Raw genomic sequence first — 57,671 nt, forward strand, 5'->3', positions numbered from 1 at the left:
GCCCTTGCTTTACTAAATTAGCTAATTTATCACTAGTAGTGCCAAACGACCAGGCCGTAACTGGCGTATTTTGAGGTAATTGATGTTTTTGACAAAAGTCTTGCCAATATTTAATTGTTTCTTCATTCATTAGAGCCACCATTGTGGTGTTAATTCACCCATTGTCATTACTTTTGCTTGCTTATAATCTAGCATTACTTCAACCTTTTGATAATCTTTTTCCATTAATTGAACAATAAATTCACGGCAAGCGCCACATGGTGCGCCATTTTGCCCATTTGACATAATCGCTAACACTCTAGTAATTCTTGTTTCGCCTTGAGTAAGCATACTCATTAAGGCGTTTCTTTCCGCACATAAACCCAACCCACAGGCAGTATCAACACAAACGCCAGTATAAATTTTACCAGACTCTGATAAAACAGCGGCTGCTACACCACCGACCTCCATGTGATTACCAATTAAGCGAAAGCCTTGGACTTTCTTTGCTGCCGCAAGCATTTCTTGCCATTGCTGGTCCATTTTTTGCTCCTTCCAGCTTCTTTGCTAAATAATAGAGCTATTTGTGGGACTTTTTCTAAGTCAATCACTCTAACCCTTTTAATAAACTTGCCGCCAAAATACTGACAAAACAAAATGAAAGTTTTTATTAAAACGGTCTTGTCTTATTTTTGGTAATTTATTAAATATAATTTATCAAAAAATTAAATAAAAATAAAGCCCCAATTGTTACTTGATAGGTTTCAAATAGCAATGGAGCTTCAAGATAACTTTTAAGCTAATTAATTGATTGACCACCAGTCACACCATAAACTTGACCAGTGATATAACTAGCCATATTAGAGGCTAAGAAGATATAGACTGGGGCTAATTCATCGGGTTGACCAGCACGATTCAATGGTTCTTCTTGTCCAAATTTCTCTAAAGCGTCGGTCGGCTGTCCCCCGGCTACTTGAAGTGGTGTCCAAACGGGACCGGGCGAAACACTATTGACCCTAATCCCTTTAGGTGCCAATTCTTGCGCCAAGTTGATTGAAAAGTTAGCAATAGCTGCTTTAGTTGCGGCATAATCAAGTAAAATTGGGGTTGGACTAAATGCCTGAAGCGAGGTCGTCGTCAAGATCACACTACCTGGTTTCATCTTTGGTACACTAGCTTTAACCATTTCATACATTGAAATAATGTTAACTTCAAACGTATCATGAACTTGATCCATTGATAAATCTGCCAAGCTAGCAGAGTTTTGCTGGATTGCTGAATTCATTACCAGTAATTCTAGACTACCAAACTCTTTAATTGCCTGTTCACTCACCCGGGATGCTTCACCACGCTTGCGAAAATCAGCCGGTATCAGCACTGCCTTTTGTCCTTCTTGTTCAACTAATTTTGCAACTTCTTTGGCATCATCAGCTTCTTCTGGTAAATATTGAATAGCAACATCGGCACCTTCTTTAGCAAAACCAATCGCTACTGCTCGACCAATACCTGAATCGCCTCCAGTAATTAAGGCATGGCGACCAGTAAGTAAATTATGTCCCTCATAGTCGCGCATATCACCATTAGGTAACGGATCCATCTTACTTTGAATTCCCGGATATTTTTGTGACTGTTTGGAAAAATCATCATCATGGTAACGAGTTAACGGATTTATTAAGTTGTTGTCCATCATTATAATCTCCTTTCATTAACCTATCTTTAATTTATAGCGCTTACAATAATAAAGCAACAATTATGCTTGAAAGGAAAATTTTTGAAATTTGCATTAACAAAACAATCCTTTCATAATAGTTCATTAACATCTGTTATTTGATACTTTTCTATGAATAGCTCTTAAAAAATTCATCTCTATCTAATACTAGGTGAATTTAATTATTAACTAAAATAGCTTTTAAAAAAGTTGACTTAGAGTTGCTCTAAGGTCATATACTTTTGGTAAGTAACAAAAAGGAGGTTATAAATGAAGTTCTTAATATTAGCAGCAAACGGGCAAATTGCTCAAATTGTTGAACAACGTATTTTAAATCAGCCTGATTTTAACAATATCAAGTTAACCTTAGGTCTACGCCACGCTGATAGATTAGCCAAGCTTGCTGATAGCGCACGTGTTCTAGAAGTAGATTTACTAAAACAAGATGAAGTTGATCGAGCAATAAACGGGCAGGATCTGGTTCTTGTTGCAGTTGTTGATCATTCTCAAAACAATACCATTACTAAAAACGTCATTACAGCAATGAAAAATCATCACGTATCAAGAGTTCTCTTTACTAATATTCTTGGTATATACAACGAAGTTAGTGGAGAATTTGGTCGTTGGAATCATGAATATACATTAAGTGGACTGGCAACCGCAATTAATTCAGATCGACTTTTAGCAGATTCTGGCTTGCAATACACGACTTTGCGGTTGCCATGGCTTAATGATCGTAACGAAATCAAATATACGATTACTACCCGTCATCAACCATATGTTGGTGTCTCGGGGTCGCGCCAAAGCATTGCTGATGCAATTTTGAAAATTGTGCTCAAACCCGAACTTTATGTCAATGATAGTATTGGAATTGCTGATCCTGCTACTCAAGGGCAAGAGCAACCAGTATATTAAAAAAAGTAGGAGGTTAAAAATGAAAGTAGGAACATTTATTAAACCAGGTAAAATTGAAGTGCAAGATTACCCAATGCCTAAACTTAAATCTGGAGATGATGCAATTATTCATGTCGTTCGCGCTTCAGTTTGTGGGTCTGACTTATGGTGGTTTAGGGGACTTTCTCACCGTGATCCTAATACGACAACTGGACACGAGGCAATTGGTATTGTTGAAAAAGTTGGTACAAACGTGACTAATATTAAACCAGGTGATTTTGTAATCGCTCCTTTTACCCATGGTTGTGGTCATTGTGCCGCTTGTCTAGCAGGTTTTGATGGAAACTGTTTAAATCAAGGCAATGATACTAACGGTGGCTATCAAGGCGAATATCTTGAATTTCATAATGCTAATTGGGCTTTAGTCAAGATCCCGGGAAAACCACAGAATTACAGTGATGAACAATTAAATGATTTTCTAACATTAGCTGATGTTATGGCAACTGGCTACCATGCCGCAGACAGTGCCGAAGTTAAAAATGGTGATACAGTCGTTGTTATTGGTGATGGTGCGGTTGGTCTATGTGGTGTAATTGCTGCTAAACTATTGGGAGCCAAAAAAATCATCGCTATGAGTCGCCATGAAGATCGGCAAAAATTAGCAACAGAGTTTGGAGCAACCGATATCGTGCCAGAAAGAGGCAAACAAGCAGTTGACCACGTAATGACATTAACTAATGGAATAGGTGCTGATGCTGTACTAGAATGTGTAGGTACTGATCAAGCTGTCGCAACAGCGGTTCAAGTTGGACGTCCTGGTTCAATTGTTGGTCGCGTTGGTGTTCCACAAAGCTCAAGTCTAGATACGCGTAACTTATTCTGGCGCAACATTGGCTTGCGTGGTGGAATTGCGTCCGTTACTTTTGATGATCGCAAAATTTTACTTGATGCTGTTTTAAATGGAAAAATTCATCCCGGAAAAGTCTTCACTAAACGCTTTTCTTTAAACCAGATTCAAGAAGCATATGAGGCAATGGATCAACGAGAAGCAATTAAATCTTTATTAATTATCGATTCAGAATAAAATGAAAGTAGATAAAATGAAAATTTTATTCATTAATGCTAGTTAAAATCAAGCAGGTAACACTAGCCGGATGGGAAAGGCTTTTCTTAAAGACAAAGACTTTGAGCAAATCAATTTAGTTGATTATAAAATTTACCAAATCAATCAACATTATTCCGATGATCAATTTGGAAAAGTATTAGCCAGATTACAAAAAACAGATTGGATTGTCCTTGGTACACCTGCTTATTGGCATGATATGAGTGGTTATCTCAAAACCTTAATTGAACGAATTGGGCAAGATCCAGAACTGGACACTTTAGCAGGAAAAAAACTTTCCGTCTTTATTCAAGGTAGTAATCCTGCAGATACGATTAAACCAGTAACTTCAATTATCAAAAGATTTGCTCAAGTCGCTCACATGGAATATATTAATATTCAACAAAATTTTACTCAGCATTAATAATTTAGCAAAATCATCTAAAAACAAATGGCAAAATTGAATAAATTTTAACGAAGTGAAAGGTTCTCACATGAGAGCCTTTCACTCTTTTGATTCTTAAATAAGAATAATATACTTAAGTTATTGCAAGATAAATCAAGCATATTTAATTCATTTAGTTGATATCCCTGCTATAATGAGGCCGCTAGGAGGTAAAATTATGAACATTAAAAAGTATTTTATTAATTTTCCTTTGAATTTACTTAAGCAACTAAAAATAGTAGGTAATCAGGGGCCAAAAATTTGGCAAAAGTTACCAGATAGCAATTATTCCTGGACTCAATCCGGCTTAGAACAAGTAGAAAAATTATTAGCTGATAGTGCCAAAAATAGCGAACAGGTGCACCAACAATTAGTCCAATTGTCGCACAAAGCAAGCACTGAACTGGTTCCTATTTTTAAAAATCAAGCTTTTTTAAGATTGCTAGCCGACAAAATGAAGCTTTCACCAAAAGCAGTTAACACAATTAGAAATCTATTAAATCGTTTCGATCAAAAAAATAGTCCATTTCCTGCAACTAAATTATTAGTTATCGTTCTTTTTATCGCTTTTAGTAGTCAAATACCGCTTATTATCAAAAAAACATTTAATCCTAAAAAATCAATTTTATCAATTATGTCTATCTTAGATTATATTCTAACTGCAATTGATCTTGCTAAAAAATTCAAAGCAAGTAATACTAAATAATTGTTACAGCTAACACAATGGATGAGACTGAACTAAAGCCTGTCATAAATAACGATAACACGACATGAATTTTTAAATCTTATATAGCATAGAGAAATTAAAAAAGCCTTATTCTTATTTAGAATAAGGCTTTTTTGTTATTACTTGGCATTAAGCAAAGATGTGCTTAAGTGTGTCAAGAATAAGTTGCAAAATTTGTAACCAGTTCATGTTAACGTCCTCCCATTTAGATATTAGCATTAAGCCAAGAAATATAATATAACAAAATTAAAATTTTTGCAATATATAAAAATTATTAATAATAGATAATACTATTAATATATAGTTTAATTATATAGTATATATGGACTGAACAAAACTATAATATTGCATTACCATCAATGTTTATACAGATTATTTTATTTTTCTGTTAAAAAAATAAAATAATCTATTCTAATATACAATTAAAAATTATACTCTATTTATCCAACAATCTAACCCATTTTTTAAACGATTTAACCCATCTTGCACCATGGATAATGGACAGGCCAAATTCATTCGTAAAAATTGGTACCCATTTCCACGATAAATATTTCCGGGTGCTAAAATTAGCCCTGTTTCTTGCCGTAAATAAGCCGCTAATTCTGAAGAATTACTACTTAACTGGCCAACATTTAACCAAAGTAGATAGGTGGCTGACCCTGAAACAACTTGTATACTGGATATTTCCCGAGCAATAAAATCTGTTGCATAAGCGAAATTAGCTCTTAATTGCGTAAGTAAAGCTTGTCGCCACTCATGACCTTGCTCATATGCAGCAATTGTTCCGGGAATTGCTAATAAATTTGGTTCTACTACCTCATCACTATTTATTCCGCGATTAACCTGTGCGCGCAAATTAGCATCAGGCACTATGATTGTAGCAGCATGAAGCGCAGCCACATTAAAAGTTTTACTTGGAGAGACTAGCGAAATAACTTGAGCCAGGCTTTCGCCATTAACTGCAAAGGCTGGCGTATAATCTTCACCATTTCTGACTAAATCACCATGAATTTCATCTGATAGTAAGATAACATGATTTTGATGACAAAGTTCCGCCAAATGTTGCACTTCTGCTTTCATCCATACTTTGCCAATAGGATTATGCGGATTACAAAAAATCATCAAGCTAGTCAGTGGCTGGGCTAATTTTGCCGCTAGATCCTGCCAATCAATGTGATATTCATTATCAGCAAACTTTAAATCGCTACTCAAAACATGTCGCCCATTATTTTCAATCGAATTATAAAAAACATTGTAAACTGGCGCTTGTACTAGAACGTTGTCACCAATTTGCGATACACGACGCACAATTGCAGAAATAGCTGGCACAACTCCAGTAGTAAAAAGCATCCACTCAGTTTTAGGACGCTGATTGTGTTCTTTTTCATACCAGTCAGCAACAGCCTCAAAATAATTATCTCTTGGCCATTCATAACCAAAGCAACCTAAGGAAATTTTTTCTTTCAGTGCTGCAATAATTTCGGGAGCTGTCTTAAAGTCCATATCAGCAAGCGACATGGGCAACTCCCCAGCTTGAACAGCCCACTTTACTGAATCAGTTTGGCGCCGATCAGGGGCATTAATAAAATCATACTTATTTTCCATCATTTAATCCTCGGGTTTCTGATTTAAATCTGAACAAACAGTTCTTATACCGATCTTATCACATACAACCTGCGTCTTATCTGGAGAGACTTTATTGGGATCAATAATTAATGTACCTATTTCTGGGGCAACAATTTTACCAGAGATAGGATTTTTGACACTATCAATCTTAGTCGTCACTTCAACATCAAGCTTTGATACATATTCAAAAGCTAAGTCTGTATGAAACAAGCTAGTATTTTTCATTTTAAGTTGATTAATGTAATTTAAGCCTTGATTGCTTTCAATTTTACAATTGATAAACTTAATATTTTTACTATTCCAAGCCAAATATTCACCAACAATTGTGGAATCATAGACAGTCACATTTTCACAATTCCAGAAGGCATCTTTTGAAATTAAGGTAGAATGATGTACCTCAACATTTTTTGCGCCATCAAAAGCATAGTTGCCAATAATACTTACCTGGTCAAGATAAATATTCGCACTATCTTTACCAAAATAAGCGCCATTAACCTGACAATTGGTCATTTTGATATCTTGGCAGTTCCACATTGTTTCTTCAGCATTAGCAAAATGAACGTGGTCTAACTTAATGCCAGCTGATCTTCTAAACAACTTAGGAGCCTGAAGGGCTGAATTCGTCATTTTAATATTTTGGGTATACCAGATGCCGCTGCGCGCCATGGTTTCAAACGTAGTATTCTCAACTTCAATATCGGTGTCATACCACAAAGGATATTTCCATTTGAAAATTGAATTTTTAATATTCAGATTATGCGCTTCTTTGAGCGGTGACTCACCTTCTCCAAAAACAATACCTGCCAATTCGGTTTTTTTAAGTCCAAAAAGGATTCGTTCGCCTGTAAAGTAGTGGTTCTTAATACTATTCATTATCCCTCTCCCTATCATAATCTTTGCATATTTTAATTATTAAACAAAAATCATTTAATTTAAAATACCAATTACTTAATACTAAGTATTACTAAAAGTTATCGTCAGGGGGATAGGATATTTAACTTTAAAAAAGCCAAATTCATATAAAATTTTATTTTTTGCTAATTACATCATTCATCATCTGTTGCATTCTCAATTTGCTTTAGGTGAATAACTAAGTAAAGCCGTTCACTGCTATTTAATTTATATTCCATTTCTTGGTAAAAATAATCTTGTAATTTTTTAAGTGTTTCTCTTAATTCGGGAAATTGTTTTAAAAAGGAATCCAATATCTGTCTATTATCCGAGGACGTATTTACTAAATACTTACTATTACTTTGAATTTGCGCAATTAAGAATCTTAAGTGTATTGTCAAGCGTTCCAAAGATGTGGGTTGAGCAGGATAACCTAAATCTGAAATAATAATTTGCAGTACTTTACTTAGGTGTAGCGTAACAAAATTTTCACTTAATTGCTGATTCTCATTAATCGGACTAATTTCATTTTCCACAAAATGAATTGCTATTAAGCCTGCTTCACCAGGTGGTAATATTACATTAAAAGTTGTATTGATTCTTTTAACACTTTCTTGTGCAACATTATATTCTAATGGATAAACATCCCTGACACTAGCAAGTGAAGACACATCATGTTCACTACTCCGCTTTACTGCAAAGTAAATATGGTCTGCTAAACTAATAATCAAAAATTGATTAAATGTTGTATTGAGTTTTTTCTCTGCATATTCAATGATATTTTTAGAAATTGCCAGATATTCTATTGGCACACTCTCAAGTAAATTTGATAGTGAATTAAGCCATTCAGGATCCCTAATATTTTTAATAAAAGTTTGTACATCTTTACTTTTTGCTATTTCATCTCCTGGATGTTTTTTAAATCCTATTCCTTTACCAAAAAGAATTGCTTGTTGATGATTTTGATCACTAACTAAAACAACATTATTGTTAAAGACTTTGATTACTTTCATTTTACTAATTCCTACTCATCATCTGATTCATTATTATCAATATAATTATTCATATAAATCATCTGACTCTTCGCCTCCTTAATTAATTCACTTATTTTTTCATTTGAAAGATAATCGCCAGTATCAAGTACAATTGACAAAGCTATAGCTAGATTTATTCCCGTAATCACATTAACATGTCTCTCATTAATAAGTTGTGTACAATTTTGATTAACACTTCCACCCAATAAATCAGTTAATAAAAAGACTTGATCTTGAGAATTAAAACCATCAATCAGTTTAATAAGTTTATCAATTGGAAATTCATTTTCTTCATTCTCATAGGCACAAATAAAGTGCAAATTCTGAATATTTCCAGCAAAAAACTTAATTGTTTCTACCATCCCTTGTGACATTGTTTTATGCGATATAATTATTATTTGTTTCATATTATGCCTTAAAAATACCTAGTCCTGCTCCAGCCATTGCAATAATGATTACCATTAAAATTAAAGTTGTCATTTTATGACCCTTTTTAAGCATCCAGTATAATAACCCAGTTAACAGTACGGGCATTAATCCTGGCATTAATTGATCTAAGATTTGTTGCCCTGTCAAAGATACGCCTGCTTGACTAAACTTTAGTGCCAATTTGAAATTAACTGTTGCTGGAACTATCGCACCAATTACGGCAATGCCTAATACCGAAACTGCATCAGTTAAAGCAGAAAGCTTATCGCTCATATTAGTCATTAATGATGTGCCTGATTGATAACCAACATTATATAAAAATGAGCGTAAGAAAAAGAATAGTATATAAATTGTTGCATAGATCCACATACCTATACTACTGCCATGTTTTCCCATTGAAGCAGCAATAGCTCCTAATACTGTTGGAAATAATACCCAAATCAATGTGTCCCCAATTCCAGAAAAAGGGCCCATTAAGGCAGCTTTTAAATCTTGGACAGCTTGAAGAGATTTGTTTTTACCCTTTTCCTCAATTGCTAAAGTTGCTCCCGTAATAATTGGAGAAACCCATGGATTACAGTTATAAAACTTAAATTGATTATCAATTGACTCTTGCAAACCATCTGGATCATCTTTATAGATTTTACTTAAAGCAGGGAATAATTCCCAAACAAGCGTAGCTGCAAAGCCACTATCATAGTTATATGTACTAATTGCCAAATAGTGCCTTCTCATCGCACGCCAAAGATCTTTTTTTGTTAAAACTTGATCATTTTTTTCCACTACATTGTCCCTATTCATCTTCCATATCCTCCTCTGTCATTCCATTTGTTGTAGTTACCAAGCTATTACCACTATTTGAATGATTCATAAATGTTGGTATTGCACCAGCTGTTCCGATTAAAGCAACACCTAGAACCGGCATTTTTAAATATGCGGTTAAAGCAAACCCGATTAATAACCAGTAACCATATTTTTTAAGAGGCATGTAAGTTAACAACATTGCCATCCCAACTGCTGGCAACATTCCACCAGCTACATTTAAGCCAACGGTAAACCAGGCTGGCATAAAGTTAAGAATGCTGCTAACCACAGTTTTACCAAATAGCACAGCAATAAATACAGGAATAGCTGATTCAAGAGGCATCAACACAGTCATAACAGGGATAAGGTTTCTCATTTTTCTATATTGGCGTTTATTAGCTAAATCATGCGCCTTATTGGTAATAAACGAGTTGATAATCTTTAATAAAACATCTAATTGAATACATATCATTCCTACAGGAATACCTAGAGCCAAGCCAGCTGCCATTCCCTTACCTGCAGTAATTGCTACAGTTGTTGAAATAATAGCTGCAACTGCATAGTCCGGCGTAGAACTACCTCCTAAAGCAGCCACTCCCAGCGACATTAGCTGAATAGTTGCACCAACTATGAGTCCCATTTGAAAGTCGCCTAATAAAGCACCAACTACACAAGACCAAAACATATAATTCATTGAAATGATTTGAGTTGTTTCAAAATCTAATCTTTGGATATAAGCAATAACTGTAATCAAAATTACTTGCCAAATTGTTAGACCCATAATTAAGCACCAGCTTTCTTATTACCTAAAACTTCTGCAACATCAACACTATCATCCTGCGGAACATATTTAGAAATGATTTTACATCCTTTAGCAATAATTTCTTTATATGTATCAACTTGCTCTGATTTTATATATGCTCTATTAGTTACTTTAATTGCATCATCAAAAGTTAAAGTACCACCCAAAATGAGTTCAGAAATTTTTTCTCCCTGTTCAATTAAATTTAAAAATACATCTGGTGTTTGTGATACAATAAAAACTTTCTGTCGATCATATTTATGATTTTTGAAGTTGTCCAATGCTTTTTGTTTAGTAATGATTGATACTGCCATACCTGATGGACGTCCAAGTTTCATAGCTTGCTTTTTTTGTGGGTCATTGGCTACCCCATCATCAACCACCATTACTCTTGTAGCATTTGAATCTGGTGCCCAACTGGTTGCTACTATACCATGTAATAAACGATTATCAATTCTTGCTCCTACAATTGCCATTATTTATTCCTCCAAAAAACAAAAAACCAAAACAATGATTATTGACACAATTTGACGTGTATAAATCATTATTTTGGTTTCGCCAGTTTTTAAACTGTTACGATCCTTTATTTAATTTTCTTTATCTTATCAATCAATTTTTGTTTTTGCAAGTGCTTTCATTTAAATTAGATGATTCTATTATGATTTTTGCTATCTCCAAGCACATATCTTCTGCTTGTGGTTCTGTTCCAAAAAAGTTAAGACTACCATGATCACATCCCATATATTTAATAACTTTTAGATCAGCATTATGTTCAAGTGCCTTTTTAACAAATTCTTCTGTTACTAATGTCAACAAATCATATTGATTAACAATAAATGTAATCGGGGGCAGCTTACCCCAATCTCTTAGATTAAAAAGATTAACTATCTCATCTCTTGGATCAATTTTGTGATGTAAATAATTATTCTCAAATGCAGGTAAAGACTTAAGCATCCTGTTAACTCTATTTTTAGCATATTTTTCATCTTTAGAGCAAACTTCGAACTTGCTCCATTTATAATACTTTTCCATGTCATTATCAATAGCTGGGTATAGTTCAACTGCTTTAGCAATAATTGATGTATTGTGTAATCGCACAATGCAAGAATTAATTATGCTTGCCCCCGCACTGTCACCTGCTAAAATTATTTTTTCATTATCTGAACCCAGTTGTTGATGATTGGCTTTTACCCAATTAATGATTCCCATCGCATCATCAATTGCTGCAGGATATGGATTTTCTGGTGCTAAACGATAATGCGGGAAAATTACTGTTGATTTAGCTTGTTCAGCAATAAATTTCATCTGCTCGCCAAATTCTTCAATCTTACCTGTCATAAAGGCTCCACCATGAAAATAGATTAATATAGGGTTAGCATGATTTAAGTTTTCTGCACTATAAATAAATGTATCAATATAATGATCACCATCAATTTCTACTAATTTTTCATCTAGTTTAACTGGACTGGTAGTTAAATCATAGGTAATGTTTTCCGGACGATTGCGATCAAAATTTAGTGAAAAAGGCTTGTCACCAATTCCCTCATCAATTTTTTTCTGTATAATCATCTTAACGTGCGGATCCATAATATTTAATTTTGGATTACCATCTTGTCCTGGAACAGGCTTAACTATTTCTTCCACTCCATTAATAACTTTTCGCATAGTCTTTGTTTGTAATTCCTCAATTAAAGTATGCGAATATTGTCTTTGTTCCATAAAAATCCTCCCTTAGACACAAAAAAACCGAAAAAGCATATAACTTATATATATACTTTTTCGGTTTCGCCAGTTTTTAAACTGTTACGATCCTATTTAACCTCTATGTTAGCACATTCTTTCATTTTTAGAAAGCGTTTACTGAAATTTATTTTATACTTTACTTATATAAAGGATCGTGTCAATTTTGCATCCTAAACATATCGTTCTAACAGAAGCCTATTACTATATCCTATTATCATTATTTAAACCATTACACGGCTATGGCATTATGAAGAAAATTGCTGAGCTATCTGACGACAGAGTCATGCTAGCTGCAGGTACATTGTATGGGGCACTAAATAAATTAGAGCAAAATCAATGGATTAAAGCCTTGCCCGTAAACAACTTTGATCACAAAAAACAATACGTTATTACTTCCCAAGGAAAAGAAATTGTAATCAATGAACTTAAGCGATTAGAAGAATTGGTAAATAATGGGCACAAAATTATGGAGGATAACTAAATTGGAAAAGAAGAAGTTCCGGCTATTTTTTAGTGACAAACAAGAAGAAACTTGGCTTAATCAAATGGCAGCTGCTGGCTGGCAGTTAACCAAAATTAAGGGGTTACTCTATTATTTTACTAATCAAAAGCCCAAGTATATTTATCGCATTGATTTTCTTGATCCTCAAGCTTCTAAAACGAAACAACAAGATTATATTAATTTTATTGAAGAGACCGGTGCCGAAAAAATTGCTCAAATTGGCCAATGGATCTATTTCCGGCGTCCCACAGTTCAAGGAGACTTTCAACTTTATTCAGATAATGACTCCAAGTTAAGCTATTTAAAACACATTCGCAGACAAATATTACTCACAACGCTATTTCCGTTACCACTAATTCAAATGCTCATGACTGATATTAGTAATGGCAATAGTGGCTGGGCAAGATACTTTGGCTTAGGTTTCTTTGTCTTATTTGAATTATTTTTTCTACTCAAACTAAGTACTTTGTCAATTAGTATTAAAAAATTAATTGCTAGCTAATTTTTTAATTTATGACAGTAAATAAAAGCGGCAACCATCATAATTGTTGCCGCTTGTTTTTTATTAAGATACCTAATTTTTTCGAATACGTTTAAAAAGTACCAGCCATTCATAAATAAAGGCAATGATTGCTATTACATAGTCATACCAATGGAAAGCATCCGCAAAACCAAATACGGAAAGTAGTAAAATCAAAATCAGCAATAAACTATAGCAAATAGGGGTAACATAGATTAGATTATGCTTATTAAGCCAAGAGTCTATTGGTAAAAGTTCAAAAGCTAAAATGAGAAAAATAATCAATAGAGTATCCATTTTTTTATTCCCTTATTCACTAATTTCTTGTACCCAACCTTCCGGTCCTTCTTCATTACCATATTGGATGTCAACCAATTCTTGATACAGCTTGGTTGTAATCGGACCGGTTTCTTTTTCACTATAAATCACATGCTTTTGCCCCTGGTAAGTGATTGACCCAACTGGCGAAATAACAGCTGCTGTACCCATGGCGCCTGCTTCTTTCAATTCAAAAGCCTCTGCTAAAGTAATCTGACGTTCAACTGGATTTAAGCCTTGCTTTTTGGCCAATTCCAGCAGTGATTTTTTAGTAATGGAAATCAAAATCGACGGGGATTTAGGTGTCACAAATTGCCCCTCTGACGTAATGCCAAAGAAATTGGCCCCGCCAAATTCATCAATATATTTATGTTCGCGGGGATCAAGATAAAGACAATCAGCATAACCCTTTTGATGCGCCTCAACTGACGGCAATAAACTGCTGGCATAATTGCCAGCAGTCTTAGCTTGACCTGTCCCAGCATAAGCAGCACGATCGTAGTCACTGACAATATAAGCCGCCGGATTTAACCCCTTAATGTATGCGCCAACTGGTACGGCAAAAATACGAAAAGTATATTCATTGGCGGCTTGAACGCCCAAAACATTAGAAGTGCCTACCATGAATGGCCGTAAATATAAGGTGGCGCCACTATCATATGGTGGTACAAATTCTTGGTTAGCCAAAACGACTTGCTTAACTGCGGCCACAAATTGTTCTTCTGGAAATGGTGGCATCGCCAAGCGCTCCGCCGACAAAGTAAAGCGATGGGCATTTTGCTCCGGGCGAAATAAGTTAATCTTACCATCTTTTCTACGATAAGCCTTTAGACCTTCAAAGATTTCTTGGCCGTAATGTAAAATTTCAGCTCCTTCAGACAAGGTCAAAGTTGAAGCTTCGACTAATTTACCTTCCTGCCATTGACCATCTTTGTACTTTGCTTCATAGCGATATGGCAAATCGCGATACACAAAACCTAAGTTTTTCCAATCAAGATCTTCTACTCGTTGTTTCATAAAAACCTCCTACTTAACCAATTTGTTTAATCATAATTTAATTATTGACTAATTTATGCTATAAAACTCCTAATGTCAATAGTCAGGAAAGATTATTCTTAAAACAATTTGACTATTTGCTTAGTTAAGCCTCATACTTTATCCACCTATTATTAATTATTTGTATAAGTTCAAAAATTATTGCTACAAAAACAGCAAAAAAAGAAGTCACAAAGCTGAAAGCAAAAAAGAAGCAATCAGTAAGCGCCAGTATCGTAAGTCTCCTATGTTGAAATTTAGAAAAGCTAAAGGGTCAAAGCCGGCTGAAACTAGTTTAAATAAGCGCTTTTGGTTACTCCAATCACTATTTAAGTAAACAAACTTCAACATAAACTGTCAACTCTATATTGTTATGTGCAGTTTAATTAAATACAATTGTATAAAAAAATACCTTAGGTTCAAACGAACTTAGGGTATTTTTCTATTTTTACAATACCGCTTTACGTTAGGCAATTAGTTGTACATTTGTAAATTCAATTGATTAATTGATTTTCCCAATCATTAATAAGGAGTAACAACGTTAGCTACTTTGATATATCTATTATGACCAATACGATAATATTTTTTGCCTTTAATAGTGTAAACTTCACGATTACTCATAACTGTCTTTTTCTTGGAAAGCAGACTTTTTAGTACACGTTTACCTGTCTTAGTATACTGATATGACGCTCTATTTAAATATAACTTAAGTAGTTCATCATGCTTTTTACTATATGGGAGCACGTTAACTGCTTTAATATATCTATTATGACCAATACAATAATACTTTTTGCCTTTAATAGTGTAAACTTTACCATTACTCATAACTGTCTTTTTCTTGGAAAGTTTGCTTTTTGGTACACGTTTACCTGCTTTAGTATATTGATATGAGGCTCTATTTAAGTATAACTTAAGTCCAATTTTTGGTGTTGGTAGTTCGCCCGGTGTTGGTAATTCACCTGGGGTTGAAGTTCCATTTCCTGCATCTGGGGTTGAAGTTCCGTTTCCTGCACCTGGGGTTGTGGTTCCGTTTCTTGCACCTGGGGTTGAAGTTCCGTTTCCTGCATCTGGGGTTGAGGTTCCGTTTCCTGCACCTGGGGTTGAAGTTCCGTTTCCTGCACCTGGGGTTGAAGTTCCGTTTCCTGCACCTGGGGTTGTGGTTCCGTTTCCTGCACCTGGGGTTGAAGTTCCATTTCCTGCACCTGGGGTTGAAGTTCCGTTTCCTGCACCTGGGGTTGTGGTTCCGTTTCCTGCATCTGGGGTTGAAGTTCCGTTTCTTGCACCTGGGGTTGAAGTTCCATTTCCTGTACCTGGGGTTGAAGTTCCATTTCCCGTACCTGGAGTTGAAGTTCCATTTCCTGCATCTGGGGTTGAAGTTCCGTTTCCTGCATCTGGGGTTGAAGTTCCGTTTCCTGCACCTGGGGTTGAAGTTCCGTTTCCTGCACCTGGGGTTGAAGTTCCGTTTCCTGCATCTGGGGTTGAAGTTCCGTTACTTGCACCTGGGGTTGAAGTTCCATTTCCCGTACCTGGAGTTGAAGTTTCATTTCCCGTACCTGGAGTTGAAGTTCCATTTCCCGTACCTGGAGTTGAAGTTTCATTTCCCGTACCTGGAGTTGAAGTTCCATTTCCCGTACCTGGAGTTGAAGTTTCATTTCCTGCATCTGGGGTTGATGTTCCATTTCCTGCACCTGGAGTTGAAGTTTCATTTCCTGCATCCGAGGTTGAAGATACTGCAGCATGAGCTGTTGTTGTTACTTGATTATTAGCCGATATACCAAAACAAGTTAGTGCAATTCCACAAACCATAGTTGCTAATTTTTTTCTTGAGTCCATTTTATCTCCTTTAATGTTTATATAGCAAAATATTACATATGTTATTTATTATAGCATATTATTTTAGTTTATATATACGTTAAATTAATTTTTGATATTTCTATCTTTAAGTCCTATCGTTCTTATTTCTATTTTTGTATAAATTATCTTGTATCAACTATATTTTTTGCCTTTTTTCTACTCGCTTTTGGCTTTCTGCAAATCTGGCAAAGAAGTTAAACTAAGTTAATTGCTTACATACAAGTTATGGATAAGTCTCTTACTTAGATACCTAATAAAGCTTTAGTTTTATGGTATGAAAAAAAGTAAATTATACTATAAGCAATTAAAAGTAATAAACAAGTTATAATGATTGGTTCCCCCACCATCTGAAAAGCGCCTAAAAATTTTATTACGTCGTTAGCTAAAAAATTAAATCTAAATCCAATGAAAGCCATTAAACCATTCAATCCGCCCATAATTATAGGTGGTAAGAATATCAATAAGTTATTAGCAGTAGCCGCTTTGCGTAGCTGCTTTTTATTATAGCCGATATCACCTAAAAATTTGAATTCATCAGTCACACCTAAAGTATCCATGAGTATAGTGAAATAGAGAATACAACCAATAAATACAAAAAACAATACAGAGATAAAAGTTGCCATTAAGAATGCTGCACTATTATATGAAAGTGCATCTTTATTAGTTTTGTAGGCACTTAGAAATTTGATCTTTAACTCTTTGATTTTGTTGTAAAGTTCCTCATTGTCGCGTAGGTTGGCACCATTAATTGCATAAATTGTCTTACTGTTAGCATGTTGACTTATTTTTTTAAACTGTTGGTCATTAACAGCTATGTAGGCAAAATTACCTTTAGCGAATATGGGCCAGATATTGGTCTCTTTCAAACTGACTTTTTGCTTGTTAATATTTACCGTACCACGAGAATTCTTTATCGTATATGGTGTAAAAAGATACGCTAACTTCTTAGAAAATTTGGAATTATGCTGCGGTTTATTATATTGTTGCTTTAATAACCCTTTAAAAGTACTGAGATTAATAATTCTACATTTTTTGGTAGCCATTTTTTCACTTAGTACTATTGGTCGTTTTGCAGTCGCATTAATCACTTTTACCGTTTTAAAATCACCACCGTAATTTTTAGTGATTTGCTTCACCTTGGTCACTTGATCAGGCTTAAGTTTCTGGTCAATTTCAATAGCCGAAGGAACTGTTTTTATTAATGAAGCTTTTTGATAATTTATTAGTAAAAAGCAAGTTGCAGTAAGAGCAATAACAGCCGATATAACTAAAGACAATACAACTAATAGATTTGATTTAGTTTTTAATTTAAACAGCGATTCTGGCAAAAAGATATTATTCGTTGGTCGATACAGCTGACGATGGTTATTGATTTTACGATTAATAAGATAAGCTAAAGTGCTTTTGATAATTAAAAATGTGCCAATTATTACCAATACTAATGTAATCAATGCCATTGGTACAAAACCGATTTTGACCCACAAAGATTGTTCTTGTTTAACAAGATCTAAAACCAATGCATAGCCTATTAATAACGAAATTATCCCTAAGTAAGCTGTCCCAGACTTGGTCTTAAGAGTCTTTTCGCCAACTTGATTTAAATTAGAGATATTTATGATGGATAAGCGCTTAATCAAATGGTGATTATCAAAAAAGATAACTAATAACATAAAAATTGAAAGTGCTATTGTAATTAAGAATGGTAAAAAGGTGAACTGCGTTAGATACGGTATATCAAGCTTTAAAACTGCAATCAAAAGTATTTTTATTAAACTATAAAACAAAATACTAAGAAAGATACCAGCAAAGCAGGCCATTCCAATAATAATGGTGTTTTCTATCATTAAAATTGAAGTAATATTCTTCTTTGACATGCCTAGCATTGAATAAATTCCTAGCTCTTCAGCACGCTGCTTTAAGAAAAAATGATTAAAGTAAATAATAAAGAAAATTGTAAATAAGGTAAATAATATCGAAGTAGCATAAGACATGAACTCCACTTTTGCTGAACTTGATAAAGAATCAGCAATTACATGGTCTTTAGCGAAAATTTGCAGAGTGTTGAATAATCCTAGAATTAACGAAAGCGAGATAAAATAATTTTGGTATAAGCCAAAGCCGTTTCTGATATTGTTTTTAGCTATTACTTTGTAATTCATAATTAATTTCACTCCCCTAAGCTTCTACTTCGGCTAATTTTTGCGCCAATAGTTGTTGAAAAGCATCATTACTATCTTTTTTAACAATTTGGTCAACAATTTTGCCATCTTTTAGAAAAATAACCTTGTTAGCATAACTGGCCGCTAAACTATCATGAGTAACCATTAAGATAGAAGTATTAAATTTTTGATTCACTTTTGCTAAATATTCCATGATTAATTTAGCTGCTTGAGAATCCAACGCACCTGTAGGCTCGTCCGCCAATAAGAGTGCTGGATTCTTAATGATGGCCCTAATTATCGCTACACGCTGTTTTTGACCACCAGATAAAGCCACTGGATATTTATCAAGTTGATCACTTAATCTAAAATATTCGGCTAACTTATCAATCTTTTGATCGATTTCTTGGTCATTTCTACCGAGTAATGACATAGGAACGGCAATATTCTGTCTTACCGTTAAGCTTTTTAATAAACGATAGTTTTGAAAAACAAAACCTAGTTTTTTCTTACGAAAATTGGCAGCCTCATCATCAGATAATTTGGAGATTTCATGATCATCAACATATATTGTGCCTCCAGAAGCTGTATCTAATGTCGAAATCATATTAAGCAACGTAGTCTTGCCAGAACCAGACGCACCCATGATTGCTACAAATTCGCCAAAATCAACTGCAAAGTTAATACCGGCTAGTGCTTGGTATCGCTTTTCATAAAATTTAGTAACATTATTTACTCGTAAAATTTTAGTCATAATTAATCCTCGCTTCCTGTTTCCTTGTACTATATATCTAATACAATAAATATAATAGAAAACGCTGTCAATTAGTATCCTAGAAAGTAAAAAAAGAAATCCAAATGAGTTGAAATAAAAGTTGAAATATTATTTTTTCTAATTAATTTTTATAAAGCTCTAATTCTAATATCGAAGGGACTTTCTTGAGATATATGGTTCTCAATAATTTATATGCCGTTCCTAACATACCCGTCATCAATCCAAAAACATTTCTTTTTTGTGGAATACCAGATAGCCAGTTTTTATTAGCACAAAGATCAGTAGTAATTTTTTAGGCTTTTTTAAGACTCTTTAAATAATTGGTGATAAAATATCGGTGATAGACATTCTATGTTGCCTAAACTGCTATGACAAAGGCAATCACTACACCAATGCCTTTTTCTAAAATGCAAGACTTTGCTAATTCAATATCTATATTTAAGATTATAAATTAGTCAATAATATGAATTTTTTTATTCTAGTCATACAATGGAGTTTTGAAATATGAATAAATTTAAGCTAACTGCTAAAATGTCATACCTAATATGTGGTATATTGCAATTTTTAATTGGAATAATTTACTTTATTTGTTCAAAAAGAAACATAAGTTTTTTGATAATCTTTATATTTTTAGGCATAGCATTGATATTGATACCTTACTTGAAGCCAACAAAGATAGAAAGCAAAAAAAACGATAAAGTAATAGGAATATTATTGATTTGTACAAGCATATTAATGCTTTTATTAGTTCCAAATGATTTGATCTTTTTACTATTTTTGGATTCAGGATTGATTAATTTGATAATCTAACGAGGTAATTATATCTTATATAAAATGGTGCAATAACCTGATGCGCAAAATTTTAGCTTGTCATACCTTCGCCAAATTATATGAAAAAAGATTAGATTGCCTTTATCAAGTCAAGTAGCATGTTCAACTTAAAATTACAATTTTTGCTTTAATTTAATTGGAAAAAATACGAAGGAATGATTCAAATACAAAACAGCGCTGACATATAGTTAATTGCACAATGAACAAAAACTAAAATTAAAAAAGGCAAACCACATTTTTAGTGGTTTGCCTTAATTCTTTGTTAGCATAAACGGATTAGTTTTTCTCAGAAGCGTTTGTAAAAAATATTAAAATTTTACTTGTGTGTCTACAAAATAATAAAACGAAACTTTTTATTAGTAGCCGAAATTTACATAAAACTATCCCATAACTGACAGTAAATCAATTGCAATATCACTATTTTTAATAATATAAGGATCGTGGGGTACAATTACTATCGTCTTACCTTTATTTTTTGCAAATTTCAAAGCATCAAATATTATTTTCGTATTTTCTGGATCTAGTGAACCAGTTGGTTCATCGCACAAAATTAGTTCACATGGTTTTAATAGGCAACGCGCAAAGGTGAATTAATTTAATTTTCCTTCAGCAATAAGTTTATCGTCACGCTCAGCAAGTTTTTGTTATGTGCTTTGTAACCCTGATTTCCATTAAATTTGCAGCCACGTTTCTTAAAAGTTTTAAATTTCTCGTCCAATTAAAATTTTATTACCATAAATTGGCTACTTTTTATATTGTGGATAGTCATTCAAATAATTACTATCACCGTAACTATACAGATGGCTTCCATCTCCATCATTAAAAGTATCTTTTGTCTTAAATGACTTCTTTTGATGTTTTTGCTGATTTAGGTTTTTCAGGCTTATTTGTATTATTTACTGCTGGATAAGGCAGGAATTCATCATGATCATTTGCTAGTAAAATCTGGGCCTTTAACCATTTAATTTCTGCCCTTAACTGCTTAGTAAACCTCTTAGTATATTTAGTATTAATCAACTCAAAGTGTTTTAAACATTTTTGGTAAAGTACAACTTGTTTCTGTGGTGATAATTTTTGCCCTTGCTTAACTAGCTGGTTAAATGCGCGATTGGCACGTTTATGTTGCTTTGACCAGTTTGCTTTCTCTCTAATGCTATGCAGCTTTGGCTCTGGCTCAGCTTTCTTGGAATTAACTGAAGTGACAGCTGCCTTGTTAGTATTTTGCTTATTAGTGTCGGTTTGCGTATTAGCCGTATCTGCTGAAACTACAGCAATTTGGCTAGTCATAGGTGCAAGCATTGCAACACCAGCAATGGCTAACGAAATAATTTTCTTATTTATTTTCATCTCATTACCTCTTGGATATCAAACATTTTCAATACTATACAATTATAGCATATGTGCTAATAATAACAGATTTAATTTATTAAATTTTGCTACTTTAGTAAGCAGTATAGTCATTTTCTTTTACTTTCACCCATTAAGCCGCGCATAAAAAAAGAAGGCTGTTGTTACCAGCCTTCTTTTTTGTTATCCACAGTAATTACCAAGGCGCTATTTAGTTTCTTAGCGCTTTATACTTACAGCATTATTCTGTCTTACTTTCTGCCTGGTCATCCTTATCTACAGATTGTACATCAATAATGGCATCCCCGTTTAAGTAGACATGTGCCCCATCAGCCGTGAAGTTAACTTCCTTAGTGTCTGGCGCCTTCATTAATAGTTTAGCAATTGGTGTTTCCATTTCCTGTTCCACCACGCGCTGTAATGGTCTTGCACCAAATTTCTTGTCATAACCTTTTTGTGCAAAGTAAGCTTTAGCCTCAGGTGAGACCACCAATTTGACGTCTTTTTTAGCCAAGACATGCGTCATTTTCTTCAAGTAAATATCGATAATCTTTGTCATATCGGTTGGCGTAAGCGCATTAAACGGAACAATTGCGTCTAAGCGATTCAAAAATTCTGGTCTGAAGTAAGCCTCTAGTGCCTTGATCAACTGCTCATGGTCAACTTGACCATCCTTAAGTAAGTTATCTGAGTAACCTGCATTTGACGTCATAATTAAAATCGTATCCTTAAAGGAAACGGTTCTTCCTTGCGCATCGGTTAAGCGACCATCATCCATAATTTGTAATAAAGCATTAAAAATCTGGGGATTAGCTTTTTCAATTTCATCAAATAAAATCAAGCTATATGGTTGGTGGCGTACTTTTTCGGTCAATTGACCACCTTCACCATAGCCAACATATCCCGGAGCTGAGCCAATGAGCTTATTCACAGCCATCTGGTCTTGATACTCCGACATATCTAAGCGAATTAAATGGTTTTCACCACTAAACAATTGAATTGCTAATTGCTTAGCAAGTTCTGTCTTACCAACACCAGTTGGACCTGTAAGTAAAAATGAACCAGTTGGACGATTATTATCTTTGAAAATTTGCTTACGAGCAATCGCATCAGTAATAACTTCAATTGCCTTGTCTTGATCAATCACTGTTGCCTTTAATTTTGCCGCTAAATTTAAGTTTTTCTGTCCTTCACTGGCATGTAATTCACTCATTGGAATCCTAGTTTTAGCCTCAATTAGAGCATAGATATCTTGATCTGTAACCCTAGGCGTATCTGCATCATCAAGATGGTCTAATTGGTCACGTAATTTTTCAAGCTGCTGTTTTAGGTCACTGGCCTTAGCATAGTCTTCATTTTGAGCAGCAACTTTTTTATCATTTTCTAAAGTTTTAATACGCTGTTTCAGTCCTGCTTCATCGCTAGGGGTTGCATCAAGTCCTTTCTTTGCTCCAGCTTCATCAAGTAAATCAATTGCCTTATCTGGTAAGTAACGACCTTGAATATAACGTTGTGATAATTCTACGGCAAGTCGGATAGCGCTAGCACTATATTTTACATGGTGATACTCTTCATACTTTTTCTTTAAACCTTCCAGAATCTTCACGGTCACATCAGTTGAAGGCTCTGGCACATCAACTGGTTGGAAGCGCCGCGCTAAAGCCGCATCGTTTTCAATTTGGCGATACTCACTAGTAGTTGTCGCCCCAATCAAATTTAAATCTCCACTAGCTAAAGCCGGTTTTAAAATATTAGCTGCATCACCACTATTATTTTCCGAATCAGTCGAACCAGCGCCAACAATATTATGTAATTCATCTATAAATAAGATGATATTGGGATTTTTCTTTGCTTCATCAATAATTTTCTTTAAACGTTCTTCAAAGCTACCCCGTAAACTTGAGCCAGCAACCATATCATTAATATTAATGGCAATGATATGCTTATCTTTCATTTTTTCAGGAACGTCCCCTTGGGCAATTTTTTGGGCTAAACCTTCAACAATTGCAGTCTTACCAACACCTGCTGGTCCAACTAGCACCGGATTATTCTTCTTACGTCGACTTAAAATCTCAATTACTGCTTGAATTTGTTCATCACGCCCAATTACGGGATCGAATTTATTATTTTTAGCTTGTTCAACTAAGTCAATCCCAATTGGTTGCTCTTTTTGAGTTGGAACGTTTTGCTTAAGATTTTGTGGTGCCATATTCATACTGCTTGAATAGTGAATAGGAATCGAACCATTATTATCACTCGGACTATTAAAGAAAGAATTGTTTAATTCGTTAAATAAGTTATCAAATTCGTTGTCAAAATATGTCATATCTAAACACCCCTTGTATTCATTATAAATTTTAAATTAGCACTCAAAAGCATCGAGTGCTAATTTCTTATACTTGTAATTATAGCAGGTTATCCACAGATAGCAAGAAAGATAACTTACTTTTCCACAATTATTTTTCGAAAGCAAAAAAGCCTTATCTATCAAGACTTATGGTCCTAAATAAGGCTTACTATTTAGTTATTTTTGGTATAACTGAAACTGGGCACGTAAATATTTTGCTGTCAAACTCTGCCTATTTTGCGAAATATCCACAGGTGCACCACAAGCAACTATTTGTCCCCCATTTGCTCCTCCGCGCGGGCCTAAATCAATCATATAATCACTGTTAGCCATAATATCTAAATCGTGGGTAATCGTAATGATTGTCGCCTGCTTATTTAAAAGTTGTTGAAAAACTTGCAATAGCGTTCTAACATCTTGCGGGTGTAGTCCCACTGTCGGTTCATCAAAGATAAACAAGCTGTCTTTTTGTTGCCGGTGCAAATGACTAGTCAACTTTAGCCGCTGAGCTTCACCTCCTGATAAAGCGGGTGTTGCTTCACCAAGATGCAAGTAGCCTAAACCCATTTGACTTAAAGTTGTTAATGTTTTTTGAATTTTAGGCTCTGTTTGAAACAAATTTTGCTGAAGTAGCTCAGCTACTGAGTAGTCGAGTATCTCGGCAATACTTAATCCTTGCCATTTTACCCTTAACACATCTTGATTATAGCGGTGTCCTTCACAAAGTGAGCAAGTTTCAACCATATCGGGCAAATATTGAATATCAAGCGATATTACACCACTACCCCCACAAGCTGGGCAAGCTCCCTCTTTATTATTATAGGAAAAATGACTGGCACGATACTTATAACTCTTAGCTTGCGGTTGTTGGGCAAACAATTTACGCAAATTATCCATAATATCCGTATAAGTAGCTACTGTAGAACGTTGATTTTTACCCACTGGTGAAGAATCAACACTAATTACATTTTTAATTGACTTGCCCTTAAACTGCTTAATCCACTTAGGCATTGGTTGATGTGCTTTTTGCGCCTGCAAAGCCGGTAACAAGGCATCAAGAATTAACGTGGTTTTCCCTGCTCCAGAAAAACCAGTAACTGCCGTCATAAAGCCACACGGAATTTTAACTTGTACGTCTTTTAAATTGAAACACTGGGTGATTGCTAGGTCAATTTGTCCTAATGAAAAAAGTTCTCTATTAGCTACTGGACGAACAAGCAGCGGTGCATTACCAGTTAAATATGGGCCAATTAACGAATTAGAATTTTGCTTTATTTGTAACGGGGTACCCTGAGCAATAATTTGCCCTCCCTGACTACCAGAACCAGGGCCAATTTCAATAATCCAATCAGCTGCACTGATAATTGCAGTTTCATGATCAACTACTACTAAAGAATTTCCTTGATTAACTAATTGGTGAAAAATATCAATTAAGCCAGCTACATTATCAGGATGCAACCCTACTGAAGGTTCATCTAACACATATAACACCCCAGTAGTTTCTGTTCTTAAAGTTCGGCCTAATTGTATGCGCTGTAATTCGCCAGTCGACAAACTATTAGCTGACCGAGCTAAACTTAGATAATCTAAACCTAACTTCAATAAAGGCTTAACCTGATGTAGTAGTTCATCACTTAAATTTGTAGCTAAGTCTTGCATTGACTGCGGCAACCAGTCCTTTATTGCTTGCATATACTGGGGCAACTCACCTAAAGTTAATTGTTCAGCTGTCACAATATTTTTCCCAGCAACTAATTGTTGCCAACGGGTAGGATCAATACGATAGCCCTGGCAATGCGGACAAGTATTGAAATGATAAAAGGAATTTATTCGTTCAAGCCCGCGTTCAGACTTAGTAGTCTTACGCGAATTAATTACTGCATTATAGGCATTTTCATATAAGGCATCAAGATGATAAATACGTCCAGTCGAAGTTGGAACATCTACTGGTACTTTTCTCTCTTCACCATGAAGCACGATTGCTTTTTCTTTCTTAGTTAAGTCGCGGTAAGGAATATCTGTACGAACTCCTAATTCACGGGCAATACGCCACATCCAATTGCGTCCAGGAATCTGCCAAGTAGCAATTGCACCGTCAGCAAGCGTTTTATTTTCATCAGCAATAATTTTACTGTCATCAAGTTGTTCAACCTTCCCTAAACCCTGACATACTTGACAAGCACCATCTGAATTAAATGCAAAATCTTCCGCGCTAAAGGCATAAAATTCCACCCCACATTCTGTACAATGAATCTTACCCATTTGCTCACCGGTTAAATCCATTGCCTGCGCTATTTCAATAGTGGGGGCATTTCGATGTCCCTTAGGACAAACAGGTGACCCGAGCCGGGAAAAAATAAGGCGTAAAATATTAAAAATTTCAGTCACTGTTCCTACTGTTGATCTTATCCCAGGTATATCAGGACGCTGGCGCAAGGCAAGAGACGATGGAATATGGCGCACTTCATCAACAGCTGCGCGTCCTACTTGATTAATTCGTCTTTTCGTATAAGTGGCCAAGGAGTCAAGATAGCGGCGCGCGCCTTCTGCATATAATATTCCCATTGCCAAACTAGATTTACCAGAGCCACTAAGACCCGTTACTGCTACAAATTGATGCAAGGGAATCTCAACATTAATATTCTTCAAATTATTAACTCGGCCACCAATTACTTCAATCTTTGTTGGTTGTTCTTTATATTTCATGATTAATCATCTTTTCTTTTATTTGTTTTCACCGATTTGTTAGGCTTTTTCAATAAATACTGGCGAATCACTTGAATTACTTGTTTATTTTGGGGCAATTCAGAATGATCTGCTTGCTTACCGGTCACGATTATGGCCGTATAAGCTTTAACTTGATTTTGAAAAATAAACTTACCCGCTGCTACACTACTTTCAGGTACAATGCCGTCAGACTCATAATTTTTACCACCAGTTAACGAATAAACCTTTAAGCTTTTCGGTAATTTACTACGTCCTTTAATAAAGTCTGCTAACATCTGCGTTCGATTGGCTATGTTTTTTTCAGTAAAGTTATAAGGCGTCCCCAAAGTCATTAACCGTTTAATCTTAGCATCGCTGTCATATTGTGAATAGTAATGTTCTAACCAATAAGTCCAAATAAGTCCTCCATTAGAATGACCAAAAGCATTAAAATTATTAAATTTATAGTTCTTCATTAAAGAGTCAAACGCTATATCTAGCCAATAAGCTTGCTTTCTTATATTTGCATATCCATCGCGATTATCGGTAAAACCGATAATAATGAATGGTTCGAGGTCATTTTTCTTAATTGAACCACTATATGATAATTTTGCTTCACGTGAAACAGTGATTTTTAATACGCTATGTCGACGCACAGTTGTCTTATTTAGCTGACTAATTAATTGATTAAATCGTTCTGTTGTTGCACTTGATCCCGGCACCATAATTACGGGCGAAAGTAACGATTTACTCCGTTCTGCTCGAGTATTATTTTCTTTTTTCATCCAGGAATAACTGGGGATAGATAAAATAATCATAATTACGACTAATCCGAATAGCCATTTATAATTGGTGTTTTTATTCATTTACATTCTCCTGCGTGGCCTCACCTAACTTTTTGCTTACCCGTTCACTAAGTTTAATAATTGGCCACAATAAGCCAATGTCATTTAAAAACAACAAAATTGTAAAAATCAACGTTCCCCAATTGCCATTAGTCCCAAAAAAGGGAACTAATAACCCTGGTGTCCCTTTTAAAATTGGATATACACTCACCGGAATAAGCCGTAAGCTAATTGCACTAGCGGCTATTAGTAAATTAAATAGTGGAATTAAAATGCTCGGTAACAAAAATACGGGATTCAGCATAATTGGTAGCCCCACGGTAAAGCCCAAAGTTGAATTAAATGCTGCTGGCAAAAGGCTAATTTTGGTTAAAGAAACAATTTCTTTATTTTCATGACGTAGCATTAATATGACAATGATTGCTAAAGTAACGCTAGAGCCACCCATCATAGCATAATTATTAATTAAAGAACTACCCAAAAATTGATAAGGAACCTGCCAAGAATTGCCATGTTGTAAAGCATAGGTTAAATTTTCTGCAGAATGAGCATTATTAATTGTTCCAGAAAGGGCATGTACTGGAAAACCAATACCCAACCAATTTAAAAAAGTAATAACTACTGTGAGTAACATTACTTCCCATAAATTATTTGTAATCTGTACTCGATTAATAAGTTCATTAAAACTAGTCGAATTTAATAGCTTAATTTTTAAATCATAAATAAAAATTCCTAAAATAATACTCAATATGAGACAAACACAAGCTGGAAGCGCAGCTTGCCAAACCCGGCTTTGAATAGTCCTTGTACTTTCATCTTTAACAGGCTGATAATCTTTACCCAAAAATCGATAAATAAGACCAACCCCATAGCCAATAACTAGAGCAATAAATACCGCATTAATTTGTAATAAGTTTTCTGAAAAAAGCTGTTGGGTATTGCGATTAGTACTAGATGCATAAGCACAAAAAAGAATAAATAAGACAGCAGTTATACCGGCCATACTCGAATCTTTATGATAAATTCGAGCCGTATATTGAGCCATAAAGTAACAAGCATACAGTCCAAAAATGCCAAAAGTTACTTCCACCATGCCCGCACTAATAAATGAACCCGTATACCAAAACTGATCTGATATTACCTGATCTAAACCAAAAATATTGTATATTAGTCCGTCGGGGGCAAAAACCAAATTATGTAAAAGTTTAAAATATGAACCAGCCATGGCAATTGGCATTAACATAACTAAAGTACGTTGAGCAGCTTTAAAAAAAGAACACTCACGAATTTTAACTATAGTAGCGATATCAATCATTTTTTGAACTCCTAACCAAACTATTAAGACAAAATAATACGCCACTTATTCTAAGCCAGCAAATTTTACGTATAGTTCTTATTTATTTTTTAACAGTCATTTTACTCAAAATGTTATAATAGCTGTAACTTCTAGAAGGTGAAAAAATGAGTAAGAAAAAAATCGAATTATCAACCAATGTAGAAATGTTGATTAAAAAATATCTCGATCTTAATGATCTTAGTTTGGATGAATTAACTAATAGAGCTCTTAAAGCATACTTAGTTAATCACCTAAGTTCAACACAGGTCAAGGAAGCTTTGAAGCAAGCCGATGAAAGTGAATCAAGCTATTCAAATAAATTATTTCAAAGCAACATTGATGATTTAAATAAGCTTTAACTAAGCAAGCCAAGCAGGAAATTTCCTACTTTTTTGGATAAAATAAAAATATCCTAGTGTTTAACACTAGGATATTTGAATTCTTAAGGAGACTTTTATTATTAAATTTAAATCTAGTTTATGATATTAATAAAAATCGCTTAGACAGTTACTTAATACTTAAAGAGGTTGTTATATCTCTTGGCAACATATGATTTGAAAAACTCTGCAATTCAGTTTCAAGTATCCGCAATTTATCAGTTCTTTCCTTTAAAAATGCTACTATTAAGGTTAATAAATCGATGCCCTTATGTGGGTCTAGTTCAGTCACTGTTTTAATTTTCTGTAAACGATATTCTACAGTCTTGGGGTGAACCATTAAAATATTAGCCAGTGACGACATAGATACTTGATCTTTGGCATACAGCCATAGGGTTAGTTGTGTATCTTCATCAATTTGACTTAGCTTTTTTCGGATAGCTGGATAATCTAAGGTTGAATGCATGATATTAGCCATATTTGCCACTTCATCATAATAAACAGTGGCATCAAACTTATTCGTTAATGTTAAAGCAAACAGTGCTTCTTTAATACTGCCCGACAAGTCAAAATGTGGTCTACCAATACCAATAAAAATGTTTTTAGGTAAATTAGTTAAAAAATTTTTTTCCTTATTTTGCCGCATAACATATACGCGTTTACTTTTATCTAAATTAAATGCTAATCGCCATTCAGGCAAATTGTTATATTCACTTGAGGCTACTACAGCAATATATTTTATATCTAGGTCAACGCCATTGATTTTAGCACGCCCATCAAAACCATTATCAGCTACCGGCACATCATAATCTGAAACGTATAACCACTCATGCATAAATTTTTCAAGCATATTTATCGTTCTCCTATTTAACTAATTAATATATAAATTTTTTCTTATATAAATTTACTATCTGCAAATAGGTAATTAAATAGCTCTATCAAGTAACTGTTCGGTAATTTTTTCTTAATCTGGAACAATTACTGTTCCATCACCATCTTTTAAATAAGAAGAAACATTATCTAATGATGTAATAATAGCTTTATGACCGGTTGACTCTGCGTATGAAATAGCAGCTTCAACTTTTGGTTTCATTGATCCGCTTGCAAATTGATTATCTGCTAAATATTCTTTCATTTGGGATACGCGAACTTCATGCAAGTCTTTTTGGTTTGGCTGTTGATAATTTAAAGTTACATATTTTACAGCAGTTAAAATTATTAATTCATCAGCATCAACTAGTTCAGCTAATTTTGCTGCTGAAAAATCTTTATCAATTACTGCTTCAATACCATGAACTTCAGCTCCCGCTTTAACAACGGGAACACCACCACCACCACCAGCAATTAAAGTCACATCATTATCTACCAAAGTATTAATTGCTTGGGCTTCTATAACACTAATTGGTTTAGGTGAGGGAACCACTCTTCTAAAGCCGCGACCAGCATCTTCAACAATTTGCCAATCAGAGTGTTCTTTTTCAATTTCTGCCACTTCTTCTTCATTATAAAATGGTCCAATTGGCTTTGAAGGATGTGCAAATGCCTTATCATGTTCATCAACAACTATTCTAGTTAACATTGTTGCAACATTTAATGATAATTGTCGCCTTTTTGCACATATGTTTAAGGCATTGGCCAGCCATAAGCCAATTTCGCCTTGCGTCATAGCGCCAACTGTATCTAATGGCATAGCTGGATTGCTTTTGGTACTACCTGCAAGTTCTTGTAATAATAGATTGCCCACTTGCGGGCCGTTACCATGAGTGATGACTAATTGTATATCTCCTTTAGCAATAAACTCCGTTAGGTAATCCGCTGTCTTCATTAAGGCGGCTTGTTGGGCTTGTGCTGACGGATCATCGGTTAAGATGGCATTGCCTCCCAATGCAACAACAATTCTTTTCATACTTTCCTTTCTACGCTTTTAGCTTACCTAGAATAAGTGCAATAATTGCAGTTAAAGCTAAAAAACCAATAATAATCATAAAAATCCATTCAATCTTACTAATTGGGTGATTATTTTCTTTGCGAGCACGGTAATATAAAACAAAACCAATCACATAGGCAATGGTACACAGCCACAGATATTGCAACCCCGCAAAGATCATCTCCACAACTTCAAAAACTAAAGCAATGAGACCACACCAAATCATGCTCTGCTGTCTGTTCTCTAAACCTAATTTCAATTCATATGCGCCAACCAATACATAACAAACAGCAATTGAAGATGTACATAAGGAGTAAGCAAAGTTGTATGCTTGGTCTGTAAAAAGCAATGTAATTAAAAATAGTTGAATTAAAATTTCAGTTAACCAAAGAGAATTAGCTGGGGCCCTGTGTTTATTCAATTTACCAAACCAATTTGGTAGTAAACCTTGTTCAGCCATTAATGAAGTAGCTTCAACTGGTAACATTGTCCAAGATAACCAGGCACCTAATATGGAAATAATCAAGCCAACTGCAATAAATGCACCGCCAATTGGTCCCGTCATTTCCTTAAATAGATAAAGCAAAACAGGATGCCGCATTGTTTGTAATTTAGCAAGCGGCAAATAGCCATATGGTAAAATAGAAACAACTATATAAATACTTAATAAAGAAAACAAACCAATAATTGTTGCTTTACCTGCATCTGACTTTTTCTTGGCACGAGCAGCCATTGTTGTAGCGCCCTCAATACCAACAAACACCCACATCATAACCATAATGCAGCCTTTAATTTGGTTAAAAATGCCAGCTCTTGTTGGTGCAGTATACGTCACTTTACCCATAAGATTGGTAGACATATTGGCCCAAAAATGACTTGTAAAAATACCTGCCTTAAAAGTAATAAGTGCAATTACAATAAATGCAAAAATTGGAATCATTTTAGTTATAGTAACAATCGCATTAATAACTGCGGCTGATTCAATTCCCTGAGTAACTAAAATTGTTAGTGCCCAGGAAATAATTGAGGCAACAATAATTGCACTAATACTATTACCTGACTTTAATGGTGGGAAGAAATAACCTAATGAAGACATTAGCATCGTTGCAAATGCCACATTACCAAGCCAAGCTGACAGCCAATAACCCCAGCCAGAAATAAATCCAGCAAAATCACCAAAACCTGCACGAGCATAGTCTGATACTCCAGTTAAGTCCGGTTTAGTCAAAACTAAATTATTTAAACTTAAAGACAATGTTAAAATACCGATACCAGTAATTACCCAAGCTAAAAGTGCTGCCCCCGGTGTAGCCGCTTGTGCTAAAGTCGATGGTAAATCAAAAATTCCTGAACCAATTGCTGAACTAACAACTAAAGCAACTAGAGCTGGCAGAGCTATCCCTTGCTCTTTGGAATCAGTCATGACTAGTGGCCTGCCTTTTCAAGCTCTGGTACAGCTGGAATAAACATATTGCCTAAGGTTGCTGCCATAATCGCTTTAATTGAATGTTTTCGGTTTTCGGCTTCATCCCATTGGCGAGCGTACTTGCTACGAAAGACTTCATCGGTAACTTCCATTTCGGTAATACCATACTGTTCTTTAACATCTTGACCATATTCTGTGTTAGTGTCATGAAAAGCTGGCAAGCAATGCATAAAAATTAAATTATCGTCATCCATGCCTGTTTTGTTCATCATTTCCATATTAACTTGATATGGTTTAAGTAATTTCACCCGATTTTCCCAATCAGACTCACCCATTGAAACCCAAACATCAGTGTAAATAACATTAGCCCCTTTAACACCTTCATCAATATCAGCCGTTACCAATAAGTTAGCACCTGATTCCGCAGCAAATTTATTTGCTAAATCAACAACTTCTTGAGTTGGGTGTAATTCTTCTGGTGCCACAATATGAATATTGACACCGAGCATTGCACCAGTTACTAATAAAGAATTAGCCATATTATTGCGACCATCACCAACAAAGGCCAGTGTCAAACCTCGCAAATGACCAAAGTTTTCTTTAATTGTCATAAAATCGGCAATCATTTGGGTTGGATGCCATTGATCAGTCAAACCATTCCAAACTGGAACACCAGAATATTTTGCTAATTCTTCGACGTCTGTTTGTTTGAAACCTCTAAATTCAATACCATCAAACATTTTGCCTAAAACAATTGCAGTATCCTCAACGGATTCCTTTTTTCCTAATTGAATATCATTAGCTCCTAAATACTCAGGATGTGCACCTAATTCAATTGCTGCGGTAGTAAACGCTGAACGCGTTCTAGTTGATGTTTTTTCAAATAATAAAGCAATATTTTTTCCTTCTAAATAATGATGCGGAATATTTTTTTGCTGTAAGGTCTTTAAGTGTAGCCCTAAGTCAATTAAATATTGAATTTCTGCTGGAGTGAAATCCTTTTCTGCTAATAGTGAACGTCCTTGAAATACTGAATTAATAGCCATTTTATTTCTTCCTTTTATTTATTTAATTTTTTATAAGTCTTCACGCCACAGAGGTTGAGACATACAACGCGGACCACCACGACCTCTTGAAAGTTCACTTGAAATAACTTCATGCACCAGAATATCGTGTTCACGTAACATTTCATTACTTACATAATTACGGTTATAAGTAACTACTTCACCTGGGGCGATAGTTAAAGTATTGGAGCCATCATTCCATTGCTCACGTGGGGCAACAATATCATCAGCATTACCAGTCATAATCAAATCTAATTCTGATAGATGGAGGACTTGTTTTAATGTTTCCCCTAAATCAGTGTGATGTTCCATCTTGATTTTGCCGTTTTCATCTGGGGTCATAACAAAAATATTCATTTTCCCGGCTTCATCCATAATTCCTGGAAAAACAGTAAACTGGTCTTTATTGACCATCGTAAATACCGTATCAAGGTGCATCATGGCGTGATTATGTGGGATTTCAATCGCTACTACTGTATCAAAGTGACTATCATTATTAGTAAATAATTCTTGTGCCAAACCTTCAATTGATTTAGATGATGTTCTTTGTGAAACACCAATTGCTAAAACATGATTGTTTAATACCAATTCATCCCCACCCTCAATTCGGGTACTATGGTTACGATCGCGCCAAACATTAACATGACCTGCAAAACGGGGATGATATTTCATCACAAATTCAGTAAATAATGATTCAGGCTGACGAGCTTTAAAAGTCATATGATTAATAGTAATTCCTAAACCTATAGAGGCCTGTGGATCCCTTGTAAAATATGCATTAGGTAGGGGATCGAGTAGAAATGGGTCATTAGCATCACTACCTGCCAAATCGTGTAGGGTTTCATTTTTTAAATCCAAATCAATTTCATTACGACGAATACCGCTATAAAGCTTAGTTACCATATCATGCAAGTCAAAACTATTAAGATATTCTTGCAAGACCTCATGTGTTACACCCGCTTCATAACCATGTTCACTAAGGTATTGCTTAATAAACTCTTGGCGAATTTTTGAACTTTGACCTAATGCTTCAACCGCTAAGTCATCAATATATAGGGTCTCAACCCCATTCTTTCTTAAGGTTTCAGCAAAATAATCATGTTCTTCTTGGGCAATTTTCAAGTATGGGATGTCATCAAACAACAGATTCTCCATTGTGTCAGGAGTAATATTTTCAACTTCAGCACCTGGACGTTTCAACAATACTGTTTTTAATTTGCCAATTTCTGAATTAACATTTATTGCTGGATTTTCCATCTTTATTTCTCCTTTATGCAACAATTGTAAAATTATCAAAAAGCGCTTTCATTAATTTACGTGATAATTATTGCAAAAACACATATGTGATAAAACGGTATTTTTGATAGTCTTTTTTATCCATTTAGATAAATAAAAAGCACTTACTAACAGGTTACGTAAGCAAGTGCTAATAATGATTGAATAACTATAAAGACATAATATCTTCTTACTCAATCTCTTTTTAGTTTTTAATGATTTCCCAACTATAAATAAAAAGCATATAAAGTAGTTGTCCTTTATATGCTTTAATGAAATATTAATTAAATTGATCTCCAGCCAATTGACGATAAAAATTAGCTCTGGTTGTTTGAACATATGGAACTATCCAAATAAGTCCTATGCCCAAAGTAAGTAAACCTATTAAATACCAGCCCAAAAAGCTTAAGTCTAAAACAAATAATTGCCATTTGTGTCCCACCATCAACCGACGACTTTCAGTAATTCCAGTCGTAGCATGAACTTCTTTACCACTTTCAACCAAGTCGCTCACAATATACGGAGTTAAAGCATAAGAATAACTTTTAATAATACCTGGGACAACAAGTAAAAGTGTCCATAAAATTTGAAACACATAACTACACAAATAATTTAAAAATTCTGGAATAAAACGGTTGTCAGTAAAGACCGAAAAAACAGCTTTAAACAAATTGTGCTTATATCCTCTAGATAAATGTAAGAAGGTAATTAGCCATACTTAACATGAAAAAACCGCTAAAAAAGCCCAATCCAGTACCTAAAAAAAAGGTGCCATTCGTAACATACGGTCTTACTATTTCAACAACATTATTACCTTGAAAATTACCAATATTATCTTTCATATTATAGCCAAAAATTAAGCCATTTAAGATTACTATAATTAGACCAATACAGGCGGCCCAACCCCAATTACCACGAAGCTCTTTTTTAGCTTCTGCTTTTATTTCTAATCTGTTCATATTTTCCTCCACACAACTCTTCTAATAAGTTAATTTTAACCTAAACAAGTGATTATTAGCAAAGAATATACAAAGAGCTTAATTCCACCAACATCGGAACTAAGCTCACACAGTGTTTATACCGTCAGCACTGACCACATAAAAAGAAATATCATTTTCGCTACCGTAGAAAATGAATAAATTATTCTTTTCGCTAACGGCACAACAAAATTCTAGCATGCAATTACTTAAAAAACAAGACAAGCACAGCCTATACAAATATCTATTAGTCAATTAAAGACTTCATAATTTTATCAATTTGTGGCTTTAAAGATGCAAATTGTCCCATTCGCGTTCTATCTGACTGAATAATTAGCATCGTTTTACCATCTTTGGTACTACGTAAAAAGGTATAATAGCCTTCTCCTGCCCCATTAGCTATTTTAAATTTACTATTGTTATAAAAACCACCATTATAAAAACTCGGCGAACCGGCTTGATAAAGTAACTTTCGACTTTTACTCGACAAGAATTTTCCCGCAAGCAAATAATGAATTACTTTAGCTAAATCATGATTAGACATTACTATTGATCCAGCTCCCAGTTCATTGTGTGCATCACTTAAAGCAGTTTTAGCTTTGACTAAAACATATCTACCTTTTTTATAAACTTTGCCAGGAATAAATCCAGTATTTAACAGTTGAGCCGACTTAGCCCATAAAAATTCAGTGTGCTTCAATTTCAATGGCTTAATATAAGTATCACGAAATAATTTTTCATAACTTTTTCCCGTTACTTGGGATAAAATACCGCACAAATATATATAATTAAGTGAACTGTAATACCATTTCCCTAACATTTTCGGTACAAAAATTGTTTTTGCAATATTATGTTCAAGATTTGCTTGATCAGATTTAAAAGTTCTACTTCCTAATTGACTACCAGGCCGTAAACTTAACCCTGCAGTCATTGAAATTAGATTTGCTAATTTAATTTTCTTTGAACCAGGGATTGCTGGATAAAATTTACTAAGTGGATCTTGCAAACTTAATTTACCAGTTTGAACAAGCCGCATTACTAATGCTGCAGTCATTGACTTTTGAACAGAATTAATTAAATAACTAGTGTCAGTTGCATTATTTGTAGCATAATCAAGTAGAATCTTATTGTCTTTAATGACAAGAACTGATCCCTTAATTTTTAAGGCATCAATTTGCTGGCGCACTATTTTTCTTTTAAAGCTGCTTTTCGATTTTCAACTGCAGGATATTTGTCCGTTGTCTTAATCATTCCTGGCTTGTTTTGCCATTTTTTAGTATAGAAATAATTACGCATATTATAATTATACGGTTCATTTTTCTGATTCATAAATGGCTTAACCGCTTGATCAACAGCAACCCATCCACGCCAACCAATATGAATGGTATCTTCCATAAAATATTTTTCCGAACCACGTTTGGATAAATCTTCTATCTTATCGAAGCCTTGGCTGTTTAATTGATACTTAATTTTATTAACTGATTTTTGATACATTGACTCAGATAGTCCAGTATAATCAGCCCACTTTTGATTTATTGGTGGAATAATGAACAAAACATTTGTATGTTGTTTAGCAAATTGGTGCAACATCAATTCAAAGTCACTATATTCAACTGATTTTGTATAATTAAAATCACGCTGGCTATCTTTTAATTTAGCTAAGGCCCGTTTGTTTAAACGCATTTTGTAAAATTTGTTATTAATGCCAAAGCTATTTGAATTAGTATTAATAGCAGCCTGTTGCTTAGCTATTTGGTCAAGCGCCTTAATCGAGTATGTATTAGGCAATAATTTAGCATGACCATTAATCTTTTGGATACGATCACGTAGCTGAAATGTACTGAAAAACTTGTCCTCATTGTTTAGCATCCGTCGCTGATTTTCAAGGAGAAAACGTTGCGTACTTGTTAAACTCTGACCATTTGCAATTGTTTTCATACCAGATTTAATAACACCCTTTGTTTCTGGCATTTGCAAGAACCGTTTGGCAGCATAACGATTAGAAACACTAGTTTTCTTAATTCCTAATAAAAAATTACAAGCTTGCAATGGTGAATAATACAAAGAAAAAGCATCTGGATCTTGACCAATCTTGGTAAACCATTGGGGTGAAATAATCACTACCGCCTTTTTATTCTTTAATTGTTTAGCAGTACCTTGCATCCCTAGAAATTGAGCTAATGATTGGCTCCCAGGTCCCCCCAATAAAAATGGGCGATAATTGCGGTGATATTTCTCAGCCAAAACGCTCGGATGGAGTGGATCAAGCCGTGATAATTCACTAGAACCATAAAAAGGGACGTAGCCATCATCAAAGGCATTCTGCTTCATTCGTGATCCTTTGAAAATAGTAGTTGTCTGCGAATTAGCTGCTTGATAGATAGCATCCTTAGAAAATGTTCTTTCCCAAGGTATTAAAAAAATGACTAACAGCAGGATAAAAGCGCAAAGAACCGGGCCAAAAATTTGCCACAGTCGGCGTTTATTACTCATTTTTTGAATTTTCCACCTTTGAAACAATCTTACTTGGCGTGTTCCATTCATTCCTATCAAATTCAGAAACTGGTACATCAATTGCAAACTTCTCTTGCAAATTCAAGAGCATCTGAACACTAGCCATTGAATCCATTAAGCCATTTGCAAAAATATCTTCATCCATTCTTTCTGATAAATCTTCACCAGTTAAATCTTGCAAAATGTCTAAAACTTCTTTTTCAATATTCATAATAAAACCTCTTAAATTAGATTACTTTCTTACTTCCAACCAAACCATAATTCACTAAGGAAGCCTGAAAAAATCAAAAAACTAAAACAAACAATATTAAACGTTACAAAAATTGCCAACCATTTCGTAAACTTATTAGACGGAATTTGCTCCTTGTGTTTCTTTTTATATCTAAGCCAGCAATCATTAATAATAATAGCTATTGCATGGAATAAACCATAAACAATATAATACCAGGTTAAGCCATGCCAAAAGCCCATTGTCAAGAATAATAACAAGTATGCAGCTTGTGACAATCTAATCGGATTCTTAAACAGCTTTTTCTTCATGGCAAAAAACGTAAAACGCATGTAAATGTAGTCACGGAACCAGAATGACAGCGTCATATGCCACCGATTCCAGAATTCTTTAATATTTTGCGAAATAAAAGGCTTATTAAAGTTTACTGGTGTATGAATTCCCATGAAATTAGAAATGGAAACTGCAAACAGGGAGTACCCCGCAAAATCAAAAAATAGATACATACTATAGCAGTACATATAGGCTACTAGCCACCAAGAAAATTTCAGACCACCATTAGCTGCACCTGCAATTAAAGCAGCTTTAGAAATCTTAGGCAACCAATAGGTTCCAAAAAACCAGCCTAAAACAAATTTATAAAGAAAGCCTTGAAAAAGATTTCTTGTTGCTATCTCTAAATCAACCAGATATTGGTCACGCTTAGGGGCAACATTGCATTCCTTAGCAAATCTGCGGTAACGATCAATTGGACCAGATGAAAAAGTGGGAAAGAAAAGCAGAAATCGTAGATAGGTACTCAAATCAAGTTCTTTAATCGCACCATCACGTATTTCCATAATAACCTGTACTGTCTTAAAGGTAATATATGAGATACCTAAGAAAGCTAAGACACCAGGAATTGGTGCTTTAGGAAAAGCAATCTGAAATTTAACTAAAACTAGTGGTAAAATAGCTAAAACAACCGCTAAGTAAAAAGCCCATGTCTTATTCTTACCATTTTGGCGATAATGCAGATACCAATAGCTCACTAATAATTGAAACAATAGGTAAATAATTAAATTAACCCCTTGTTGCCACTTATCTCCATCAAAAATAAGAAATAAAAAAACTAATGAAAATGCTACTTCACAGATTTTTAAGCGATGACCATGATATAAGCCAATAATAATTGGTACTAGGCCAATCATTAAATACACAAAGTATTGCGGATTAGTGTAAGGCTGTAAGTTTATGAAGTTAAAATTCACTACTCATTAACCTCCTTAATTACAGCTTTAATATCAACTTTTCCATTCTGGGAAATTGGTAAAGTTTCACGGTAAACAAATCGCTGTGGAATCATGTATGGCATCAAATTTTTAGCTAAATCAGCACGTATTGCTTTAGTAATTTCAGCTTCTGAATAACGTTCTTTAATACCATCTTTTAGTTTGATTTCAGCTACAAGTTGCTTAACCGTATGATCCTTACCATACTTAGGAGCTACTACTCCATAATCAACAAACTCATTCTTACCTATGTAATGATTAATTTCTTCTAATTCAATCCGATAGCCATTAAATTTAATTTGAAAGTCAATTCGCCCACGATAAAATAGCATTCCATTATCTAGGAAACCCTCATCGCCAGATTTATGACTCATATACTTTGCACCCGGCTTTTTGAAAAATGCCTTAGCAGTCTTTTCCGAGTTATTCATATATCCTTTAGAAGTACTTGGTCCTTCAATGATAATTTCACCTTGATTATGGTCACCCTTTGTTTCATCAATGGTAATTTTAGTATCAGCTTTAGCACGTCCGATTGGTAAGCGATCATATTTGTTCAATATTTCATCAGTAATCTCTACTTGTGTCACCGCAACTGTAGTCTCAGTTGGACCATAAGTATTAAAAATTTTAGCATGAGGGAACTTTTGCTTAAGCATCAAAGCTTCGCCATGAGGTAATTCTTCGCCACAAAATAGGAAATGTGTCATTTCAGGATGATGTTTCTCATCAAATGTTTTATCAAGAAAACACATTTGGGCAAATGACGGGGTTGACACCCAAACATTAAACTTTAATTTAGGTAAAGTTAAGAATAACTGGGCAAAATTCTCTGTTACATCATGTGGCAAGACCACTAACTTACCACCGCTAACTAAGGCTGGATAAAGACTCATAACTGAAAGATCAAATGAATAAGGCGCTTGCGATAAGAAACTAGGATAATCAGGTAGAGCAAAGTCGGTCATTTCCCAATTGATGAAACTTAGTAGATTGTTATGACTAATCTGAACCCCCTTAGGTAAGCCACTGGTACCAGAAGTAAAGATAATGTAAAAATTAGCATCACCTGCCACAAAATTTTGTGAATCAATCTCAAAGGTACCATCCATTACTTCACTAGGTTTAATAACCTGCAAACCTGTTAAATTAATTTCCGGAAGTGCATCAATCGCCAAAATAACTTTTGCCTTAGCAACTTCTTGAATCATTGCTATTCGTTCCGCATTAGAATAACTAGCAATTGGAATATAGGCATGCCCTGCTTTGACACAGCCCAAAAAACTAGCAATCATTTCAAAGTCTTGTCCGCCCCATACCATAATTGGACTATCAGTCGGAAGATTTAATGAAATTATTTTATGTGCCCACGCATCTGAGCGCCTTTTTAAATCACCATAAGTATTAGTTTTACTTAAATAATCATAAGCAATTCGGTTGGGTTCAATTGTAGCAATTTTATCAATTTTTTTAATTACATCATTAATCATAATGATACCACCTTAGAATTCGTTATAAATAAAGTGAACCGACGTTAGACCACTATATTGATATAGATAAATTAGTGTCATTAAAATAGCACAATAAATAAGTGTCGTGAGAACAAACTTACCTATTTGTTTACTGCGTGAATCATTTCCTTTTTTTAGCATAAATCTTTATCTCTCTAAATCTTAATAAATCCCGAAAATATTATTATATGTCTTCACTGTATTACCACTGTATTACTACTGTCAATGAACTGCTTAAAATTTTATCATTTTTTTACTAAATCTAAATATAGTTTAGCAAACTTATTGTTCTTTATTAAATTTACTACAAGCATTATAAGAAAAGACTAGTGGGATAAAGACAATAATTGATAAAAACAAAATAGCAAATGTCAATAGACTTACTAAATTTTTTCGTTTCAACCACCCTTTACTCGTAGCAGTTGTCAGAATAAAAACGGCAAATGTAACGGTCACAATCAACTCAATTAAAAAGAACGAAGAATAACTCGACCAGCTTGCCATCCTATAAAGCCATAACCAAACTGAAGCCGGTAATAAACATAACCAGCCTGAGACACGTAACCAAAAAGTAATTCGATTGCGATATTTTTGTTTTTTCATCTTTCTCCTTAATACATTCAATAGAATAAAGATAATTATAACAATGTGTTCTTCAATAAACAATTTTACATCAAATGAAAAATTCCTTTATTTATGAATTCGTCATACTTTTTTCACATTTTATAGTTATACTAAGTGTTGATATGGTGATGCTGAGAAACGTTACCATGTTACACTCAACTTTTATGTTTTTCATTCATACTCCTCCAAGTATAATGTAATGAAAAACGGAATGACTTTACAGGTCATTTTCATATCTATCCCTTTCAACTCACGTGTATTGCGTGGGTTTTTCTATTTCCTTTATGACTTCTAAAGGAAATCTTTACTAATTTATAAGACATTTTCTACCTTTACTTTATAATTAAGGAATATTATTTATAGAGTAGTAAGTTAGTAAAACTTGCTACATACTCCCACTTTTTATTTCATTCATTCTTACTCCTTCAAAGTAGATGAAAACTAACCGACCCGCATGTTTTGCGGGTCTTTTTCTTTATTTTGCTTAATTTTAGTGAAAGGGGCTGTCCCAGGTGTTTTCGCCCACAATCAAACAGCTATTAGCAGAAAAAACCGACACTTTTATTATTCCGGTAGCAAAAATTGCCTTTGTTCAGGCTAATAATCCGCTCTACCATGCTTTTTTAATTTTAACGAGAGTAAAATATGCTAAGATTCCCGTACTAGATCAGGAAAATCACGTGGTTGGCCTAATCAGTTTAGCCATGATTACTGCTACAATGATGGGAACTCATGAAATAACTAGCGAGCCCTTAAATAGCCTTAAAGTTCGTGATGTAATGGAAACCAATTTCGATAAAATTAATCTTTCAGAATCAACTTTAGAATCCCAACTTCATTTATTAATTGACAATCCCTTTCTCCCAGTTGTCGATAATCATGATATTTTTCAAGGTCTATTAACTCGGCGCAAATGGATTAAAGCTTTCAATTACATTACTCATAATCTAGAAAAAGAATATAAAATCATAAAGAAATGAAAAATATTTATTTATCGGTTTTCAAAGAGCAATATTCAATATATAGCACAACTATTATGTACTTTATTATAGTAAATAGTATTATAAAAATTTTTTTATTATCCACACTCTTTTGAGTTATACTTAACTTGGAATAAGTTATATTCTTAAGTCTTAAAAAATGTCTTGTTTATATTAATTAAAAATTAGAGATTGCTTTGTGTTAAAAGAAGGATACTAATTATGGTAAATAAAATAATTTCTGAGCAATTAAAAACTTTAATTGATGCTATTATTGACAATTTAGCATATCCTCGTGAGCAAGAATTATCTTTATCAGAAAAAAAGCAACTAGTCACTCAATTAAAAAAAATTAACCAAAAGTGCGATAATTTCTCTGAAAAAGTAATAATTACTGATGTCTTTTATAAAGACAAAATTGCCAAAGAATTTAAAATTATCGATAATAATTTTGGATGGATTTTTGAAATTTTACAACACGAATTAGTTTCAGCTACTAGACTTCACGCCCTATTGCTTGATTTAGCTCATGAAGAACATTTTTCACTTGAAGGAATTAATAAAATAAACCACTATTTTTCTGAAACTGACGATCATGGTGACAATGATAATTTTGTTACGATGTCTTTTGCTGACTTGATTGATTCACTTAATCGCGCCAAAATTTTTCAAGTTGAAACTAATCCTTCCCCGCAAAAGCAAAGTGTAAAAAAGTCACCTACCTCAATCAAAAGAGCCAGTTCAAATAAAATTATCAAATTATATGATTATTGATTTAAGAAAGCTATAACGCTTTCTTTTTATTAAATTCATTGTTTTCTATAACCTAATCATTCGTGTAATAAAAAAAGTAAGTTAATGTTAAAATAAAATACATATTATTTTTTTATACGGAGGCAGAACAAATAATGAGTTTTAAAAAGCAGTGGAAATTTATACTAGTACTACTTATTGGTCTCATTAGTCTTATTTGTCAATTCGGGTTACACACCAATAGCTTATTTCAAATTGGTAATTTACAATTTACAATTCAAGCTATTTTAATTGATCTTGTAGGAATAATGATGACCATTTCCTTACTTAGTGAAATTGTTGTCGACTTTAAATCTGGACGCTATGGTGTAGATATTTTAGCCGTTATTGCAGTTATATCCACGATTTTAATCGGTGACTATTGGGCCGAGTGGATGATTTTAATTATGATGACTGGTGGCGAAACTTTAGAAGATTATGCCACCGGTCAGGCCGACAAAGAGCTGCGCTCGCTTTTAAACAATTCGCCCACAACAGCTAATAAGATTGTCAACCAAAAACTACTTTCAGTTGATGTTAACCAGCTTAAAATTAATGATCATGTTTTAATTAAGCCTGGCGAACAAGTACCAGTTGATGGAAAAGTAGTTACAGGTGAATCCAGTTTTGATCAGTCATCACTTACCGGCGAATCAGTACCGATTAATAAAAAAATTGGTGATGAATTAATGTCTGGATCTATTAATGGTAACACTGCCGTTGAAATGGTTGTAACCAAAAAAGCAAGTGATTCAGAATACCAGACTATTGTTTCCCTAGTCAAAACATCCCAATCTCAGCCAGCCAAATTTGTTAAAATGGCTGACCGCTATGCGGTTCCGTTTACAATTATTTCCTTAGTAATTGGAATTGCTGCTTGGATTCATTCAGGTAATCCAGTTAATTTCGCCGAAGTCATGGTCGTAGCATCGCCTTGTCCCTTATTAATTGCCGCACCAGTAGCCTTGATTTCAGGTATGAGTTCAATGTCTAAACACCACATTATTGTTAAGTCTGGACCAACCATTGAAAAGTTAGCTGAGGCCAAAACTTTTGCTTTTGATAAAACCGGTACTTTAACTGAAAACCAATTGGTAATTGATGAAATAGTTCCTGCCACTAATACTTCAAGCTTTAGTAAAGAAACCATCTTAAGTTATGCAACAAGCATCGAACAACAATCAACTCATATTATTGCTAATTCACTAGTGAGTGCTACAAACAAGCAACTTTTAAAGCCCGCCACTAATATTAAAGAAACAACCAGTCAGGGGATTAGCGGAATTGTCGAGCAACACTTAGTTAAAGTAGGTAAATTAAATTTCGTTAGTTCCGAGCAAAAAATTCAAGCTGTTAATGCAACTGCCATTTATATTTCAATTGACAACCAATATGCTGGTTACATCACTTTTAAAGATCAAGTTAGAGCAGAAAGTGCCACTACAATTGAACGATTAAAACGGCAAACTGGAGCCCAGATGATGATGCTAACTGGTGATCATCAGGATGTAGCAGCTAGAATTGGTAAAGAAGTCGGGATTGAAGATATCCGTTATGATTTACTACCGGTGCAAAAAATTGAAGCAATTAAAAAAGTAACTCAAGATAAACGTCCAGTGGTCATGACTGGCGATGGGATTAACGATGCCCCCAGTTTAACGGCAGCTGATGTTGGTATTGCGATGGGCGCAAAAGGTGCCTCAGCCGCTAGTGAAAGTGCAGATGCCATTATCATGGTTAATGATTTATCTAAGATTAATGATGCCGTGGCCATTGCAAAACATACTATGAAAGTTGCTAATATTGATGTTTTAGCTGCGATAACCATTGTAATTATTATTGAGCTTATTGCCTTTACTGGCATTATTCCCGCTTTTTTGGGAGCAATTTTGCAAGAAGTAGTAGATATGATTTCAATTAGCTTGGCCCTGTTGGCAAAAACTACACCTAAAAATCCAAAACAAACGGGACTAATTACTGAAAAGTAAAATATTTTAACTAGACAAAAAACGAATCAAATGATTCGTTTTTTATCTGGTTAATATTTAATAATTCAAACTTTAAGCATTAAACAAGAAAGCCCAATGCATTATAAAGCATGTGCGACAGCATTGAATAACGCATATCTTTTGTGGTTATATAAACCCAACCTAGTACACACCCCAATGACCAATAAACAAGCAAAAATGGACTAAAAGCCGGATTATGCACATAGCCAAAAGCAAAGCCGCTTATAATGATTCCTAACCATTTATTTAATACTGTCTCTTTGACAAAAAAGGTATTAAAAAACATTCCTCTAAATATGGTTTCTTCAAATATTGGAGCAATAATAACTACCATTGGAACAAAAAAGTTGCCTGCTAGACGTGAAATTCTATTAAGCTCCATTTGATTATCTGAAGTAGTATTAACATTGATTCCTAATAGATTAGGAATTAGAAAACTTGCCAATGTCAGCAAGACAAAACCTATGATTGCAATTGCTAGTCGCCGGATACTCCAATGCGGACGATAATTAAAATCCCAATCATTTTCTTCTGCTAATTGCTTATGATAAAGATAAATTAGCAATAATATTGCCAAAACTGTTACTATTATTACTAGGACAACAAAGCCAGTAGAACTTATTTTTAGAATATTTTGTACTTTAGTTGGATAAAAATATAATAATTGTACTATTGAATATAATAGGAAACTTACAAATAAAATGATGATATTTTTAAAAATTGTTGCTTTTTTCACTTGTTTACTCCTTACTAAGTATAAGAGTTCTAGTAGACTATTATATATAATCAAGCTACAGTATACCAGAAACATATAATTTTATTTATAATATCCTTTTTCAACCTATTAATGAACTGCCATGTTTTCCTAACTGCTTTTTATACATTATTCAACAAATTTATCTTTTTATAGTTAAGGTGAGAGTTATGCTTCAATTTTTTGAAATATTTAGTGAAAATCGTACATTTATGTACCTCTCGATAATTGTATTAATTTCATTGGGATTATTTTTGTTTTCTTGGTTAAAAGAACCACGTAATTTAATTAATGGCTTGCTTTTTAGCCTTTTTCTTATTCTATTAATCATTTGGTTATCTACTATTATAGTTGCAACTAAGTTAAGACAGTTGATAATCTCCTATGAAATTATAATATTAATCTTTATTTTATTGCTTATAGCAACCGCCTCCTTTTCTTGGCTCTTTTTCTTATGGAATGCCTATCTTGTTTGGCGGCATGAAAGCCATACCCTAGCAAATTTATTAACATTTTTTCTGGGAATTGCAATTTTTATTTCCTGGGTAATATTTCTATCTGGAGCTTTTAGACTGATACCTACATGGCTTAAAATATTTTTATACGCTCCAACCGCAATTATCCTCTATTTACTACTGGTAGCTTATAATTTCTTAGTTAATCTTCTACTATATCAAATAGTCCCACGTCAGTATAATCAAGATTATCTCATTGTTCTAGGCTCAGGCTTAAAAAATGGTAAAACAGTGCCCCCGCTGTTAGCTGCACGAATTAATCGGGCAATCCAGTTTGCTCAAAAGCAAGTAGCCAAGGGCCATCAATCACCAAAATTTATTATGTCTGGTGGAAAAGGCAATGATGAAGAAATTACTGAAGCAGAGGCAATGAAAGCTTATGCTATTCTTCATGGTGTTGATTCAAAATATATTTTACTTGAAACGAAATCAAAAAATACTTATCAAAATATGCAATTTTCGCAGGCAGTTGCGACAGCCGATTTTGGTAATAATCATTATCGTGCTAAATTTTTCAGTAATAACTATCATATTTTTCGCGCTGGCCTAGATGCTAAAGCGACCGGATTAAATGCAAATGGAGTTGGTTGTTATACTAGATTCTATTTTCTGCCTAATGCAATAATGCGCGAATTTGCTGGTATTTTACTAATTAATAAAAAACGCCATCTAATTATTATTGCCTTAATTACAGTACTCTTCCTAATTTTCGCCTTTGTTAACTTACTTAATAATATGTGCTAAAAAGTTGACTTATAATGCAAGACATAATTAAATTATTTATAATAATACTTCATCATTATGGCTTTAATCTCTTATATATGTTAAACTTACGCCTATTAATTAATAAAGGTATAAAGGAGTTAACTATGCTTCAATTAAGGCAATTACGTAAATCTTATCATGTGGGTGATACTGTCACTCATGCCCTTGATGATGTTTCTATTTCTTTTCGTAATCAAGAATTTGTCGCTATTTTAGGACCAAGTGGTTCTGGAAAAACTACAATGTTAAATGTAATTGGTGGCCTTGATCGCTACGATAGTGGTGACTTAATTATAAATGGAAAATCCACTAAAAATTTCACTGAAACTGATTGGGACGCATATCGTAACAATTCGGTCGGCTTTATTTTTCAAAATTATAATTTGGTGGCTCACTTATCAATTATTGCTAATGTTGAATTAGGTATGAACTTGTCTGGTGTTCCTGCCTCAAAGCGTCATCAAAAAGCACTCGATGCTTTAACCAAGGTGGGATTAAAGGATCAAGTAGCAAAGAGTCCTAATCAATTATCTGGCGGTCAAATGCAACGTGTAGCGATTGCAAGAGCCTTAGCTAATGACCCAGACATTCTACTATGTGATGAACCAACCGGAGCTCTTGACACTGAAACGTCTGAGCAAATTATGCAATTAATCAAGCAGTTATCTCAAGATCGCTTAGTGGTTATGGTCACGCATAACCCCGAACTTGCAAAGAAATATGCAACTAGAATCGTTAATTTTCAAGATGGCAAAATTTTGAACGATTCAAATGACTTTAAGCCAGCAAATGAAGTTGATACTTTTAACTTAAAACGGACTAAAATGTCATATTGGAATGCTATTAAACTTAGCTTTACTAATATTATGACTAAAAAAGGGCGAACTGCTCTAACTGCTTTTGCTTCAAGTATTGGTATTATTTCTATTGCAATAGTGTTAGCTTTGTCTAATGGTTTTCAAAAACAGATTGATACAACTATGAGCAAAGCATTAGCCAAATATCCTGTAACAATTACACAAAGTGCTGCTAATTTTGATAGTTTTGCGCAAGAAAAAAACTCTAAGAACGTTGCTAAAAATCGAGGTTATATAACTGCTAGAAAAGATAAGGCGCAACAAAGTTCCCACAAAAACAAAATTACACTAGATTATATTAACTACATTAAAAGGATTAATCCTAAATATGCTAATAACATCTCTTATCAAGTTGGAGTTAACCTCAACCTTTTAGGAAAAATTGACGGCAAAGTTAAGCGTGTGCAGTTTTCACCATTAGAAGCTGGTTCAACTATGACTGAAGCATATTCACAAATGCAAACACAAGCAGCCAGCATGTCTTTTATGGGATCGACCGTTTTCCCTACTGAACTTGATAAAAGTCAGGGCAATATTTTAAAAGAGAACTATCACTTACTATCCGGTACTTGGCCCAAATCAGCAACTGATTTAGTTTTAGTAGTTGATAGTCAGAATACTATTATAGATAATGTACTAAAAAATTTAGGTCTTAACATCAAAAATGGAGCTAAAGTTGACCTTAGCCAATTAGTTGGTAGAGAATTTAGAATTGCTACTAATGATGATTACTATCAAAAATTGCCTACAGGAATGTTTATTCCCAAAAAGGTAAACTCAGCCATGTATGCTAATAGTAAGCTTAAACTGCGAATCGCTGGTGTCATTCGACCTAAAAATAAAGATTCACTAGAACTATTAGCAAATGGTATTGCCTATAGTGACCAACTAGCACAGCAAGTTATTAAAGAAAACCAAAGTTCAGCAATTGTTAAAGCACAAAAAAACTCTAATCAGAATGTGCTAACAGGACAAGATATGAATAAGACCACTAAAAAGCAGGTATTGCAAGCAATTGGTGGTTCTACAATTCCCGCTGGAATTATGATTTATCCTAATAACTTTAAGGCAAAAAATAAGGTCTTAAATTATTTAGATAACTGGAATAAAGGTAAAACTAAACAAGATAAAATCAATTATACCGATATGTCTAGTGCAGTAACTACTATGACTGGCGGATTATTAAATGGAATTACTGCTGTTTTAATTGCTTTTGCTGCAATCTCACTTGTAACTTCAATGATTATGATTGGAATATTAACTTATACTTCAGTCTTAGAAAGAACCAAAGAAATTGGGATTTTAAAAGCTCTTGGAGCACGAAAAAAAGATATTACTCGTGTTTTTGATGCTGAAACCTTTATTTTGGGAATTTTTTCTGGTATTTTGGGAATTGTAATTGCCTGTCTATTAATTTTCCCAATCAACAGTGTACTTTATTCCGTCACTGATTTGACCAATGTAGCTCAACTTAATCCAATTCATGCTCTTGTTTTAATTGGTATTTCCACCATTTTGACGATGCTTGGCGGACACTTGCCTGCCCGCATAGCGGCCAAAAAAGATGCCGCCATTGCTTTAAGGAGTGAATAAAATATTTTAAGTCTTAATCAATGTTCTATTTGGAAAGAATATTGATTAAGGCTTTTTTAATTATTTTAAAAAAAGCCGCCCTATCTCTAGTTGACAAATTGGCATATACCAATTTATAATTAACTTAATATTTTTGGGAGGCCTATTTATGAAAATAATTATTAAGGACAACAAAGCAAGTGCTAGTAAGCAAGCGTTTGCAATTTTTAAAAACAGCATTAGCAATGGAGCAAAAGTTATTGGTTTAGCAACTGGTTCCACTCCGGAAAATCTTTATCAAGAATGGGTTGATAGCCAACTTGATAATAGTAACTTAATTAGTATTAATCTTGATGAATATGTTGGCTTAGATGAAAAAAGTGACCAAAGTTACCACTATTTCATGCAAAAACATCTTTTCAAACAAAAGCCATTTAAGAAATCATATATACCTGATGGTATTTTAGCTATTAGCAATCCACAAAAAGCTTCAGCTGACTACAATAAAATTATCGAAGACAATCCAATTGATATTCAACTTTTAGGTTTAGGTCAAAATGGTCATATTGCTTTTAATGAACCTGGAACCGCATTTGATTCAATCACACATGAAGTTCAATTAACTGAAAATACTATTCAGGCAAATTCTCGTTTCTTTAGCAATATTGATGACGTTCCTAAGTCAGCAATTTGTATGGGTATTGCTAATATTATGAGTGCAAAAGAAATAGTAATTATGGCGTTTGGAGAAAATAAAGCTGATGCCGTCCAAAAAATGATTGAAGGACCAGTAACTGAAAAAGTTCCTGCATCTATTTTGCAAAATCATCCAAATGTAACATTAATTATTGACCAAAGTGCTGCTAATAAATTAGATGAAAAATATCGCAATTAGTACTTAGATTAAGCAAATCAAAAAAGAAATTAAAACCCTTTAGACTAAACTGTCTGAAGGTTTTTTTATTTAGTAATTAAACAGATACATCTAGTCTTAAACAGTAAGTTGTTTAAATTCAGTTAGTCAGCAGTAAAATAGCTCCCGCACCAGTTAGTTTAGCTTTGCCCTTTTTATTTTAATACTTTTTATTTTGTTCAAAATCAGCTGAATTCGTTAACATTATTGATTTTTATTATTTAATTATAATGTTATTTAATATATTAACCAAAAATTGTATACATATTAGTGCATATTTCTATGCTAGTAAAATATTATGTATTATACTTAGGTTAGATTAAGAGAGGATGGTGATAAGTTGAAACGAATTAAGAAATGGTTTATGATCATATGCTTCTTGCTAATGATGCCGCTACCAATATTTATTCTCTGGGATACTAGTGGTTTTTGGCAAAAGTACTTAAAAATCAGCTTACCTACTTTAGGGAAGCTCAACCCAATTTTTACTTGGTACCTGATTGGTATCAGTGCCATTATTTTATTGGTACTAGTTGTTAGTTTAATAATAATTTTGTTCTGGCCTGTACAACGATACTTTAATTTGATTCATAAAAAAGATGGTCAAGTTAAAATAACTAGCAAGGCTATTAATAGCTATGTGGCCAATTCTTTAAATGATTTACCTTATTTAAATAATCCAAAAGTGGTTTCACGATTAACTAATCGTAAAATCAAAATTAAGATTAGTGGCGACCTTGGAGCAGGTGAAAATATGGCTCCCTTGCTTGACAATTATTTAGAAGAATTAAACAAAAATCTCAAGTTATTATTAGGGATTGATCAAAAACCTAAGATTAAAATTAAATTTGTAAACTATCACACTTCTAATAAACCAGAACAGCGCGTTCAATAAAGGAGGCAAGCAATGAAAGAAAATTTAGAAAAGTACCTCCCAGAAATAAGCGGTGCAGTAATCGGTTTATTACTAGCATTTTGTTTTATAGGACTGGGATTTTACAAAACTATTTTCGTCATCGTTATGTTAGTCTGCGGCGCTTTAGTTGGTCATTATTGGCCCTTACTAAAAAACTTAAAAAACAGATAATTACCGAAAGGAACTGATATTTATGGTACAAACTAATTCAAAACAAGAAATAAAAGGCGATTTAAATTATGATACTAAGGTAATTCAAAAAATTATCGGTATTGCTTTATCAGACGTAAAAGGACTCTTAACTGTCAACGGTGGCTTCTTTTCAAACTTAGCTGATAAAATTGTTAATAACGATGATGTTACCTCAGGGGTCAATGTTGAAGTTGGTAAAAAACAAGTAGCTGTAGACATTGAAATTGTTGCTGAATATGGTATTCAAATTTCTAAGTTATATGACCAAATCAAACAAAAAATCCATGATAAAGTTAAAGAAATGACCGACTTAGATACTGTTGAAGTTAATGTAACGGTAGTTGATATAAAGACTAAAGAACAACATGAGAAAGATTCGGTTAGCTTGCAAGACAAGATTACCGGTACGGCTCAAGATGCTAAAGAAAAAATTGGTGGTCAAGTTGATAAAGTGCAGGACAAAGTAGAAGATAAAAAAGAAGCCAAAGCTAGAGTTAACTAACTATAATTAACTAATTCTACTTTACTTAACAAAAAGTGATAAATCACTAAATTCGGTTGAATCGTGTTTTATCACTTTTTTGTCTAAAAATTTATTGCTTAGCAAGTTAAGGTTTCACGTGTAACAAAATACAAGTTATCTGTATTTTAGTATTTTCTGAGCTGTATTATACAAAAACACTTGACATTTAAATTATTATTTTAATTAATTTTTTGCTTGTCTAACCACTATATCTCGTATTAAACTAGATATGAATCTATATATTGTATTTAAGAAAGAACGTGATTCAAGTTATTGTTTTAAGTGGGCCAATTGGAGCCGGTAAATCCAGTTTAACTAGTATTTTAGCTGAGCATTTGGGTACACAAGCGTTTTATGAAGGAGTCGATAACAATCCTGTTTTACCTCTATATTACCAAGACATGAAACGCTATACTTTTTTACTTAATATTTATCTACTCAATCATCGTTTAGCACAAATTAATCAGGCAATTCAAGAAAAAAATAGTGTATCTGATCGTTCCATCTATGAAGATGCCCTTTTTTTCCGAATGAATGCCGAAAATAATGTAGCTGACCCAACCGAATTTAAGATTTACGATAGTTTACTTGAGAATATGTTGGAAGATACGCCTGGTAACCCAAGTAAGAAACCGGACTTATTAATTTATATTCACGTTTCTCTTGACACGATGCTAAAACGCATTGAAAAACGTGGTAGATCATTTGAGCAATTAAGTACCGATCCCAGTTTAAAAGACTACTATGCTCGTCTAATTAATTATTATGAGCCATGGTATGAAAATTATGATGCTTCACCTAAAATGGCTATTGATGGTGATCAATATGACTTTATTATTGATGAGCATGCCAAAAAAGAAGTTTTACATCAAATTGATAATAAATTGCACGAAGTAGGCAATTTATAGTAAAGAAGGAACGTGATGACAGTTATTGTTTTAAGCGGGCCAATTGGAGCCGGTAAATCCAGTTTAACTAGTATTTTAGCCAATTATTTAGGAACCAAACCATTTTACGAAAGTGTTGACGATAACCCTGTATTGCCTCTTTTTTATGCGGATCCCAAAAAATATGCTTTCTTATTACAAGTATTTTTCTTAAATACTCGTTTTCGTAGCATTAAAGATGCATTAATGGATGACAACAATGTCCTTGATCGATCAATCTATGAAGATGCCCTCTTTTTTCAAATGAATGCTGATATTGGACGAGCAACCAAGGAAGAGGTTGACACATATTATGAACTTCTAAACAACATGATGACTGAACTTGAGCATATGCCTAAGCGTCAGCCTGATTTGCTTGTTCATATTGATGTATCATATAACACGATGCTCAAACGAATTCAAAAACGTGGTCGTCCTTATGAACAACTTAGTTATGATGCCACTTTAGAAGATTACTATAAGCAATTACTGCAATATTACAAGCCATGGTATGAAAAATATGACTATTCACCTAAAATGACAATTAACGGTGATCAATTAGATTTTATGACCAATAATCAAGATCGCCAAATTGTGCTTAACCAGATAGTCGCTAAATTAAAAGAAATCGGCAAACTACCTGAGACATGGCATAAATCAACTAATATTGAACTTATAGATCAGATTTAATTTAGCAATACCCCGAAATCAAAATAATTTCGGGGTATTATTATGTCCAAATTCATCGTCTTTAGATACAAAATATTATAAATGATGCCTAAATTATTACCCTTAGTCCTAACTATTTCTTATTTAGCATTTTTTCTTTTAAAGTAGCTTATTAATAAATAATCATAGTCAACTTTTTTAAGGTGATATCAAAAAAACTAATTTAATATTTTATTTATGTTATGCTTGTAATTACTTATCCTAGATAGATTAGTGTGCAATTTAACTTAAAAGGAGAAAAGATAGCGATGGCTTACATTATCTCAATTATTCCTGCTTTACTCGCAGGAGTAAAAATAACTTTACTGCTATTTTTGGGGACAATCATTATGGCAATTCCACTAGGAATAATTACCAGTCTAGGCTTACTATCAGCCATTAAGCCCCTAAAATTAATTTTGAAATTTTATATTTGGATTATGCGTGGTACCCCACTGTTATTGCAATTAATCTTTATTTTTTATGGCTTACCCATTATTGGTATAATTTTTCAACGCTATGACGCTGCGTTAGTTGCTTTAGTTATGAATTATACTGCTTATTTTGCTGAAATATTCCGTGGCGGTTTTCAGTCTATTCCCAAAGGACAATATGAAAGTGCTCACGTTTTGCAACTTAATTATTGGCAAACCTTGCGTTATATTATTATTCCGCAAGTCAGTAAAATAGTTATTCCTGCAATTGGCAATGAAGTTATCAACTTAATTAAAGATACTTCTTTAGTCTACGTAATTGGTCTTGGAGAACTTTTACGTGCTGGCAATGTAGCCAGTGCCCGTGATGTGACTTTGATTCCCCTAGTTATGGTAGGCATAATTTACTTATTAATAACTGGAATGATTTCATTTCTTTTAAAGCGAATCGAACTTAATTATTCAAAATGGAAATAACTAATTGGGGTCACAACTATGCTTGAATTAAAAAATATCACCAAAAAATTTGGTTCAAAAATTATTTTAAATAACCTTAATCTAACTATTTTAGACCAACAAATTTTAGCAATTGTGGGTAGTTCTGGCGCTGGTAAAACGACTCTGCTACGTTGTCTAACCGGCTTAGAAAAAATTGATGCTGGTCATTTTTATTGGAATCAACGAGAATTTAATCCTATCGAGCAGAACAAAAATAAACAAATTATGGGAGTCGTTTTTCAAAATTATGAATTGTTTCCTAACCTAAATGTAATAGATAATATTACCTTAGCGCCTCGCTTAGTACTTAAAAATACTCCTCAAGAACTACAAACAGCAGTGCAAAAACTATTACTAGAACTTGACTTAACTGGTAAAGAACGCCTTTATCCTTATCAACTTTCAGGCGGACAAAAGCAAAGAGTTGCTATTGCCCGTGCATTAGCAATGAAACCACAAATTCTATGTTACGATGAGCCTACTTCTGCCCTAGATCCAGCTTTACGTAATAAAGTTGCCAAAATTATTTTGCAACTTAAAAATAATACTGGCATGACACAAATTGTCGTTACGCATGATATGGAATTTGCTAAACAGATAGCTGATCGCATCTTTACCGTTAATACTTTAGCTAACTGAGAGGATAAATTAAGTGAAATTTAAACGTATTATGACTGCAATAATGATATTATCTACGTCTTTATTTCTAGTAGCCTGCAGCAATATCTCAATTGGACAAAATGCTAATTCAATGGACAATTGGACAAGAATTAAGAAAAGAGGCTATGTAATTATTGGTGTTGATGACACATTTGTGCCAATGAGTTTTCGGCAAAAAAATGGTAAGTTAGTTGGTTATGACATTGACCTAGCAACTGCTGTTTTTAAATTATATGGTTTGAAGGTGAGCTTTCAAACTATTGACTGGTCAATGAATACAACAGAATTGCGAAACGGGACTATTGATTTGATCTGGAATGGCTTTAGCAAAACCCCTAGTAGAGCAAATAAAGTAGCATTTAGTCAAACATACCTAAATAGTACCCAAGTCTTAGTGTCATTAAAAACAAATAAACTTGTTCGCCCCGCTTCATTGAAAAACAAAGCATTAGGCGTACAAACTGGGTCGTCTGGTTATAATGACGTTATAAATTACCCTAATATATATAAAAAGCAAATTAAAAATCACTATCCAATACTCTACGATTCTTTTACCAACGCTTTTATTGATTTAAATTCACAAAGAATACAAGGTCTACTACTTGATAGCACTTATGCTAACTATTATATTTCACATCAAAAAGAACCAGACCGTTTTTTTGAAATTCAAAGTCCCTTTCCTAAAGAAGAATTTGCTGTTGGCTTGAGAAAAAGTGATATTATCTTACGTCAAAAAATCAACCATGCTTTAATCAAATTAGCTAAAGAACAAACCATTGCTCGAATTGATTATAAGTGGTTCAAAAATCGAATTCATTCTCCTCTTACCCAAAAATTTACTTAAGGTAACTAAAAAGGAGCTGATTCTTAATAAAATCATATTTGTAATTAAAATTATCCTAAAATAATTCGTGTTTGCAATTATTTTTATCAGTGATAAACTAAATAAGTTGTTAAGATTTATATAAAAACGAACATTTTATCAGGAGATGTCAAATGGATTTTATAAAAAGTTATTTTCAACTCGATAAATATAAAACTAGTATTAAAATCGAATTTCTAGCTGGACTAACTACTTTTATTAGTATGTCATATATTCTATTTGTTAATCCCAGCGTCCTAGGAGCTAGTGGTATGAATAAGGGGGCAGTTTTTACTGCTACTGCTTTAGCTAGTGCCTTAGGAACTGCATTAATGGGAATTATTGCCAATTATCCAATTGGTGAAGCCCCAGCCTTAGGAATTAATGCCTTCTTTGCCTACACTGTTTGTGTTGGTATGCATGTTTCTTGGGAAACTGCATTAGCAGCCGTTTTTGTAGCTTCAATTATTTTTATCTTGATTACTATGTTTAAATTACGGGAAAAAATTATTAATGCAATCCCAGCTGATTTAAAATTTGCTATTTCTGCAGGTATTGGTTTATTCATTGCTTTTTTAGGCATGCAAGATGGGGGCTTAATCGTTGGTAATAAATCAACTTTGGTTGCTTTAGGCTCTTTACATGATCCTGCCGTTTGGATTACTATTTTTGGCTTGCTAGTCACAATTGTTTTAATGATCTTAAATATCCCTGGAGCTATTTTTATTGGCATGATTCTGGCAGCCGTTTTTGGCGTATTCACGGGACAAATTGCTTTACCTCACCAAGTTATCTCTTTAGCTCCAAGTATCGCCCCCACTTTTGGTCAAGCTGTTTTTCA

The 57,671-nt window shown here is 33.9% G+C and carries 60 protein-coding genes (2 of these 60 cut by a window edge); 22 read left to right on the forward strand and 38 right to left on the reverse strand.

Features of this window, described 5'->3' with window-relative positions; all coding sequences use genetic code 11:
• The 3 genes from F5ESL0233_RS07650 to F5ESL0233_RS07660 form a co-directional block, all read right to left on the reverse strand.
• Positions 1-130 carry the 5' end (the start) of an ASCH domain-containing protein gene (locus F5ESL0233_RS07650; protein WP_122059562.1) on the reverse strand. 308 nt of this gene lie to the left of the window's left edge, so the window shows 130 of its 438 coding nt (coding positions 1-130); the start codon lies at positions 128-130; the stop codon falls past the left edge of the window.
• A complete protein-coding gene (locus F5ESL0233_RS07655) occupies positions 130-522 on the reverse strand; it encodes a cytidine deaminase (protein WP_233551618.1) in 393 nt (130 codons plus the stop codon). The genes F5ESL0233_RS07650 and F5ESL0233_RS07655 overlap by 1 nt, the downstream gene beginning before the upstream one ends.
• Before the next feature lie 256 nt (positions 523-778).
• The gene (locus F5ESL0233_RS07660) at positions 779-1,669 is read right to left on the reverse strand and encodes an SDR family oxidoreductase (protein WP_122059563.1); all 891 of its coding nucleotides are present in this window, start codon (positions 1,667-1,669) and stop codon (positions 779-781) included.
• A 288-nt stretch (positions 1,670-1,957) separates the two neighbouring features.
• On the opposite strand from F5ESL0233_RS07660, the gene F5ESL0233_RS07665 reads away from it, so the two are divergent.
• From F5ESL0233_RS07665 to F5ESL0233_RS07680, 4 genes are all read left to right on the forward strand, one after another.
• Positions 1,958-2,602 carry an NAD(P)H-binding protein gene (locus F5ESL0233_RS07665; RefSeq protein ID WP_122059565.1) on the forward strand — a complete coding sequence of 215 codons (645 nt, stop codon included), beginning with the start codon at positions 1,958-1,960 and terminating at the stop codon, positions 2,600-2,602.
• Between the two features lie 19 nt (positions 2,603-2,621).
• Positions 2,622-3,665, forward strand: coding sequence for a zinc-dependent alcohol dehydrogenase family protein (locus F5ESL0233_RS07670; RefSeq protein ID WP_090092652.1), 1,044 nt, complete (start codon positions 2,622-2,624; stop codon positions 3,663-3,665).
• 70 nt (positions 3,666-3,735) lie between these two features.
• Positions 3,736-4,107, forward strand: coding sequence for an NAD(P)H-dependent oxidoreductase (locus tag F5ESL0233_RS07675; protein WP_122059566.1), 372 nt, complete (start codon positions 3,736-3,738; stop codon positions 4,105-4,107).
• 199 nt (positions 4,108-4,306) lie between these two features.
• Positions 4,307-4,834, forward strand: a complete 528-nt coding sequence (locus F5ESL0233_RS07680) for a hypothetical protein (RefSeq protein WP_122059568.1) — start codon at positions 4,307-4,309, stop codon at positions 4,832-4,834.
• A 450-nt stretch (positions 4,835-5,284) separates the two neighbouring features.
• Here F5ESL0233_RS07680 and F5ESL0233_RS07685 read toward each other — a convergent pair whose 3' ends face one another.
• From F5ESL0233_RS07685 to F5ESL0233_RS07720, 8 genes are all read right to left on the reverse strand, one after another.
• Positions 5,285-6,463 (reverse strand): MalY/PatB family protein, encoded by a 1,179-nt coding sequence (locus F5ESL0233_RS07685; protein ID WP_122059569.1) that lies wholly within the window; start codon positions 6,461-6,463, stop codon positions 5,285-5,287.
• Entirely contained in the window at positions 6,464-7,354 is an 891-nt protein-coding gene (locus tag F5ESL0233_RS07690; RefSeq protein ID WP_122059571.1) for a DUF3737 family protein, read from the reverse strand. It abuts the gene before it with no gap.
• A gap of 173 nt (positions 7,355-7,527) precedes the next feature.
• Entirely contained in the window at positions 7,528-8,385 is an 858-nt protein-coding gene (locus F5ESL0233_RS07695; protein ID WP_122059572.1) for a PRD domain-containing protein, read from the reverse strand.
• A gap of 11 nt (positions 8,386-8,396) precedes the next feature.
• Complete coding sequence (locus F5ESL0233_RS07700) at positions 8,397-8,813, reverse strand: PTS sugar transporter subunit IIA (protein ID WP_090092658.1); 417 nt, start codon at positions 8,811-8,813, stop codon at positions 8,397-8,399.
• 1 nt (position 8,814) lies between these two features.
• On the reverse strand, positions 8,815-9,636 hold the full coding sequence (locus F5ESL0233_RS07705; RefSeq protein WP_090092659.1) for a PTS system mannose/fructose/sorbose family transporter subunit IID: 822 nt from the start codon (positions 9,634-9,636) through the stop codon (positions 8,815-8,817).
• Entirely contained in the window at positions 9,629-10,420 is a 792-nt protein-coding gene (locus F5ESL0233_RS07710; protein ID WP_090092661.1) for a PTS sugar transporter subunit IIC, read from the reverse strand. The genes F5ESL0233_RS07705 and F5ESL0233_RS07710 overlap by 8 nt, the downstream gene beginning before the upstream one ends.
• Before the next feature lie 2 nt (positions 10,421-10,422).
• Complete coding sequence (locus tag F5ESL0233_RS07715) at positions 10,423-10,917, reverse strand: PTS sugar transporter subunit IIB (RefSeq protein ID WP_122059574.1); 495 nt, start codon at positions 10,915-10,917, stop codon at positions 10,423-10,425.
• Between the two features lie 133 nt (positions 10,918-11,050).
• Positions 11,051-12,160 carry an alpha/beta hydrolase fold domain-containing protein gene (locus F5ESL0233_RS07720; protein ID WP_122059575.1) on the reverse strand — a complete coding sequence of 370 codons (1,110 nt, stop codon included), beginning with the start codon at positions 12,158-12,160 and terminating at the stop codon, positions 11,051-11,053.
• A 187-nt stretch (positions 12,161-12,347) separates the two neighbouring features.
• On the opposite strand from F5ESL0233_RS07720, the gene F5ESL0233_RS07725 reads away from it, so the two are divergent.
• Together F5ESL0233_RS07725 and F5ESL0233_RS07730 are read left to right on the forward strand one after the other, a co-directional pair.
• A complete protein-coding gene (locus F5ESL0233_RS07725) occupies positions 12,348-12,665 on the forward strand; it encodes a PadR family transcriptional regulator (RefSeq protein ID WP_199692581.1) in 318 nt (105 codons plus the stop codon).
• A gap of 1 nt (position 12,666) precedes the next feature.
• Positions 12,667-13,188 (forward strand): DUF2812 domain-containing protein, encoded by a 522-nt coding sequence (locus F5ESL0233_RS07730; RefSeq protein ID WP_158593144.1) that lies wholly within the window; start codon positions 12,667-12,669, stop codon positions 13,186-13,188.
• A gap of 72 nt (positions 13,189-13,260) precedes the next feature.
• On the opposite strand, the gene F5ESL0233_RS07735 is transcribed toward F5ESL0233_RS07730, so the two are convergent.
• The 12 genes from F5ESL0233_RS07735 to F5ESL0233_RS07795 all read right to left on the reverse strand — a co-directional run bounded on the left by F5ESL0233_RS07735 (position 13,261) and on the right by F5ESL0233_RS07795 (position 28,738).
• Entirely contained in the window at positions 13,261-13,503 is a 243-nt protein-coding gene (locus tag F5ESL0233_RS07735; RefSeq protein WP_122059579.1) for a hypothetical protein, read from the reverse strand.
• Between the two features lie 12 nt (positions 13,504-13,515).
• Entirely contained in the window at positions 13,516-14,541 is a 1,026-nt protein-coding gene (locus tag F5ESL0233_RS07740) for a branched-chain amino acid aminotransferase (RefSeq protein WP_122059580.1), read from the reverse strand.
• A gap of 540 nt (positions 14,542-15,081) precedes the next feature.
• Positions 15,082-16,392 carry an SLAP domain-containing protein gene (locus F5ESL0233_RS07745; protein WP_122059582.1) on the reverse strand — a complete coding sequence of 437 codons (1,311 nt, stop codon included), beginning with the start codon at positions 16,390-16,392 and terminating at the stop codon, positions 15,082-15,084.
• Between the two features lie 263 nt (positions 16,393-16,655).
• Positions 16,656-18,572, reverse strand: a complete 1,917-nt coding sequence (locus F5ESL0233_RS07750; RefSeq protein ID WP_122059583.1) for an FtsX-like permease family protein — start codon at positions 18,570-18,572, stop codon at positions 16,656-16,658.
• A gap of 16 nt (positions 18,573-18,588) precedes the next feature.
• Positions 18,589-19,326 (reverse strand): ABC transporter ATP-binding protein, encoded by a 738-nt coding sequence (locus tag F5ESL0233_RS07755; RefSeq protein WP_122048195.1) that lies wholly within the window; start codon positions 19,324-19,326, stop codon positions 18,589-18,591.
• A gap of 142 nt (positions 19,327-19,468) precedes the next feature.
• Positions 19,469-19,636 (reverse strand): lanthionine synthetase LanC family protein, encoded by a 168-nt coding sequence (locus F5ESL0233_RS08545; protein WP_122059585.1) that lies wholly within the window; start codon positions 19,634-19,636, stop codon positions 19,469-19,471.
• A gap of 922 nt (positions 19,637-20,558) precedes the next feature.
• The gene (locus tag F5ESL0233_RS07770) at positions 20,559-20,726 is read right to left on the reverse strand and encodes a hypothetical protein (protein WP_233554982.1); all 168 of its coding nucleotides are present in this window, start codon (positions 20,724-20,726) and stop codon (positions 20,559-20,561) included.
• A 289-nt stretch (positions 20,727-21,015) separates the two neighbouring features.
• On the reverse strand, positions 21,016-21,525 hold the full coding sequence (locus F5ESL0233_RS07775; protein WP_122059586.1) for a hypothetical protein: 510 nt from the start codon (positions 21,523-21,525) through the stop codon (positions 21,016-21,018).
• A gap of 241 nt (positions 21,526-21,766) precedes the next feature.
• Positions 21,767-23,851, reverse strand: coding sequence for an ATP-dependent Clp protease ATP-binding subunit (locus F5ESL0233_RS07780; RefSeq protein WP_122059588.1), 2,085 nt, complete (start codon positions 23,849-23,851; stop codon positions 21,767-21,769).
• A 198-nt stretch (positions 23,852-24,049) separates the two neighbouring features.
• Entirely contained in the window at positions 24,050-26,578 is a 2,529-nt protein-coding gene (locus F5ESL0233_RS07785; protein WP_122059589.1) for an ATP-binding cassette domain-containing protein, read from the reverse strand.
• A gap of 2 nt (positions 26,579-26,580) precedes the next feature.
• Positions 26,581-27,444 (reverse strand): alpha/beta hydrolase, encoded by an 864-nt coding sequence (locus F5ESL0233_RS07790; RefSeq protein ID WP_122059591.1) that lies wholly within the window; start codon positions 27,442-27,444, stop codon positions 26,581-26,583.
• Positions 27,437-28,738, reverse strand: coding sequence for a PTS transporter subunit EIIC (locus F5ESL0233_RS07795; RefSeq protein ID WP_122059592.1), 1,302 nt, complete (start codon positions 28,736-28,738; stop codon positions 27,437-27,439). Before F5ESL0233_RS07795 ends, F5ESL0233_RS07790 begins: the two co-directional genes overlap by 8 nt.
• Positions 28,739-28,884: 146 nt before the next feature.
• Here F5ESL0233_RS07795 and F5ESL0233_RS07800 point away from each other — a divergent pair, with 146 nt between their 5' ends.
• Positions 28,885-29,118 carry a hypothetical protein gene (locus F5ESL0233_RS07800; protein WP_090093372.1) on the forward strand — a complete coding sequence of 78 codons (234 nt, stop codon included), beginning with the start codon at positions 28,885-28,887 and terminating at the stop codon, positions 29,116-29,118.
• Between the two features lie 148 nt (positions 29,119-29,266).
• On the opposite strand, the gene F5ESL0233_RS07805 is transcribed toward F5ESL0233_RS07800, so the two are convergent.
• The 14 genes from F5ESL0233_RS07805 to F5ESL0233_RS07865 form a co-directional block, all read right to left on the reverse strand.
• Entirely contained in the window at positions 29,267-29,986 is a 720-nt protein-coding gene (locus F5ESL0233_RS07805; RefSeq protein ID WP_090093371.1) for a helix-turn-helix domain-containing protein, read from the reverse strand.
• Between the two features lie 114 nt (positions 29,987-30,100).
• The gene (gene arcC, locus F5ESL0233_RS07810) at positions 30,101-31,042 is read right to left on the reverse strand and encodes a carbamate kinase (protein WP_122059594.1); all 942 of its coding nucleotides are present in this window, start codon (positions 31,040-31,042) and stop codon (positions 30,101-30,103) included.
• A 10-nt stretch (positions 31,043-31,052) separates the two neighbouring features.
• Positions 31,053-32,486: an arginine-ornithine antiporter gene (arcD, locus tag F5ESL0233_RS07815; protein ID WP_122059596.1), complete on the reverse strand. Its 1,434-nt coding sequence runs from the start codon at positions 32,484-32,486 to the stop codon at positions 31,053-31,055.
• A gap of 2 nt (positions 32,487-32,488) precedes the next feature.
• The gene (gene argF, locus F5ESL0233_RS07820) at positions 32,489-33,535 is read right to left on the reverse strand and encodes an ornithine carbamoyltransferase (RefSeq protein ID WP_090093366.1); all 1,047 of its coding nucleotides are present in this window, start codon (positions 33,533-33,535) and stop codon (positions 32,489-32,491) included.
• Between the two features lie 30 nt (positions 33,536-33,565).
• Positions 33,566-34,810 (reverse strand): arginine deiminase, encoded by a 1,245-nt coding sequence (gene arcA, locus F5ESL0233_RS07825; RefSeq protein ID WP_122059598.1) that lies wholly within the window; start codon positions 34,808-34,810, stop codon positions 33,566-33,568.
• A 298-nt stretch (positions 34,811-35,108) separates the two neighbouring features.
• Positions 35,109-35,498 carry a DUF975 family protein gene (locus F5ESL0233_RS08420; protein ID WP_233554983.1) on the reverse strand — a complete coding sequence of 130 codons (390 nt, stop codon included), beginning with the start codon at positions 35,496-35,498 and terminating at the stop codon, positions 35,109-35,111.
• Positions 35,499-35,514: 16 nt separating this feature from the next.
• Positions 35,515-35,787, reverse strand: coding sequence for a hypothetical protein (locus F5ESL0233_RS08425; protein ID WP_233554984.1), 273 nt, complete (start codon positions 35,785-35,787; stop codon positions 35,515-35,517).
• Positions 35,788-36,052: 265 nt separating this feature from the next.
• Complete coding sequence (locus tag F5ESL0233_RS07835) at positions 36,053-36,991, reverse strand: serine hydrolase (RefSeq protein ID WP_118898189.1); 939 nt, start codon at positions 36,989-36,991, stop codon at positions 36,053-36,055.
• On the reverse strand, positions 36,991-38,298 hold the full coding sequence (gene dltD, locus F5ESL0233_RS07840; protein ID WP_122059600.1) for a D-alanyl-lipoteichoic acid biosynthesis protein DltD: 1,308 nt from the start codon (positions 38,296-38,298) through the stop codon (positions 36,991-36,993). The genes F5ESL0233_RS07835 and dltD overlap by 1 nt, the downstream gene beginning before the upstream one ends.
• Entirely contained in the window at positions 38,291-38,530 is a 240-nt protein-coding gene (dltC, locus tag F5ESL0233_RS07845; protein ID WP_090093358.1) for a D-alanine--poly(phosphoribitol) ligase subunit DltC, read from the reverse strand. The genes dltD and dltC overlap by 8 nt, the downstream gene beginning before the upstream one ends.
• A gap of 29 nt (positions 38,531-38,559) precedes the next feature.
• Positions 38,560-39,798, reverse strand: coding sequence for a D-alanyl-lipoteichoic acid biosynthesis protein DltB (gene dltB, locus F5ESL0233_RS07850; protein WP_122059602.1), 1,239 nt, complete (start codon positions 39,796-39,798; stop codon positions 38,560-38,562).
• Positions 39,798-41,309, reverse strand: a complete 1,512-nt coding sequence (gene dltA / locus F5ESL0233_RS07855; RefSeq protein WP_122059604.1) for a D-alanine--poly(phosphoribitol) ligase subunit DltA — start codon at positions 41,307-41,309, stop codon at positions 39,798-39,800. Before dltA ends, dltB begins: the two co-directional genes overlap by 1 nt.
• Positions 41,310-41,321: 12 nt before the next feature.
• Positions 41,322-41,471: a teichoic acid D-Ala incorporation-associated protein DltX gene (locus tag F5ESL0233_RS07860; protein ID WP_090093353.1), complete on the reverse strand. Its 150-nt coding sequence runs from the start codon at positions 41,469-41,471 to the stop codon at positions 41,322-41,324.
• 141 nt (positions 41,472-41,612) lie between these two features.
• Entirely contained in the window at positions 41,613-41,933 is a 321-nt protein-coding gene (locus F5ESL0233_RS07865; RefSeq protein WP_090093352.1) for a hypothetical protein, read from the reverse strand.
• Between the two features lie 533 nt (positions 41,934-42,466).
• Here F5ESL0233_RS07865 and cbpB point away from each other — a divergent pair.
• From cbpB to F5ESL0233_RS07880, 3 genes are all read left to right on the forward strand, one after another.
• On the forward strand, positions 42,467-42,934 hold the full coding sequence (cbpB, locus tag F5ESL0233_RS07870; protein WP_122059605.1) for a cyclic-di-AMP-binding protein CbpB: 468 nt from the start codon (positions 42,467-42,469) through the stop codon (positions 42,932-42,934).
• A 222-nt stretch (positions 42,935-43,156) separates the two neighbouring features.
• Positions 43,157-43,708: a hypothetical protein gene (locus F5ESL0233_RS07875; protein ID WP_090093348.1), complete on the forward strand. Its 552-nt coding sequence runs from the start codon at positions 43,157-43,159 to the stop codon at positions 43,706-43,708.
• A gap of 134 nt (positions 43,709-43,842) precedes the next feature.
• Positions 43,843-45,714 carry a heavy metal translocating P-type ATPase gene (locus F5ESL0233_RS07880; RefSeq protein WP_122059607.1) on the forward strand — a complete coding sequence of 624 codons (1,872 nt, stop codon included), beginning with the start codon at positions 43,843-43,845 and terminating at the stop codon, positions 45,712-45,714.
• 79 nt (positions 45,715-45,793) lie between these two features.
• Here the strand turns inward: F5ESL0233_RS07880 and F5ESL0233_RS07885 are convergent, their stop codons facing one another.
• On the reverse strand, positions 45,794-46,471 hold the full coding sequence (locus F5ESL0233_RS07885) for a CPBP family intramembrane glutamic endopeptidase (RefSeq protein ID WP_233554985.1): 678 nt from the start codon (positions 46,469-46,471) through the stop codon (positions 45,794-45,796).
• A gap of 188 nt (positions 46,472-46,659) precedes the next feature.
• Between F5ESL0233_RS07885 and F5ESL0233_RS07890 the strand changes: the two genes are divergently transcribed.
• The 12 genes from F5ESL0233_RS07890 to F5ESL0233_RS07945 all read left to right on the forward strand — a co-directional run.
• Positions 46,660-47,748 carry a YdcF family protein gene (locus F5ESL0233_RS07890; protein ID WP_122059611.1) on the forward strand — a complete coding sequence of 363 codons (1,089 nt, stop codon included), beginning with the start codon at positions 46,660-46,662 and terminating at the stop codon, positions 47,746-47,748.
• 125 nt (positions 47,749-47,873) lie between these two features.
• Positions 47,874-50,219: an ABC transporter ATP-binding protein/permease gene (locus F5ESL0233_RS07895; RefSeq protein WP_122059613.1), complete on the forward strand. Its 2,346-nt coding sequence runs from the start codon at positions 47,874-47,876 to the stop codon at positions 50,217-50,219.
• Positions 50,220-50,367: 148 nt separating this feature from the next.
• A complete protein-coding gene (locus tag F5ESL0233_RS07900) occupies positions 50,368-51,093 on the forward strand; it encodes a glucosamine-6-phosphate deaminase (RefSeq protein WP_122059614.1) in 726 nt (241 codons plus the stop codon).
• 358 nt (positions 51,094-51,451) lie between these two features.
• The gene (amaP, locus tag F5ESL0233_RS07905; RefSeq protein ID WP_122059616.1) at positions 51,452-52,006 is read left to right on the forward strand and encodes an alkaline shock response membrane anchor protein AmaP; all 555 of its coding nucleotides are present in this window, start codon (positions 51,452-51,454) and stop codon (positions 52,004-52,006) included.
• A 12-nt stretch (positions 52,007-52,018) separates the two neighbouring features.
• Positions 52,019-52,198, forward strand: a complete 180-nt coding sequence (locus F5ESL0233_RS07910; protein ID WP_090093337.1) for a DUF2273 domain-containing protein — start codon at positions 52,019-52,021, stop codon at positions 52,196-52,198.
• Positions 52,199-52,220: 22 nt separating this feature from the next.
• Positions 52,221-52,721 (forward strand): Asp23/Gls24 family envelope stress response protein, encoded by a 501-nt coding sequence (locus F5ESL0233_RS07915; RefSeq protein WP_090093335.1) that lies wholly within the window; start codon positions 52,221-52,223, stop codon positions 52,719-52,721.
• A gap of 281 nt (positions 52,722-53,002) precedes the next feature.
• On the forward strand, positions 53,003-53,650 hold the full coding sequence (locus F5ESL0233_RS07920) for a deoxynucleoside kinase (protein WP_090093334.1): 648 nt from the start codon (positions 53,003-53,005) through the stop codon (positions 53,648-53,650).
• Between the two features lie 15 nt (positions 53,651-53,665).
• Positions 53,666-54,358 carry a deoxynucleoside kinase gene (locus F5ESL0233_RS07925; protein WP_090093332.1) on the forward strand — a complete coding sequence of 231 codons (693 nt, stop codon included), beginning with the start codon at positions 53,666-53,668 and terminating at the stop codon, positions 54,356-54,358.
• A gap of 287 nt (positions 54,359-54,645) precedes the next feature.
• Positions 54,646-55,287, forward strand: a complete 642-nt coding sequence (locus F5ESL0233_RS07930; RefSeq protein ID WP_090093331.1) for an amino acid ABC transporter permease — start codon at positions 54,646-54,648, stop codon at positions 55,285-55,287.
• An 18-nt stretch (positions 55,288-55,305) separates the two neighbouring features.
• Positions 55,306-55,947: an amino acid ABC transporter ATP-binding protein gene (locus tag F5ESL0233_RS07935; protein WP_090093330.1), complete on the forward strand. Its 642-nt coding sequence runs from the start codon at positions 55,306-55,308 to the stop codon at positions 55,945-55,947.
• A gap of 31 nt (positions 55,948-55,978) precedes the next feature.
• A complete protein-coding gene (locus tag F5ESL0233_RS07940) occupies positions 55,979-56,812 on the forward strand; it encodes an amino acid ABC transporter substrate-binding protein (protein ID WP_370448353.1) in 834 nt (277 codons plus the stop codon).
• A gap of 152 nt (positions 56,813-56,964) precedes the next feature.
• Positions 56,965-57,671 carry the 5' portion of an NCS2 family permease gene (locus F5ESL0233_RS07945; protein ID WP_090093327.1) on the forward strand. It continues 601 nt past the right edge of the window, so only the first 707 of its 1,308 coding nucleotides appear in the window; its start codon is at positions 56,965-56,967; its stop codon lies off the right edge, out of view.

Origin of the sequence: Lactobacillus sp. ESL0233 (assembly GCF_003692995.1) — a bacterium.
Lineage (GTDB): Bacteria > Bacillota > Bacilli > Lactobacillales > Lactobacillaceae > Lactobacillus > Lactobacillus bombicola.

Excerpts from the sequence above, each read along its gene's own strand:
- F5ESL0233_RS07895 (WP_122059613.1), top strand. The coding sequence starts at position 47,874 with ATGCTTCAATTAAGGCAATTACGTAAATCTTATCATGTGGGTGATACT.
- F5ESL0233_RS07805 (WP_090093371.1), bottom strand. The coding sequence starts at position 29,986 with ATGCTTGAAAAATTTATGCATGAGTGGTTATACGTTTCAGATTATGAT.
- F5ESL0233_RS07785 (WP_122059589.1), bottom strand. The coding sequence starts at position 26,578 with ATGAAATATAAAGAACAACCAACAAAGATTGAAGTAATTGGTGGCCGA.
- dltD (WP_122059600.1), bottom strand. The coding sequence starts at position 38,298 with ATGAGTAATAAACGCCGACTGTGGCAAATTTTTGGCCCGGTTCTTTGC.
- F5ESL0233_RS07675 (WP_122059566.1), top strand. The coding sequence starts at position 3,736 with ATGGGAAAGGCTTTTCTTAAAGACAAAGACTTTGAGCAAATCAATTTA.
- F5ESL0233_RS07720 (WP_122059575.1), bottom strand. The coding sequence starts at position 12,160 with ATGGAACAAAGACAATATTCGCATACTTTAATTGAGGAATTACAAACA.
- F5ESL0233_RS07915 (WP_090093335.1), top strand. The coding sequence starts at position 52,221 with ATGGTACAAACTAATTCAAAACAAGAAATAAAAGGCGATTTAAATTAT.
- arcD (WP_122059596.1), bottom strand. The coding sequence starts at position 32,486 with ATGACTGATTCCAAAGAGCAAGGGATAGCTCTGCCAGCTCTAGTTGCT.
- F5ESL0233_RS07775 (WP_122059586.1), bottom strand. The coding sequence starts at position 21,525 with ATGAAAATAAATAAGAAAATTATTTCGTTAGCCATTGCTGGTGTTGCA.
- F5ESL0233_RS07865 (WP_090093352.1), bottom strand. The coding sequence starts at position 41,933 with ATGAAAAAACAAAAATATCGCAATCGAATTACTTTTTGGTTACGTGTC.
- F5ESL0233_RS07750 (WP_122059583.1), bottom strand. The coding sequence starts at position 18,572 with ATGAATTACAAAGTAATAGCTAAAAACAATATCAGAAACGGCTTTGGC.
- F5ESL0233_RS07705 (WP_090092659.1), bottom strand. The coding sequence starts at position 9,636 with ATGAATAGGGACAATGTAGTGGAAAAAAATGATCAAGTTTTAACAAAA.
- F5ESL0233_RS07695 (WP_122059572.1), bottom strand. The coding sequence starts at position 8,385 with ATGAAAGTAATCAAAGTCTTTAACAATAATGTTGTTTTAGTTAGTGAT.
- F5ESL0233_RS07680 (WP_122059568.1), top strand. The coding sequence starts at position 4,307 with ATGAACATTAAAAAGTATTTTATTAATTTTCCTTTGAATTTACTTAAG.
- F5ESL0233_RS07900 (WP_122059614.1), top strand. The coding sequence starts at position 50,368 with ATGAAAATAATTATTAAGGACAACAAAGCAAGTGCTAGTAAGCAAGCG.
- arcA (WP_122059598.1), bottom strand. The coding sequence starts at position 34,810 with ATGGAAAATCCAGCAATAAATGTTAATTCAGAAATTGGCAAATTAAAA.
- arcC (WP_122059594.1), bottom strand. The coding sequence starts at position 31,042 with ATGAAAAGAATTGTTGTTGCATTGGGAGGCAATGCCATCTTAACCGAT.
- F5ESL0233_RS07715 (WP_122059574.1), bottom strand. The coding sequence starts at position 10,917 with ATGGCAATTGTAGGAGCAAGAATTGATAATCGTTTATTACATGGTATA.
- F5ESL0233_RS07735 (WP_122059579.1), bottom strand. The coding sequence starts at position 13,503 with ATGGATACTCTATTGATTATTTTTCTCATTTTAGCTTTTGAACTTTTA.
- F5ESL0233_RS07700 (WP_090092658.1), bottom strand. The coding sequence starts at position 8,813 with ATGAAACAAATAATAATTATATCGCATAAAACAATGTCACAAGGGATG.
- dltC (WP_090093358.1), bottom strand. The coding sequence starts at position 38,530 with ATGAATATTGAAAAAGAAGTTTTAGACATTTTGCAAGATTTAACTGGT.
- F5ESL0233_RS07800 (WP_090093372.1), top strand. The coding sequence starts at position 28,885 with ATGAGTAAGAAAAAAATCGAATTATCAACCAATGTAGAAATGTTGATT.
- F5ESL0233_RS07795 (WP_122059592.1), bottom strand. The coding sequence starts at position 28,738 with ATGATTGATATCGCTACTATAGTTAAAATTCGTGAGTGTTCTTTTTTT.
- F5ESL0233_RS07780 (WP_122059588.1), bottom strand. The coding sequence starts at position 23,851 with ATGACATATTTTGACAACGAATTTGATAACTTATTTAACGAATTAAAC.
- F5ESL0233_RS08425 (WP_233554984.1), bottom strand. The coding sequence starts at position 35,787 with ATGAACAGATTAGAAATAAAAGCAGAAGCTAAAAAAGAGCTTCGTGGT.
- F5ESL0233_RS07890 (WP_122059611.1), top strand. The coding sequence starts at position 46,660 with ATGCTTCAATTTTTTGAAATATTTAGTGAAAATCGTACATTTATGTAC.
- F5ESL0233_RS07710 (WP_090092661.1), bottom strand. The coding sequence starts at position 10,420 with ATGGGTCTAACAATTTGGCAAGTAATTTTGATTACAGTTATTGCTTAT.
- dltA (WP_122059604.1), bottom strand. The coding sequence starts at position 41,309 with ATGATTAATGATGTAATTAAAAAAATTGATAAAATTGCTACAATTGAA.
- F5ESL0233_RS07935 (WP_090093330.1), top strand. The coding sequence starts at position 55,306 with ATGCTTGAATTAAAAAATATCACCAAAAAATTTGGTTCAAAAATTATT.
- F5ESL0233_RS07740 (WP_122059580.1), bottom strand. The coding sequence starts at position 14,541 with ATGAAACAACGAGTAGAAGATCTTGATTGGAAAAACTTAGGTTTTGTG.
- F5ESL0233_RS07665 (WP_122059565.1), top strand. The coding sequence starts at position 1,958 with ATGAAGTTCTTAATATTAGCAGCAAACGGGCAAATTGCTCAAATTGTT.
- F5ESL0233_RS07670 (WP_090092652.1), top strand. The coding sequence starts at position 2,622 with ATGAAAGTAGGAACATTTATTAAACCAGGTAAAATTGAAGTGCAAGAT.
- F5ESL0233_RS07940 (WP_370448353.1), top strand. The coding sequence starts at position 55,979 with ATGACTGCAATAATGATATTATCTACGTCTTTATTTCTAGTAGCCTGC.
- F5ESL0233_RS07880 (WP_122059607.1), top strand. The coding sequence starts at position 43,843 with ATGAGTTTTAAAAAGCAGTGGAAATTTATACTAGTACTACTTATTGGT.
- F5ESL0233_RS07790 (WP_122059591.1), bottom strand. The coding sequence starts at position 27,444 with ATGAATAAAAACACCAATTATAAATGGCTATTCGGATTAGTCGTAATT.
- F5ESL0233_RS07875 (WP_090093348.1), top strand. The coding sequence starts at position 43,157 with ATGGTAAATAAAATAATTTCTGAGCAATTAAAAACTTTAATTGATGCT.
- F5ESL0233_RS07660 (WP_122059563.1), bottom strand. The coding sequence starts at position 1,669 with ATGATGGACAACAACTTAATAAATCCGTTAACTCGTTACCATGATGAT.
- F5ESL0233_RS07685 (WP_122059569.1), bottom strand. The coding sequence starts at position 6,463 with ATGATGGAAAATAAGTATGATTTTATTAATGCCCCTGATCGGCGCCAA.
- F5ESL0233_RS07860 (WP_090093353.1), bottom strand. The coding sequence starts at position 41,471 with ATGCTAAAAAAAGGAAATGATTCACGCAGTAAACAAATAGGTAAGTTT.
- F5ESL0233_RS07690 (WP_122059571.1), bottom strand. The coding sequence starts at position 7,354 with ATGAATAGTATTAAGAACCACTACTTTACAGGCGAACGAATCCTTTTT.
- F5ESL0233_RS07655 (WP_233551618.1), bottom strand. The coding sequence starts at position 522 with ATGGACCAGCAATGGCAAGAAATGCTTGCGGCAGCAAAGAAAGTCCAA.
- F5ESL0233_RS07745 (WP_122059582.1), bottom strand. The coding sequence starts at position 16,392 with ATGGACTCAAGAAAAAAATTAGCAACTATGGTTTGTGGAATTGCACTA.
- F5ESL0233_RS07925 (WP_090093332.1), top strand. The coding sequence starts at position 53,666 with ATGACAGTTATTGTTTTAAGCGGGCCAATTGGAGCCGGTAAATCCAGT.
- F5ESL0233_RS07910 (WP_090093337.1), top strand. The coding sequence starts at position 52,019 with ATGAAAGAAAATTTAGAAAAGTACCTCCCAGAAATAAGCGGTGCAGTA.
- argF (WP_090093366.1), bottom strand. The coding sequence starts at position 33,535 with ATGGCTATTAATTCAGTATTTCAAGGACGTTCACTATTAGCAGAAAAG.
- F5ESL0233_RS07930 (WP_090093331.1), top strand. The coding sequence starts at position 54,646 with ATGGCTTACATTATCTCAATTATTCCTGCTTTACTCGCAGGAGTAAAA.
- F5ESL0233_RS07755 (WP_122048195.1), bottom strand. The coding sequence starts at position 19,326 with ATGACTAAAATTTTACGAGTAAATAATGTTACTAAATTTTATGAAAAG.